60 protein-coding genes and 2 riboswitches (1 of these 62 only partly in view) are annotated in these 55,497 nt (G+C 62.8%); of the genes, 32 read left to right on the plus strand and 28 right to left on the minus strand.

Annotation, left to right across the window (positions count from 1 at the left end):
• From rloA3 to ACQKIK_RS07615, 3 genes are all read left to right on the plus strand, one after another.
• Positions 1-510 carry the 3' portion of a retropepsin-like aspartic peptidase RloA3 gene (gene rloA3, locus ACQKIK_RS07605; protein WP_499135463.1) on the plus strand. Its footprint begins 24 nt before the window's first position, so the window shows 510 of its 534 coding nt (coding positions 25-534); the start codon falls outside the window, past its left edge; its stop codon occupies positions 508-510.
• A gap of 227 nt (positions 511-737) precedes the next feature.
• Complete coding sequence (locus ACQKIK_RS07610; RefSeq protein ID WP_499135464.1) at positions 738-2,132, plus strand: vitamin K epoxide reductase family protein; 1,395 nt, start codon at positions 738-740, stop codon at positions 2,130-2,132.
• A 23-nt stretch (positions 2,133-2,155) separates the two neighbouring features.
• Positions 2,156-3,154, plus strand: coding sequence for an SDR family oxidoreductase (locus ACQKIK_RS07615; RefSeq protein WP_463308940.1), 999 nt, complete (start codon positions 2,156-2,158; stop codon positions 3,152-3,154).
• 97 nt (positions 3,155-3,251) lie between these two features.
• Here ACQKIK_RS07615 and ACQKIK_RS07620 read toward each other — a convergent pair whose 3' ends face one another.
• A complete protein-coding gene (locus ACQKIK_RS07620) occupies positions 3,252-3,869 on the minus strand; it encodes a cation efflux transmembrane domain-containing protein (protein WP_046163190.1) in 618 nt (205 codons plus the stop codon).
• Positions 3,870-3,965: 96 nt separating this feature from the next.
• Between ACQKIK_RS07620 and cadR the strand changes: the two genes are divergently transcribed.
• The 6 genes from cadR to ACQKIK_RS07650 all read left to right on the plus strand — a co-directional run bounded on the left by cadR (position 3,966) and on the right by ACQKIK_RS07650 (position 11,015).
• Positions 3,966-4,394: a Cd(II)/Pb(II)-responsive transcriptional regulator gene (gene cadR / locus ACQKIK_RS07625; protein ID WP_499135465.1), complete on the plus strand. Its 429-nt coding sequence runs from the start codon at positions 3,966-3,968 to the stop codon at positions 4,392-4,394.
• Positions 4,395-4,573: 179 nt separating this feature from the next.
• Positions 4,574-5,359: a sulfite exporter TauE/SafE family protein gene (locus tag ACQKIK_RS07630; protein ID WP_499135467.1), complete on the plus strand. Its 786-nt coding sequence runs from the start codon at positions 4,574-4,576 to the stop codon at positions 5,357-5,359.
• An 82-nt stretch (positions 5,360-5,441) separates the two neighbouring features.
• A complete protein-coding gene (locus ACQKIK_RS07635; protein WP_045424316.1) occupies positions 5,442-5,684 on the plus strand; it encodes an exodeoxyribonuclease VII small subunit in 243 nt (80 codons plus the stop codon).
• Positions 5,681-6,568 (plus strand): polyprenyl synthetase family protein, encoded by an 888-nt coding sequence (locus ACQKIK_RS07640; protein ID WP_499135468.1) that lies wholly within the window; start codon positions 5,681-5,683, stop codon positions 6,566-6,568. The genes ACQKIK_RS07635 and ACQKIK_RS07640 overlap by 4 nt, the downstream gene beginning before the upstream one ends.
• A gap of 129 nt (positions 6,569-6,697) precedes the next feature.
• Positions 6,698-8,599, plus strand: coding sequence for a 1-deoxy-D-xylulose-5-phosphate synthase (gene dxs / locus ACQKIK_RS07645; protein ID WP_499135470.1), 1,902 nt, complete (start codon positions 6,698-6,700; stop codon positions 8,597-8,599).
• A 259-nt stretch (positions 8,600-8,858) separates the two neighbouring features.
• Positions 8,859-9,071: riboswitch (cobalamin riboswitch) on the plus strand.
• Between the two features lie 99 nt (positions 9,072-9,170).
• A complete protein-coding gene (locus tag ACQKIK_RS07650) occupies positions 9,171-11,015 on the plus strand; it encodes a TonB-dependent receptor domain-containing protein (protein WP_499135472.1) in 1,845 nt (614 codons plus the stop codon).
• Here ACQKIK_RS07650 and ACQKIK_RS07655 read toward each other — a convergent pair.
• The 10 genes from ACQKIK_RS07655 to ACQKIK_RS07700 all read right to left on the minus strand — a co-directional run bounded on the left by ACQKIK_RS07655 (position 11,012) and on the right by ACQKIK_RS07700 (position 18,004).
• Positions 11,012-11,824 (minus strand): cobalamin-binding protein, encoded by an 813-nt coding sequence (locus ACQKIK_RS07655; RefSeq protein WP_463287602.1) that lies wholly within the window; start codon positions 11,822-11,824, stop codon positions 11,012-11,014. The genes ACQKIK_RS07650 and ACQKIK_RS07655 overlap by 4 nt on opposite strands.
• On the minus strand, positions 11,821-12,240 hold the full coding sequence (locus ACQKIK_RS07660) for a hypothetical protein (protein ID WP_499135475.1): 420 nt from the start codon (positions 12,238-12,240) through the stop codon (positions 11,821-11,823). Before ACQKIK_RS07660 ends, ACQKIK_RS07655 begins: the two co-directional genes overlap by 4 nt.
• Complete coding sequence (gene ribA, locus ACQKIK_RS07665) at positions 12,237-12,854, minus strand: GTP cyclohydrolase II (protein WP_046163198.1); 618 nt, start codon at positions 12,852-12,854, stop codon at positions 12,237-12,239. The genes ACQKIK_RS07660 and ribA overlap by 4 nt, the downstream gene beginning before the upstream one ends.
• Before the next feature lie 119 nt (positions 12,855-12,973).
• Complete coding sequence (locus ACQKIK_RS07670) at positions 12,974-13,621, minus strand: retropepsin-like aspartic protease family protein (protein ID WP_046163227.1); 648 nt, start codon at positions 13,619-13,621, stop codon at positions 12,974-12,976.
• A gap of 95 nt (positions 13,622-13,716) precedes the next feature.
• Positions 13,717-14,217, minus strand: a complete 501-nt coding sequence (locus tag ACQKIK_RS07675) for a phosphatidylglycerophosphatase A family protein (RefSeq protein ID WP_499135477.1) — start codon at positions 14,215-14,217, stop codon at positions 13,717-13,719.
• Positions 14,218-14,253: 36 nt separating this feature from the next.
• On the minus strand, positions 14,254-15,213 hold the full coding sequence (gene thiL / locus ACQKIK_RS07680) for a thiamine-phosphate kinase (protein WP_499135479.1): 960 nt from the start codon (positions 15,211-15,213) through the stop codon (positions 14,254-14,256).
• Positions 15,214-15,227: 14 nt separating this feature from the next.
• The gene (gene nusB / locus ACQKIK_RS07685; protein WP_499135480.1) at positions 15,228-15,713 is read right to left on the minus strand and encodes a transcription antitermination factor NusB; all 486 of its coding nucleotides are present in this window, start codon (positions 15,711-15,713) and stop codon (positions 15,228-15,230) included.
• A complete protein-coding gene (ribH, locus tag ACQKIK_RS07690; protein WP_019340068.1) occupies positions 15,710-16,186 on the minus strand; it encodes a 6,7-dimethyl-8-ribityllumazine synthase in 477 nt (158 codons plus the stop codon). The genes nusB and ribH overlap by 4 nt, the downstream gene beginning before the upstream one ends.
• Positions 16,187-16,250: 64 nt before the next feature.
• Positions 16,251-17,330, minus strand: coding sequence for a bifunctional 3,4-dihydroxy-2-butanone-4-phosphate synthase/GTP cyclohydrolase II (gene ribBA / locus ACQKIK_RS07695; protein ID WP_499135482.1), 1,080 nt, complete (start codon positions 17,328-17,330; stop codon positions 16,251-16,253).
• 11 nt (positions 17,331-17,341) lie between these two features.
• Entirely contained in the window at positions 17,342-18,004 is a 663-nt protein-coding gene (locus ACQKIK_RS07700) for a riboflavin synthase (RefSeq protein ID WP_128121932.1), read from the minus strand.
• A 119-nt stretch (positions 18,005-18,123) separates the two neighbouring features.
• Positions 18,124-18,284: riboswitch (FMN riboswitch) on the minus strand.
• Between the two features lie 353 nt (positions 18,285-18,637).
• Here ACQKIK_RS07700 and ACQKIK_RS07705 point away from each other — a divergent pair.
• Positions 18,638-19,387, plus strand: coding sequence for a hypothetical protein (locus ACQKIK_RS07705; RefSeq protein ID WP_499135484.1), 750 nt, complete (start codon positions 18,638-18,640; stop codon positions 19,385-19,387).
• 106 nt (positions 19,388-19,493) lie between these two features.
• Positions 19,494-19,991: a GNAT family N-acetyltransferase gene (locus ACQKIK_RS07710; protein ID WP_499135486.1), complete on the plus strand. Its 498-nt coding sequence runs from the start codon at positions 19,494-19,496 to the stop codon at positions 19,989-19,991.
• A 15-nt stretch (positions 19,992-20,006) separates the two neighbouring features.
• Here the strand turns inward: ACQKIK_RS07710 and ribD are convergent, their stop codons facing one another.
• Positions 20,007-21,116, minus strand: a complete 1,110-nt coding sequence (gene ribD, locus ACQKIK_RS07715; protein WP_499135488.1) for a bifunctional diaminohydroxyphosphoribosylaminopyrimidine deaminase/5-amino-6-(5-phosphoribosylamino)uracil reductase RibD — start codon at positions 21,114-21,116, stop codon at positions 20,007-20,009.
• Positions 21,113-21,580 (minus strand): transcriptional regulator NrdR, encoded by a 468-nt coding sequence (gene nrdR / locus ACQKIK_RS07720; protein ID WP_045424280.1) that lies wholly within the window; start codon positions 21,578-21,580, stop codon positions 21,113-21,115. The genes ribD and nrdR overlap by 4 nt, the downstream gene beginning before the upstream one ends.
• 114 nt (positions 21,581-21,694) lie before the next feature.
• On the opposite strand from nrdR, the gene ACQKIK_RS07725 reads away from it, so the two are divergent.
• From ACQKIK_RS07725 to trxA, 4 genes are all read left to right on the plus strand, one after another.
• Entirely contained in the window at positions 21,695-22,123 is a 429-nt protein-coding gene (locus ACQKIK_RS07725; protein ID WP_371263612.1) for a YbaY family lipoprotein, read from the plus strand.
• Positions 22,120-22,797: a class I SAM-dependent methyltransferase gene (locus ACQKIK_RS07730; protein ID WP_499135490.1), complete on the plus strand. Its 678-nt coding sequence runs from the start codon at positions 22,120-22,122 to the stop codon at positions 22,795-22,797. Before ACQKIK_RS07725 ends, ACQKIK_RS07730 begins: the two co-directional genes overlap by 4 nt.
• Positions 22,798-22,825: 28 nt before the next feature.
• Positions 22,826-23,356: an RNA 2',3'-cyclic phosphodiesterase gene (thpR, locus tag ACQKIK_RS07735; RefSeq protein ID WP_499135492.1), complete on the plus strand. Its 531-nt coding sequence runs from the start codon at positions 22,826-22,828 to the stop codon at positions 23,354-23,356.
• 91 nt (positions 23,357-23,447) lie between these two features.
• Entirely contained in the window at positions 23,448-24,317 is an 870-nt protein-coding gene (gene trxA, locus ACQKIK_RS07740) for a thioredoxin (RefSeq protein ID WP_127840150.1), read from the plus strand.
• Between the two features lie 134 nt (positions 24,318-24,451).
• On the opposite strand, the gene ACQKIK_RS07745 is transcribed toward trxA, so the two are convergent.
• Genes ACQKIK_RS07745 through ACQKIK_RS07755 form a run of 3 tightly spaced genes read right to left on the minus strand, consistent with a single transcriptional unit; the run spans position 24,452 to position 26,569 of the window.
• Complete coding sequence (locus ACQKIK_RS07745) at positions 24,452-25,045, minus strand: HAD family hydrolase (RefSeq protein WP_499135493.1); 594 nt, start codon at positions 25,043-25,045, stop codon at positions 24,452-24,454.
• Positions 25,042-25,911, minus strand: a complete 870-nt coding sequence (gene tesB / locus ACQKIK_RS07750) for an acyl-CoA thioesterase II (RefSeq protein ID WP_045424263.1) — start codon at positions 25,909-25,911, stop codon at positions 25,042-25,044. The genes ACQKIK_RS07745 and tesB overlap by 4 nt, the downstream gene beginning before the upstream one ends.
• A gap of 46 nt (positions 25,912-25,957) precedes the next feature.
• Entirely contained in the window at positions 25,958-26,569 is a 612-nt protein-coding gene (locus ACQKIK_RS07755) for a GNAT family N-acetyltransferase (RefSeq protein WP_420480411.1), read from the minus strand.
• A gap of 67 nt (positions 26,570-26,636) precedes the next feature.
• Between ACQKIK_RS07755 and ACQKIK_RS07760 the strand changes: the two genes are divergently transcribed.
• The 3 genes from ACQKIK_RS07760 to ACQKIK_RS07770 all read left to right on the plus strand — a co-directional run bounded on the left by ACQKIK_RS07760 (position 26,637) and on the right by ACQKIK_RS07770 (position 30,071).
• Positions 26,637-27,557, plus strand: coding sequence for a histone deacetylase family protein (locus tag ACQKIK_RS07760; protein ID WP_499135494.1), 921 nt, complete (start codon positions 26,637-26,639; stop codon positions 27,555-27,557).
• A gap of 140 nt (positions 27,558-27,697) precedes the next feature.
• The gene (locus ACQKIK_RS07765; RefSeq protein ID WP_499135495.1) at positions 27,698-28,696 is read left to right on the plus strand and encodes a YrzE family protein; all 999 of its coding nucleotides are present in this window, start codon (positions 27,698-27,700) and stop codon (positions 28,694-28,696) included.
• Between the two features lie 133 nt (positions 28,697-28,829).
• The gene (locus tag ACQKIK_RS07770; RefSeq protein ID WP_499135497.1) at positions 28,830-30,071 is read left to right on the plus strand and encodes a TIGR03862 family flavoprotein; all 1,242 of its coding nucleotides are present in this window, start codon (positions 28,830-28,832) and stop codon (positions 30,069-30,071) included.
• A 15-nt stretch (positions 30,072-30,086) separates the two neighbouring features.
• Here the strand turns inward: ACQKIK_RS07770 and ACQKIK_RS07775 are convergent, their stop codons facing one another.
• The 4 genes from ACQKIK_RS07775 to ACQKIK_RS07790 form a co-directional block, all read right to left on the minus strand.
• Entirely contained in the window at positions 30,087-30,398 is a 312-nt protein-coding gene (locus ACQKIK_RS07775; protein ID WP_499135498.1) for an AzlD family protein, read from the minus strand.
• Positions 30,395-31,105, minus strand: a complete 711-nt coding sequence (locus tag ACQKIK_RS07780) for an AzlC family ABC transporter permease (protein WP_499135499.1) — start codon at positions 31,103-31,105, stop codon at positions 30,395-30,397. Before ACQKIK_RS07780 ends, ACQKIK_RS07775 begins: the two co-directional genes overlap by 4 nt.
• Positions 31,106-31,282: 177 nt before the next feature.
• Positions 31,283-32,608 (minus strand): RNA helicase RhlE1, encoded by a 1,326-nt coding sequence (rhlE1, locus tag ACQKIK_RS07785; protein WP_499135500.1) that lies wholly within the window; start codon positions 32,606-32,608, stop codon positions 31,283-31,285.
• 153 nt (positions 32,609-32,761) lie between these two features.
• Positions 32,762-33,235 (minus strand): LabA-like NYN domain-containing protein, encoded by a 474-nt coding sequence (locus tag ACQKIK_RS07790; RefSeq protein WP_045424243.1) that lies wholly within the window; start codon positions 33,233-33,235, stop codon positions 32,762-32,764.
• A gap of 330 nt (positions 33,236-33,565) precedes the next feature.
• On the opposite strand from ACQKIK_RS07790, the gene ACQKIK_RS07795 reads away from it, so the two are divergent.
• A complete protein-coding gene (locus ACQKIK_RS07795; RefSeq protein ID WP_499135501.1) occupies positions 33,566-34,240 on the plus strand; it encodes a hypothetical protein in 675 nt (224 codons plus the stop codon).
• A gap of 74 nt (positions 34,241-34,314) precedes the next feature.
• The gene (locus ACQKIK_RS07800; RefSeq protein ID WP_499135502.1) at positions 34,315-34,749 is read left to right on the plus strand and encodes a VOC family protein; all 435 of its coding nucleotides are present in this window, start codon (positions 34,315-34,317) and stop codon (positions 34,747-34,749) included.
• On the opposite strand, the gene ACQKIK_RS07805 is transcribed toward ACQKIK_RS07800, so the two are convergent.
• A complete protein-coding gene (locus ACQKIK_RS07805; RefSeq protein ID WP_046163216.1) occupies positions 34,746-35,588 on the minus strand; it encodes an SDR family oxidoreductase in 843 nt (280 codons plus the stop codon). The two genes, ACQKIK_RS07800 and ACQKIK_RS07805, sit on opposite strands and share 4 nt — an antisense overlap.
• A 200-nt stretch (positions 35,589-35,788) precedes the next feature.
• Between ACQKIK_RS07805 and ACQKIK_RS07810 the strand changes: the two genes are divergently transcribed.
• The gene (locus ACQKIK_RS07810; protein WP_256044631.1) at positions 35,789-36,526 is read left to right on the plus strand and encodes a substrate-binding periplasmic protein; all 738 of its coding nucleotides are present in this window, start codon (positions 35,789-35,791) and stop codon (positions 36,524-36,526) included.
• A gap of 89 nt (positions 36,527-36,615) precedes the next feature.
• Here the strand turns inward: ACQKIK_RS07810 and hrpB are convergent, their stop codons facing one another.
• Positions 36,616-39,147, minus strand: coding sequence for an ATP-dependent helicase HrpB (hrpB, locus tag ACQKIK_RS07815; protein ID WP_499135504.1), 2,532 nt, complete (start codon positions 39,145-39,147; stop codon positions 36,616-36,618).
• Positions 39,148-39,323: 176 nt separating this feature from the next.
• Here hrpB and pmcY point away from each other — a divergent pair, with 176 nt between their 5' ends.
• The 5 genes from pmcY to ACQKIK_RS07840 all read left to right on the plus strand — a co-directional run bounded on the left by pmcY (position 39,324) and on the right by ACQKIK_RS07840 (position 42,356).
• Positions 39,324-39,740 carry a periplasmic Zn2+ metallochaperone PmcY gene (gene pmcY / locus ACQKIK_RS07820; protein ID WP_045424203.1) on the plus strand — a complete coding sequence of 139 codons (417 nt, stop codon included), beginning with the start codon at positions 39,324-39,326 and terminating at the stop codon, positions 39,738-39,740.
• Positions 39,740-40,672, plus strand: a complete 933-nt coding sequence (locus tag ACQKIK_RS07825) for a cation diffusion facilitator family transporter (RefSeq protein ID WP_499135884.1) — start codon at positions 39,740-39,742, stop codon at positions 40,670-40,672. The genes pmcY and ACQKIK_RS07825 overlap by 1 nt, the downstream gene beginning before the upstream one ends.
• A gap of 305 nt (positions 40,673-40,977) precedes the next feature.
• A complete protein-coding gene (locus tag ACQKIK_RS07830; RefSeq protein WP_045424198.1) occupies positions 40,978-41,457 on the plus strand; it encodes an Lrp/AsnC family transcriptional regulator in 480 nt (159 codons plus the stop codon).
• 126 nt (positions 41,458-41,583) lie between these two features.
• Positions 41,584-41,976: a globin gene (locus tag ACQKIK_RS07835; protein WP_064480639.1), complete on the plus strand. Its 393-nt coding sequence runs from the start codon at positions 41,584-41,586 to the stop codon at positions 41,974-41,976.
• A 161-nt stretch (positions 41,977-42,137) separates the two neighbouring features.
• A complete protein-coding gene (locus ACQKIK_RS07840; protein WP_045424192.1) occupies positions 42,138-42,356 on the plus strand; it encodes a DUF2788 domain-containing protein in 219 nt (72 codons plus the stop codon).
• A 40-nt stretch (positions 42,357-42,396) separates the two neighbouring features.
• On the opposite strand, the gene ACQKIK_RS07845 is transcribed toward ACQKIK_RS07840, so the two are convergent.
• Complete coding sequence (locus ACQKIK_RS07845) at positions 42,397-42,963, minus strand: pseudouridine synthase (protein WP_499135885.1); 567 nt, start codon at positions 42,961-42,963, stop codon at positions 42,397-42,399.
• Positions 42,964-43,363: 400 nt separating this feature from the next.
• Between ACQKIK_RS07845 and urtA the strand changes: the two genes are divergently transcribed.
• From urtA to ACQKIK_RS07875, 6 genes are all read left to right on the plus strand, one after another.
• Complete coding sequence (gene urtA, locus ACQKIK_RS07850) at positions 43,364-44,632, plus strand: urea ABC transporter substrate-binding protein (RefSeq protein ID WP_499135505.1); 1,269 nt, start codon at positions 43,364-43,366, stop codon at positions 44,630-44,632.
• 248 nt (positions 44,633-44,880) lie between these two features.
• The gene (gene urtB / locus ACQKIK_RS07855) at positions 44,881-46,452 is read left to right on the plus strand and encodes an urea ABC transporter permease subunit UrtB (protein WP_499135506.1); all 1,572 of its coding nucleotides are present in this window, start codon (positions 44,881-44,883) and stop codon (positions 46,450-46,452) included.
• Positions 46,453-46,615: 163 nt separating this feature from the next.
• Positions 46,616-47,695 (plus strand): urea ABC transporter permease subunit UrtC, encoded by a 1,080-nt coding sequence (gene urtC / locus ACQKIK_RS07860; RefSeq protein ID WP_499135508.1) that lies wholly within the window; start codon positions 46,616-46,618, stop codon positions 47,693-47,695.
• Positions 47,692-48,537, plus strand: a complete 846-nt coding sequence (gene urtD / locus ACQKIK_RS07865; RefSeq protein ID WP_486034290.1) for an urea ABC transporter ATP-binding protein UrtD — start codon at positions 47,692-47,694, stop codon at positions 48,535-48,537. Before urtC ends, urtD begins: the two co-directional genes overlap by 4 nt.
• A 222-nt stretch (positions 48,538-48,759) precedes the next feature.
• A complete protein-coding gene (gene urtE, locus ACQKIK_RS07870; protein ID WP_499135509.1) occupies positions 48,760-49,458 on the plus strand; it encodes an urea ABC transporter ATP-binding subunit UrtE in 699 nt (232 codons plus the stop codon).
• A 265-nt stretch (positions 49,459-49,723) separates the two neighbouring features.
• On the plus strand, positions 49,724-50,485 hold the full coding sequence (locus ACQKIK_RS07875) for an SDR family oxidoreductase (protein ID WP_064480647.1): 762 nt from the start codon (positions 49,724-49,726) through the stop codon (positions 50,483-50,485).
• 299 nt (positions 50,486-50,784) lie between these two features.
• On the opposite strand, the gene ACQKIK_RS07880 is transcribed toward ACQKIK_RS07875, so the two are convergent.
• The 5 genes from ACQKIK_RS07880 to ACQKIK_RS07900 are packed head-to-tail and all read right to left on the minus strand — an operon-like array spanning position 50,785 to position 55,294.
• Entirely contained in the window at positions 50,785-51,924 is a 1,140-nt protein-coding gene (locus ACQKIK_RS07880) for an ABC transporter substrate-binding protein (protein ID WP_499135510.1), read from the minus strand.
• 24 nt (positions 51,925-51,948) lie between these two features.
• On the minus strand, positions 51,949-52,656 hold the full coding sequence (locus ACQKIK_RS07885; protein WP_499135511.1) for an ABC transporter ATP-binding protein: 708 nt from the start codon (positions 52,654-52,656) through the stop codon (positions 51,949-51,951).
• Complete coding sequence (locus ACQKIK_RS07890) at positions 52,643-53,410, minus strand: ABC transporter ATP-binding protein (RefSeq protein ID WP_499135512.1); 768 nt, start codon at positions 53,408-53,410, stop codon at positions 52,643-52,645. Before ACQKIK_RS07890 ends, ACQKIK_RS07885 begins: the two co-directional genes overlap by 14 nt.
• Complete coding sequence (locus ACQKIK_RS07895; protein WP_499135513.1) at positions 53,403-54,431, minus strand: branched-chain amino acid ABC transporter permease; 1,029 nt, start codon at positions 54,429-54,431, stop codon at positions 53,403-53,405. Before ACQKIK_RS07895 ends, ACQKIK_RS07890 begins: the two co-directional genes overlap by 8 nt.
• The gene (locus ACQKIK_RS07900; protein ID WP_045424159.1) at positions 54,431-55,294 is read right to left on the minus strand and encodes a branched-chain amino acid ABC transporter permease; all 864 of its coding nucleotides are present in this window, start codon (positions 55,292-55,294) and stop codon (positions 54,431-54,433) included. The genes ACQKIK_RS07895 and ACQKIK_RS07900 overlap by 1 nt, the downstream gene beginning before the upstream one ends.
• Between the last annotated feature and the right edge of the window lie 203 nt (positions 55,295-55,497).

A 55,497-nucleotide genomic window follows, 5' to 3' on the forward strand; every position in this document is an offset into this window, starting at 1 on the left:
TTATCCCGCCATACCCCGTCAATCCTGGCCGCCCTGCTGGCTGCCGTAGTCAGCGGAACAGCCCTTGCAAGCTCGCCGCAAGTACTCGGGTGGGTCGAGAAAGGCTTGATCCTTCCTGAGCAGGTCGCGGTGAAATTCAAGCTCGACACCGGCGCGTTGACCTCGTCCATGCACGCCGAAAATATCGACCGTTTTGAAAAAGATGGCGACGAATGGGTGCGCTTCACAGTCGAACTGGAGGATGTGGATACAGACAAAGACGTCAGAACCCGCCTGGAGCGCAAGATGGTGCGCGACATCAAGGTGCGAGGCGCCGGCGGCTCTGAAGAACGTCCGGTGGTGCTGATGAAGGTCTGCCTGGGCAACCAGATGTACGAAGAGCAGTTCTCGCTGAACGATCGAGACAAGATGAATTACCCGGTTCTGATCGGTCGCCGTACTCTGGAAAAGGTAGGCCTGGTGGATTCATCCAAGACCTTCACGACCGAGCCGAGCTGTTCCGACACCTAAGCGGCAGAATCACGAACACTGCGGATCGCCATCGGTCCGCACTCCGTTTCATTTTGTTGCAACTCCCTCATCCCCCTCCGGTCCACTGAACAGCAACGCCGCTGCAACCGCGGCACCAGCGGCTGTTAGCGTCATCGATCAATCCGGCCTCGGGGGGATTCGTGGAGCATCAAGGTGAATACCTGAGACAGGGCGCCATGCCAGCTGACATGGGCATGGACGCACACATGCAAATGATGGAACGCCGCCACCTGGCCACCCTGTGGTGTCACTTCGTCAATGTGCTGCTGGGCTTTTGGGTACTCAGCGCTCCCTTTATCTTTGGCTACCTGAACATAGCGCCAACCGATCTCGACTTGCCGCGATTGGCGATCGAGCGCGAGCTGCCGGATGTGCCCGCCCGCGCGCTGCTGATGACCTGGAGCGACGTGGTCAGTGGCGCCTTGATCGTACTGTTCTCGATCCTCTCACTGAAACGTATTGCCTGGGCGCAGTGGGCGAATACCGTCATGGGTCTCTGGCTGATGTTCGCGCCGCTGCTGTTCTGGACGCCCTCGCCCGCCAGCTACGGCAACGCCCTTCTGGTCGGCGGACTGGTGATCGCCTTCTCGACACTGGTGCCGATGATGCCCGGCATGAGCATGAGCGGCATGATGCAGAAGGCCGCCGTGCCGCCAGGCTGGGACTACAACCCCTCCACCTGGATGCAGCGGTTGCCCATCGCCTTGCTTGCGGTTATCGGCATTTTGCTGGCTCGCTATCTGGCCGGTTACCAGCTGGGGCATACCGCCAATGCCTGGGATCCCTTCTTCGGTACGCAGCCCAACGGCACCGAAACCATCATCACCTCTGACATGTCCCGCGCCTGGCCGGTATCGGACGCTGGTGTCGGCGTCATGGCCTACATGATCGAGCTGCTGATGGCGGTGATGGGCGATGCACGACGCTGGCGAACCATGCCCTGGATGGTCGCCGCATTCGGCGTGGTGGTAGTGCCGCTAGGCGCGGTGAGTATCTTCTTCATCATTGCGCAGCCGATCTTCATCGACACCTGGTGCACCCTCTGCCTGATCCAGGCACTGGCCATGCTGGTGATGATGCCCTATGCCCTGGACGAGCTGGTGGCCATGGGGCAGTTCCTCAAGGATGCGCGTCAGCGCGGCAAACCTTTCTGGAAAACCTTCTGGCAGGGCGATGCGATGGAGGGTGCGCGGGAGGACAACACACCCGAGTTCGACGGTAGCCTGTCGTCCATGGCCTTGAAGGGGCTGCGCGGCGTTAACCTGCCGTGGGGCCTCGCGTTGCTTTGTATCCTCGGCGTCTGGCTGATGTGCACACGCCTGAGCTTCGGTACCGAGGGTGCCATGGCCAACAGCGACCACCTGATGGGCTCACTGTTGATTACCGTCTCGGTGCTGGCCTTCGCCGAAGTGGCACGCCCGATGCGCTTTCTCAACCTGCCGATCGGCGCCTGGCTGATCGCCGCCCCTTCGTTCCTCGAGGGGACCGGGTTCGCGGCAACCATCGGCAGCTTGATCGCCGGCGTGCTGGTGATCGGCCTGAGCCTGCCACGCGGACCGATCCGCCACCGCTATGCGGGCTGGAACGCGCTTCTGCGCTAACCCATCAAGACAGGAGCTTTTAGATGAGCGACCGCGAACAGACTGCCGTGATCTGTGGAGGCACTGCTGGCGTAGGCCGCGCAACCGCCCATGCGTTCGCGCGGGCGGGCTTTCGCGTGGCGGTGATCGCACGCGGTGAACAGGGCCTGTCCGACACGCGCGAAGAACTGGAAGCGACCGGGGCGAAGGTGCTGGCGATCTCCGCCGATGTCGCCGATGCCGAAGCCGTCGATCGCGCCGCCGAGCGGATCGAGGCGGAGCTGGGGCCAATCGAAATTTGGGTCAACGCCGCCATGGCGACAGTGTTCGGGCCGGTCAACAAAATCACTGCTGCGGAGTTCAAACGCGTCACCGACGTCACTTACCTGGGGTTCGTGCATGGCACGCTGGCTGCGCTGCGCCACATGGAGACGCGCAACCGCGGCACCATCGTGCAGGTCGGATCGGCGCTGTCGTACCGCGCGATTCCGCTTCAATCGGCATACTGCGCAGCCAAGTTCGCGATCAGGGGCTTCACCGATTCGCTACGCTGCGAACTGATTCATACCAACAGCCGAATCCGCCTGACCATGGTCCAGCTTCCGGCGCACAACACGCCGCAGTTCGACTGGTCGCGCAACAAGATGAACAAGCGCCCCCAGCCAGTTCCCCCCATTCACACGCCTGAGGTGGCCGCGCGCGCCATCCTGCGCGCAGCCACCGATGCCCCGCGCGAGCTCTGGCTGGGGCGTGCTTCACTCCAGGCGATCATCGGCAACATGTTCATGCCCGGCCTGCTCGACCGGATGATGGCCAAACAGGCCTGGAGCGGCCAGATGACCGACGAGCCGGCCAGTGATGAACAACCCGACAACCTGTTCCAGCCGGTCGAGGGCCTGCATCGCATCGAAGGTCGGTTCGGCAAACAGATGAAAGACAAAGCCCTGGGGCTGAGTTCAGAGACCGTGGGAAAGCTGGCTGCAGGAGGCCTGGCGGTCACCGCAGTGATCGTCGTCGCGGTGGTGGCCGCCATTGCCAGTTAGCGGCCGTCTTGCCTGTATGGCGAGCCCGAACGAGACGTGCACCTTTCGCCGCCTCGACCGTCGCCCATCGGATCACAGCGCACTGCTCAAACGGCCGTTAACGATGCGAGGCCAGCTCCTGACGGGCCTGACGGACGACCGAGAAGCCAGCTGACAAGGCAAGCCCCGCCATGACCAATGCAACGACAAGGTCCGGCCAGGCAGCGCCGGTACCAAAGACCCCTGCCGCGGCGATCATCACAGCGACGTTGCCAATCGCGTCGTTGCGGCTGCACAGCCAGACCGAGCGCATGTTCGAATCTCCTTCGCGGAAGGCGTAAAGCATCAGCGCGACGACGACGTTGGCAATCAGCGCCAGCGTGCCGATCACGCCCATGGTCAGCGGTTCGGGAACGACATCGGCGTATACCGACCACCCCGCACGGCCCAGCACGAACACGCCGAACGCCAGCATCGTCAGGCCTTTGACCATGGCAGCACGAGAGCGCCAGACCAGCCCCATCGACAGCACCACCAGGGTGATGCCGTAGTTGGCAGCGTCGCCGGCGAAATCAATGGCATCGGCCAGCAGCGAAACCGAGCCGGAACGCAGCCCGCTGATGATCTCCACGACAAACATGATCAGGTTGATCGCCAGCGCGACCCAAAGGGCCTTGCGAAAACTCGGGTTGACCGCTGGGGTTGAACAACCGGAATCACAGCATCTCGACGACATGGAATGCCTCCTGAACTATATTTGGAGCCATTGCACACCCTGGAGCAACTCCAGGGTCAAGATCCTTTTTGTCAAATCAGTCCATCACCAGGGGCCATGATGCGCATAGGCGAGCTGAGCACAGCGGCAAACGTCGATGTCGAAACCATTCGCTATTACGAAAAGATCGGCTTGATGCCCGCCCCGGAGCGCGGTTCCAACGGCTACCGATCCTATTCCTCCAGGCAGCTGGCGCAACTGACGTTCATCCGCCACTGCCGCGCACTGGATATCGGGCTGGCTGATATTCGCCGGCTGCTTGAATTCTCCAATCACCCGGACGCCAGCTGCGGCGACATCAACCACCTGATCGACGAGCAGCTCGAACGCGTCCGTACGCGACTGGAAAACCTCCATGCCCTGGAGCGTCAGTTACAGGAACTACGCAGCTGCTGCACCGGCAATCGCGCCATGCATGGCTGCGGCATCCTCAACGAGCTGACCAGCTCGCCAGCGGCTATCAAGGCCGGCACCACGCAGCCGTAGCAGTCGGTTCTAGGCGACCTGACAATCGCCGGTCAGCACTTGGCGTCGCGCCCGGCTCCGCTAACGCGTGGCTTGTCGGCATGTGGCTGACGCTAACCGCTGGCGACTGATATTGCAGGTGCTTGGCGCAACGCAGCGGCAGCGATAATCTTCGTCTCTTTTTGCCTCGAGCCTTTCCGATGCCCTTGTTCGATATGCTGCTATTGATCGCTGCCGGCTTTGCCGCGGGAGGCATGAATGCGCTCGCAGGCGGCGGTACCTTCTTTTCGTTTCCAGCATTGCTTGCCACAGGCTTGCCGCCAGTGACCGCCAACGCGACCAACGCGGTTGCGCTCTGGCCCGCCAGCCTCGCCGGCGCCTGGGCCGCACGCTCGGCGTTACGCCCTCTTGGCCGCTACCTGATCCCCCTGCTACTGGCAGGCTTGATTGGTGGTTTGCTCGGCGGCCTTTTGCTGCTGGCCAGCGGCGATGACGTCTTCAGCCTGCTGATTCCCTGGCTGCTGTTGCTCGCCACCGCGCTGTTCGCCGCCAGTCCCTGGTTGAGCCGCTGGCTCGCGGCGCGCCGCAAGGACAATAATGCGGTGCCGCCTCATGCCCCGACATCGCTGGCCGCTCACGCGCTGGTCTCGATCTACGGCGGCTATTTCGGGGCCGGCATGGGCATCCTGCAGCTGGCGGCGTTTTCCATCGAAGGCCATCAGCTGGTCCGCGCCAATGCGCTGAAAAACCTGATCTCGGCCGTGATCTACAGCGTCGCCACAGCGACCTTCGTCATCGCCGGACGGGTGAGCGGCCACGAGCTGGCGATCCTGCTGGTGGGCACCACGTTTGGCGGCTACGCTGGCGGCGCGCTGAGTAAGAAACTGCCCGCGACCTGGTTGCGTCTGTTCGTGATTCTGGTGGGCAGCAGCATGACCCTTTACTATTTCCAGGCCATGTACTGGCCGTCACCGGCAGGCCTCTAGCCCGCTCGGCTTATGGCGTATGCCGGCCAGCTCTGCTAGTGTCGCGCCCGTTTCAGAGCAGCCGCAGAGAATAGGTTCCGCCATGGCCCGCAAGAAAGTCGCCCTCGATTTCGAACAATCCCTCGCCGAGTTGCAGCAGCTGGTCGAGCGTCTGGAAAGCGGCGAGCTGTCGCTGGAAGACTCGCTGACCTGCTTTGAGCAGGGCATCGGTCTGACCCGTGACTGCCAGGCAGCGCTCAGTCAAGCCGAACAGAAAGTGCAGATCCTTCTGGAGCGTGACGGCAAGTTGCAGGAAGCGCCATTCGAGGCGGATTCCGAAGCATGATCGGCGACTACCAGAAACGCTGCCAGCAACGCGTCGACAACTGCCTCGACACGCTCTTCTCCCCACCGCGCCCGCAACTCGACCGTCTTTACCAGGCCATGCGCTACAGCGTGATGAACGGAGGCAAGCGCGTCCGTCCCCTGCTGGTCTACGCCGCCTGCGAAGCGCTCGAAGGTGACGTTGCCCTGGCCGATGGCGCAGCCTGTGCCGTCGAACTGATTCATGCCTATTCGCTGGTGCACGATGATCTGCCAGCCATGGACGACGATGACCTGCGCCGTGGCCAACCCACCACCCACAAGGCCTTCGACGAAGCCTGCGCGATTCTCGCCGGTGACGGCCTGCAGAGCCTCGCGTTTGAAGCCCTGGCGTGCGGCCCGCTCAACCCATCCGACCCATCCCTGCGCCTGGACATGCTGGCCAGCCTGGCACGTGCCGCGGGCCCGGCCGGCATGGTCGGCGGCCAGGCGATCGATCTGGGATCGGTGGGACTGAAGCTCGGCCGCAACGCTCTGGAGTTGATGCACCGGCACAAGACCGGCGCGCTGATCGAAGTCAGCGTACGTCTCGGCGCCCTCGCCAGTGGCCGTGCCGATGAGCAGAAACTGGCGGCATTGCAGCAGTACGCTCAAGCGGTGGGCCTGGCGTTCCAGGTACAAGACGACATCCTCGATGTGGAAAGCGACACCGCTACGCTGGGCAAACACCAGGGTGCCGATATCGCGCGTGACAAGCCCACCTACCCGTCACTGCTCGGCATGGACAGCGCCAAGGCCTATGCGCTGGAGCTGCGTGACCTGGCGCTCGACGCCGTCGCCCCGTTCGGGCCCAGCGCCGAGCCGCTGCGCCAGCTGGCCTGCTTCATCGTGGAACGCCGCAGTTGATCGGCGAACCGCCACTGCTCGGCGCTGCGTCTGTTCGGCATAACGGCGACCGTTGATGCTTGAGACGTTCTTATCGTTGTAACCATCGGGTAAACTGCGGCTCTTTTTTCAGCCAAAATGATTCGCCCGATGCCCAAGACGTTTCATGAGATTCCTCGGGTCCGCCCTGCGACGCCCGTTCTAGATCGCGCGGCCACGCCCGAGCAGCTGCGCCGGCTAGGCGAAGCGGAACTCGAAGAACTCGCCAACGAACTGCGTCAGGACCTCCTCTACAGCGTAGGCCGGACCGGCGGGCACTTCGGTGCTGGCCTTGGCGTGATCGAGCTGACCATTGCCCTGCATTACGTCTATGACACCCCGAAAGACCGCCTGGTCTGGGATGTCGGTCATCAGGCCTATCCGCACAAAATTCTCACCGGACGCCGCGAGCGCATGGAAAGCCTGCGCCAGAAGGACGGCCTCGCCGCTTTCCCACGCCGTAGCGAGAGCGAGTACGACACCTTTGGCGTCGGCCACTCCAGCACCTCGATCAGCGCCGCACTGGGCATGGCCATCGCCGCCCGCATGCAGGGCAAGAAGCGCAAGTCCATCGCGGTCATCGGCGACGGCGCGCTCACGGCCGGGATGGCCTTCGAGGCGCTGAACCATGCGCCGGAAGTCGGTGCGGACATGCTCGTGGTGCTCAACGACAACGACATGTCGATCTCGCGCAACGTCGGCGGACTGTCCAACTACCTGGCCAAGATCCTCTCCAGCCGCACCTATTCGAGCATGCGCGAAGGCAGCAAAAAGGTCCTCTCGCGTCTTCCCGGCGCCTGGGAAATCGCCCGCCGCACCGAGGAGTACGCCAAGGGCATGCTGGTCCCGGGCACGCTGTTCGAAGAACTCGGCTGGAACTACATCGGCCCGATCGACGGCCATGATCTGCCGACGCTGATCGGCACCCTGCGCAACATGCGCGACCTCTCCGGCCCGCAGTTTCTGCATGTGGTCACCAAAAAGGGCAAAGGCTTCGCTCCGGCGGAAGTCGACCCGATCACCTGGCACGCGATCAGCAAGCTCGACCCCATCGGCGGCCCGGTCAAGCCGAAGAAACCCAGCGGCCCGAAGTATTCCAACGTGTTCGGCCAATGGCTCTGCGATATGGCTGCGACAGACCCGCGCCTGATGGGCATTACCCCTGCCATGAAGGAAGGCTCGGATCTGGTCGATTTCAGCGAGCGTTATCCGGACCGCTATTTCGACGTCGCGATTGCCGAGCAGCATGCGGTTACGCTGGCTGCGGGCATGGCCTGCGAGGGTGCCAAGCCGGTCGTGGCAATCTATTCGACCTTCCTCCAACGCGCCTACGATCAGCTGATCCATGACGTCGCGGTGCAGAACCTCGACGTGCTCTTCGCGATCGACCGCGCCGGATTGGTCGGCGAAGACGGCCCGACCCATGCGGGCAGCTTCGACCTGGCCTATTTGCGCTGCATCCCCGGCATGCTGGTAATGACACCGAGCGACGAGAACGAGATGCGCCGGATGCTCACCACTGGCTACCACTTCGAAGGTCCCGCCGCGGTGCGTTATCCACGCGGCACCGGCCCGAACGCAATGATCGAACCGGGCCTCGAACCGCTGGAAATCGGCAGGGGCGTGGTACGTCGCGAGGGTAAGCAGGTCGCGCTGCTTGTGTTTGGCGTGCAACTGCCGGACGCCATGCAGGTTGCCGAAACCCTGAACGCAACAGTCGTCGACATGCGTTTCGTCAAACCCCTGGATGAGGCATTGGTGCGCCAGATAGCCGACAGCCACGAGCTGTTGGTGACCATCGAGGAGAACAGCATCATGGGCGGTGCCGGCAGTGCGGTCGGAGAATTCCTCGCCGCGCAAAACCTGAGCACACCGCTCCTCCAGCTGGGCCTGCCCGACTACTACGTCGAACATGCCAAACCCAGCGAGATGATCAGGGAGTGCGGACTGGACGCCGCCGGTATTGAGGCGGCAGTCAAAGCGCGACTGGGAAGGCTGCACACTCAGCCGTAGGATCCAGCGCCGCCACGGGCAACAGCGAGGCGGCCTGGGTATATGGGAGTCGAATTTCCATACCTCGATCTTCGCTGGGTCCGGGGATGGATGAAACATCATCCACGCAACGCTGCCGTAGCTGGGCCGGGCGGATCTATCCCTCCCGGACCAAGAGCTTCCTAAGCCCCCAACCGATCAGCTCTGTTTATCGCAGCCTTGCACTGAGGCGCGTCGCTCATTCGCTTGTCTTTCCCCAGCCCAGGCCGTAAGGTTCGCGCGATTTCCTATCCGCCCAGGTGTGCACGACCGCCAGGTCCGCATTAAACGGGAAGCCGGTGCGCTCGAAGAGCAAGGCCGGCGCTGCCCCCGCAACGGTAATCGACCGTGATCCAATGATCACCGCCCGCTCAACCGCCACTGTGCCCAGCACGGGAAGGCGAGCGCGGTGCGCGTCGAAAGCCCGGAGACCGGCCTGGCGGATTCGACTGGTGTTGCGGAGGGCAGCACCGTCAAGCGTGCGTCCCGCCTACTGCATGCTTGTTCCTGCCCTTCTCAAAAGTCTGCGATCGATCTTTTGAGGAATTCCAAGATGAAACTGTCCCAACTTGCGCTCGCCGTGGCGCTGCTGCCTGGCGTGCCGGTGTTTGCTGCCGTGCAGGAGCTGCCAAGCATGCTCATTACCTCTGCCCGCCAGGCCGAACCCCGCGCCCAGGCCACAGCCGCCAATACTGTCTTCACCCGCGCCGATATCGAGCGACTACAGGCACGCAGCGTGCCCGAGCTGCTGCGCCGCGTACCCGGCGTGCAGGTAAGCAGCGCGGGTGGCTTGCCGTCGCTGTCACTGCGCGGCACCGGTACCGCACAAACGCTTGTACTGGTCGACGGCCAGCGCATCGCTTCTGCCACCAGCGGCTTCGCCCGCCTCGACTACCTGGCCATCGAGAACATCGACCGTGTCGAAGTGATCCGGGGGCCACGCTCGTCGCTTTACGGTGCAGATGCCATTGGGGGGGTCATCCAGATCTTCACCCGTAGCGGTGAGCCGGGTCTGAACCCCGAAGTTCGCTTGGCCGCGGGCAGCAATAACACCTATCAGCGCAGCCTGAATCTGTCTGGCGGTACTCTGCAGACCCGCGTCAACCTCGGTGCCAGTCTGGACGAGCGGGAAGGCTTCGATATCACCCGGGACAATCGCGGAGCCGATCGGGACAACGATGGTCAGCGCAACAAGGCGCTGCACCTGAAGCTGGATCACCAGTTCGATGCAGACTGGAACGCCGGCCTGAGCTTCAACGATCAGCGCGGCAAGAACGAGTACGACGATGCGTACGAGTTCGCGCCGGGCACACCACAGGACGAGTTTCGCGTCAGCAGCTACAGCGGCTATCTGGACGGTCAGCTGACGGACATCTGGAACAGTCGCTTGGATCTGGGTCGCAGCTTCGATCGCAATCACGCAGTCGGTGCCGGCAGCGCTTGGAACAACACCCTGTTGGAAACCACGCGTTATTCGGCGGCCTGGATCAATCGACTGCAACTGAGCGAACGCCAGCAACTGAGCGTCGGCGCCGACTGGTATGAAGACCAACTTGATTCTGCGACTACCTTTCAAGAGGACAGCCGCGACAACCTGGCTTTCTTCGCCCAGCACAGTTTCCAGGGCGAACGCTTCGGTACGGAGCTTGGCCTGCGTCACGACGACAATCAGCAGTTCGGTAGCCACAATAGCTGGAACGTGGCGTTCAGCCTGCCAACGGGCGAGTCGCGGCGCTGGACTCTGAGCTACGGCGAAGGATTCCGCGCTCCGACATTCTCCGATCTTTACGGACCGCCGTTATGGGGGCCAAATCCGGACCTCAAACCGGAGACCTCGAAGACCTATGAATTGCAATGGCGCGCGGATATGGACGAGACCCAGCTGGAAGCCGCCCTTTATCGCACCGATGTCGAAGACATGATTGCCTGGGGTGGAACCCGGACGGAAAACGTCAGCCAGGCGCGGATCAACGGTTTCGAAGCCAGTGCGGCCCGTGAACTGTTGGGTTGGCAGGCGAGTGTCGGTATCAGCGTCATCGACCCGCGCGACCGGGACAGCGGTCATATCCTGGCGCGCCGGGCAAAGCGTACGCTGAGCATCGACCTTGATCGCACCTTCGATACGCTTTCGGCTGGCGCCGGCTGGCACGTTTCCAGCGCCCGCTACGACAATCTCGCGAATACCCGCGAGCTGTCCGGCTATGGCGTTCTTGATCTGCGCGCTGGCTGGCAAAGCCATCCGGAGCTGCGTTGGGAGGCTAAGGTCAACAACCTGTTTGATCGAGAATACGCACTGGCCACTTATGATCGTCCCACCGAAACAAGCTGGGAGAATCTTGACTATCGTGAAACCGGCCGCACGCTGCTGTTCGCCGTGACCTGGACGCCGACGCTCTAAGGCTGCGCGGGTACCGCCTGCACCATCACCTCGCAGAGCTTCCTGATCGCACCGAGCATCTGGAAGCTCGGTCGCTCGAGCCCCTTGTCGGGCACTTCCCACAGCTGTCCCTTACGCACCGCTTCCAACTGCGGCCAGGCATTCCATTCGGACAGCTGAGCACCGCTGCCAGCCAGGATAACGTCCGGGTTACGCGATAGCACGGACTCGACGCTGACCTGGGGCGCCGGCAGTTGCAGATCGGCGAATACGTTACGACCACCGCATACCTCGATGGCCTCACTGACGATCTGGCGTCCACCGAGCGTGTACAGGGGACGATTCCAAACCTGATAAAACACCGATAACGGCTGCTCTCGGTGGTATCGACGCCGAAGCTGCTCTAGGCCTAAGGAAAACTGACGTTGAAGTTCGCGCCCCTGCTCGCCTCGGCCGATGCGCTGACCAACCCGTGCAAACTGCTCGGCCAGTTGTTCCAAGGATACAGGCTGTACGACGAGGACCGGGATGCCGAACTGCGTGAGCTGGTCGCGCTGCGCACGGCTGATGCTGTCCGGCCAGAGCAATACCAGCGTTGGCTGAAGGGCCAGCAGGCTTTCCATTTCCAGCTGACCCATTCGGCCCACTGAAGGTATCGCCTCCAGCGATGCAGGACGCTCACCGCCGTCAAGCACGCCGACGAGCAGCGTCTTGGCATCCAGTTCCAGCATGATTTCGCTGAGCGAAGGGGCTAGGCTGACGACTCGCTCGGTTGCGCCCAGCCAGGGCGATGCTGACAATGCCAGCAACAGAGCCAGCACTCTGGTCATTGCAGTTGACGCGGCAGGCGGTAGAGCACCAGCAGCGCCAGGCTGCCACAGACCAGCAGCAACTGGGCAACCGGTTCAAGTCCGAGTGGCACGCCTATCGCCCCCAGCCACGCCGGCAACGCGGCGGTTCGCAAAGCCCGCAGCCGGACGCTGCGCAGTCTCGACCAGGCCGATGCCTCAGCATCCGTGCCGAGATCCTTTTCAGTGGCGATCAAGGCGTGCTTATAGGCGCTGAAACGGGGCAAATTGAGAAACAACAGGACAAGACCGCCAATGAACAGCGGCAACGCCAAATGCTCGCCGAAGCGGCCTGCGACCTGTGGAAACTGGCGGACAACGAGCACAGGCACAACGATGAGTAGCAGATAGAACCAGCCGTCGAGCGACAGCTGGCGGCGGGCGGCAGCGCGGTTCACGACTGCTCGGCTTCGCCCTGATGGATCTCGCCGAGCATGTGGCCAAGTTTTCCGGCCTTGGTGGCGAGGTATTTTTCGTTGTGCGGGTTGTGTGCGATTTCCAAAGGCATGCGCTGGGCCACGCGTATACCGAAGCCTTGCAGGGCCTTTACCTTGCGCGGGTTGTTGGTCATCAGCTTGATTTCGGCGATGCCCAGGTGTTCGAGCATGGGGAGGCAGATCGCGTAGTCACGCATGTCCGGCGCAAAGCCGAGGCGCTCATTGGCTTCCACCGTGTCAGCGCCAGCATCCTGAAGCTCGTAGGCGCGGATCTTGTTCAACAGACCAATGCCACGACCTTCCTGGCGTAGATACAGCAGCGCCCCACGGCCCTCTTCGGAGATCGCGCGCAGCGCAGCTTCGAGCTGAAAGCCACAATCGCAGCGCAGGCTGAACAGGGCATCACCGGTGAGGCACTCGGAATGCAGGCGGCCCAGAACAGGCTTGCCGTCCGCGACATCGCCCAGAGTCAGTACGACATGTTCCTTGCCAGTGTCCTGATCGAGAAAACCATGCATGGTGAACACACCGAACGGCGTCGGCAGTTTGGAAGCGGCGACGAACACGACTGACACCGGAGAGACTCCAGAAAGCGGAAAAGCGGATATTGTAACAGCAGTGCTGCAGCAAGCTGTATCGGAAGATCGGCAGCCAACGAAGCGATACCGCCAAGATTGCGTAGCGATGGCCAGGTCTAGATTTTGGATTCGAGCTTTAGTACGCCCTGATCCTCACGCCAGCTGACTCGACTGAGAAAGCTCATGCCAAGCAGGGCGTCCGTCGGTGAGCCGCCTTCCACCACGACGGCCTCGACCCCGAGCACGTCGATCGCGCCGACCTTTACACTGTTGAGGTTGACCCGCCAGGCCTTGGCCGTACCGCTTGCTGTGCCGACGACGATCTGCCGGCCATCAACCCGGTAGTCGATCCCCAGGCGCCGCGCCTGAATCTCATTGATCGCTACCGACGTGGCGCCGGTGTCGACGAGAAACTGCACGGGTTGACCATTGATCGAACCGGCGATCCAGTAGTGACCGCCTTGCCCCTGAGCGATGCTCAGCTGCCGGCGATCAGGCTCGGCAAACCCTGAGCTCAATTCGCGAGAGAGACCATAGCTGCGCTCGACGCCCTCCACCCGCAGAACCGCGCTTTTCGAATCAGCGCTTATTACCTCTACACCGCCCGGCCCTACCTGACCGACCCGTACGAGCTTGCGCTGGCCGTCGACGTTCAACACAGCAGCGCCAGGAAACAGGCCGACCACCTGCACACGAGGTGCAGCTGTGACAGCCAGCGAGAGGAGCGACAGCGTGGAGACAAGCAGCAAAGAAACGAGGCGCATCAGTGGCGGCCTTTTGAAACAGGACAGGTCGCATTGTTTCACGAGCCCTTCCGGCATTGCAGCGATCCGACGCACAGCCCAAGCCTCCGAGACAGTCAGCCTAACAAGCGCACCGCTATGTGCATCACACCGCAAGCGGCGAATCCGGCGAGGATGTCATCAAGCATGATCCCCAGCCCACCATGGACCTGCCGATCTACCCAGCTGATCGGCCACGGTTTGAGGATATCCAGCAGACGGAACACGACGAACCCGAGCAGCAGCCAGTACCAGCCCGCAGGCACCAGCCAGAAGGTAATCCAGATGCCGGCAAACTCGTCCCAGACGATGCCTTCATGGTCGTGCACGCCCAGATCCTGGGCGACCTTGCCGCACAGCCAGATACCGAACAGCATGCTCGCGACGATGAGCGCGCCGTATCCCCAGCCCGGCAGCATCTGCCACAGCGGTACGAAGGCCAGCGCTACCAGAGAGCCCCAGGTGCCTGGCGCTTTCGGCAAGGTGCCGGAGCCGAAACCAAAGGCCAGGTTGTGCCATGGATTGCTCCACACCGAATGCGGGATCGGTTCGGCGGCAGGCTGCAGAGAATCGGTCAAACGGTTGTCCTCATTGTTAGTTCGAGCGTCGGCGGCTCAGCTGGTGAAGTGGTTGTAGCCTCGATGGCCGATGCCCACAGACCTCCCATCAGCGTCAACCAACCGAACGCCCTCTCCCACCTCCACATGGCCAATGACGTGAACTGGCCATCCTTCGGACTGCATGGTCGGTAACGCATCTACCGGCAAGGTAAACGCCAGGAGATAGTCGTCTCCTCCCCCCAAGGCGCATTGCAGGGCCTGCTCAGTCCCGGCGAAACGCACCAGCGAGTCCGACAGCGGCACCCGGGCTTGCTTGATTACCAGCGAAACAGAAGACGCAGTGGCTATATGGTTGCAGTCGGCCAACAAGCCATCGGAGATATCCAACGCCGCGGTTGCTTTGCCACGCAGCGCCTGGCCGAGCGCGAGCTGGGGTTGCGGCGACCAGTAACGCCTTAGCAGTGCTGCCGCATCGACGGTTTCCGCCTCCCGCTCGCCAAGCACGATCGGTAAAGCCCCGGCTGCATCGCCGAGGGCTCCGCCGACACAGAGCAGATCACCGGGTTGCGCACCGCTGCGCAACAACGCCTCGCCTGCCGGCACGCGCCCAAATACCGTCAGCGTCATGCTCAGCGGGCCGCGCGTGGTGTCGCCGCCGATCAAACGCATGTCGCAGCCAGCCGCCATCGCGTCAAGGCCACGGGCAAATTCGGCCAGCCAGTTGGAATCGACGGAAGGAAGCGTCAGCGCCAGCGTAAACCCGATGGGCGTGGCGCCCATGCCAGCGAGATCGCTGGTGGAAACGGCCAACGCGCGCTGACCGAGTGAGTATGGATCGCACGGATCGGGGAAGTGCACCCCTGCCGTCAGCGAGTCGGTAGAGATTGCCAACTGTTCGCCGGGCGGAACAGCGAGCAACGCACAGTCATCGCCAATCCCTAAAACGACATCGCCGCCAGCCCTGGCACAAGCGGCGGCGGCGAAGTAGTGGCGGATCAGCTCGAACTCACCCATCAGGCAGATCAGGTTCAGCGCTTGTAAGCGCCGACCTCGGCACTGCGAAGGACCGGCGCCAGCTTGTCCAGCACACCATTGACGAACTTGTGCCCGTCAGTGGCGCCGAACACCTTGGCCAGCTCGATGCCTTCGTTGATCACCACCCGGTAGGGTACGTCGATACGATGCATCAGTTCGTAGGTAGACAAGCGAAGAACAGCCAGTTCAACGGGGTCCAGCTCTTCAAGCGGACGATCGAGATGCGGCACGATGGCGCCGTCGACTTTAGTCTTGGCACGCGCCACGCCGGTCAGCAGCTCATGGAAGTAGTTGCCATCCACGCCTGAGAAATCATTGTCGACGCGAAACTGCGCCTCGATTTCATTCAGGCTCTGACCTGCCATGTGCCACTGATACAGGGCCTGCATCGCCAGGCTGCGCGCGACACGGCGCGTGGCGATCTTGCCCTTGGCCTTGGGCTGCGGGGTGTCCTGACTGTCGTCGTGATTAAGGCTCACTTGGCCTCCAGCTGCGCCAGCAGACTCACCATTTCAAGCGCGGACAGTGCAGCTTCGGCGCCCTTGTTGCCGGCCTTGGTGCCGGAGCGCTCGATGGCCTGCTCGATGGAATCAACAGTCAGAACGCCGAACGCAACCGGCACACCGAACTCCATGGAAACCTGCGACAGGCCCTTGGTGCATTCGCCAGCCACGTATTCGAAATGCGGGGTACCACCACGGATGACCGCGCCGAGGGCGATGATCGCGTCGTACTCGCCCTGCTGGGCAACTTTCTGTGCGACCAGCGGAATCTCGAAGGCACCCGGCGCACGGATGATGGTAATGGCGTCTTCGGCGATGCCGTGGCGCACCAGCGCGTCGACGGCGCCGCTCACCAGGCTCTCGACAACGAAGCTGTTGAAGCGGCCAACAACCAGGGCGAACTTGCCCTGCGGGGCGATGAAGGTACCTTCGATGGTCTTCAGTGTCATAGGTGGTTTCTCATCTCTTTAAAGAACGAAGGCGCCGCGTTGCATCGCGGCGCCCTGACATCATTTATTCGGCAGGCAGGTATTCTACAACTTCCAGGTCGAAGCCGGATATCGCGTTGAACTTCATTGGCGAACTCATCAGGCGCATCTTGCGCACGCCAAGGTCGCGAAGAATCTGCGAACCAGCACCGACGGTGCTGTAGGTGGCCGGGCTTGGCGACTGCTGGCGATTGAGCTGCGCCAGCAACTGCGTGCCGGTCAGCGGATTGCCCAGCAGCAGCACTACGCCACTACCGGCCTTTGCCACTTCGTTCATTGCCGCGCGCAGGCTCCAACGCCCCGGCACGGTGACCAGCAGCAGATCGCGCAGTGGCTCCATGTTGTGCACGCGAACCAGCGTGGCCTCTTCCGGGGAAATCTCACCGCGGGTCAGCGCCATGTGCACCGTGTCTTCCACGTCGTCACGGTAGGTGACCAGGGTGAACTGCCCCAGCTCGGTATCCAGCGGCTGCTCGGAGACGCGCTCGACGGTGCGCTCATGGATCATCCGGTAGTGGATCAGATCGGCGATGGTGCCGATCTTCAAACCGTGCTGCTCGGCGAAGACTTCGAGCTCCGGACGACGTGCCATGGTGCCGTCGTCGTTCATGATTTCGCAGATGACGCCGCTGGCCTCAAATCCAGCCATGCGCGCCAGATCGCAGGCCGCCTCGGTGTGACCAGCGCGCGCCAGAACGCCGCCTGGCTGCGCCATCAGCGGGAAGATGTGCCCAGGGCTGACAATGTCTTCGGCTTTCGCACCGCGGGCTACGGCAGCCTGCACCGTCCGCGCACGGTCGGCGGCGGAAATGCCGGTGGTCACACCTTCGGCAGCTTCGATGGAGACGGTGAACTTGGTGCCAAAGCCGGAGCCATTACGCGGCGCCATCAGCGGCAGCTGCAGGGTTTCGCAGCGCTCGCGGGTCATTGGCATGCAAATCAGGCCACGGGCGAAACGGGCCATGAAGTTGATGTGCTCGGCGGTCACGCATTCGGAGGCGACGATGATGTCGCCCTCATTCTCACGGTCCTCGTCATCCATGAGGATGACCATCTTGCCGGCGCGGATGTCTTCGATCAGTTCTTCAGCAGTGTTCAGAGCCATGTGGCCAATCCTTACTTGTTCAGATAGCCGTGTTCGGCCAGGAAGCTTTCGGTCAGGCCCGAGGCATTCGGTTCAGCGGCCTTGTCGCCCATCAGCAGGCGCTCCAGATAGCGAGCCAAGAGGTCCACTTCCAGATTCACCTTCCGCCCGGGGCGGTAGTCGACCATGATGGTCTCGGCCAGGGTGTGCGGGACGATAGTCAGCTCGAACTCCGCACCGTTGACGGCATTGACCGTCAGGCTGGTGCCATCCACCGTGATCGAACCCTTGAGCGCGATGTATTTGGCCAACTCACGCGGCGCGCGGATGCGGAACTGAACGGCGCGAGCGTTTTCCTCACGCGCCACCACCTCGCCCACGCCATCGACGTGCCCGCTGACCAGATGCCCGCCGAGACGGCTGGTCGGCATCAGCGCCTTCTCCAGATTCACGCGGCTACCAGGCTTGAGATCGACGAACGCGGTGCGTGCCAGCGTCTCGCGGCTGACATCGGCCCAGAAGCCGTTGCCCGGCAGCTCGACCGCGGTCAGGCAAACGCCGTTAACCGCGATGCTGTCGCCCAGCTTGACGTCCGCCAGATCCAGCTTGCCGGTCTCGACCAGCACGCGAACGTCGCCACCCTTCGGCGTCATGGCACCAATGGTCCCGATGGATTCGATTATTCCTGTGAACATACGGCCTCCCGTGGAAGGCTGTTGAAACGATGCATATGACGAACTCCTGTTTTGGATAAAACAGGGCGCTGCAGATCGATAGGGAGTGGACGCGCGCACGAAAGGCGCCCGTCGAGGCATCCCGCTCTCTCTCATCCGGACTATACCGTCGGCCCCGGAATCACACCGGGTCTGCTGACCTTGTCGGAGACAAGCGCTCGCGGGCTAAACGATGGTCAGCATGGCCAACCGCATCGTTATTACCGCCGGTGGGGAATCTCACCCCGCCCTGAGAACGTGGGCCGCTAAGGCCCGGCGCAGTTTTTACCACAGTTGCGCCGGTTCTGCAGCCGACAAACGACCGTTTGACCTCAAGCCCAGCCCGTAAAAATTACTGACAAATAAGCGCAACTACCGCTGCGCTTGTTTGTCCATACGCATCGCAGCGGGCGATCGTAGATGCCGCCAGCCGCACCCGATGCAACGCAAGACGATCAGGAAGGAACGTCACTCCCGCATTCTTCGTACCGACACGCCGAGCCAGGATCCGCTCGCACTATGCCGATCCTCCGCGCAGATCAGGACACGATCAGGACGAACGCTCCGAACCTTCACATGTGCCACGAGGGATTGGGTATGTCAGAGGTTACGGCTATGGAACCGTCGGCAGCGGCATACGCTGCCGAGATCGACCGCAAGGGCTACACGGTCATTGAGCACTACATTTCGCCCGAGCAACTTGAACTGGGCCGCGCCTTCATCAACCAGCAAGCGGCCAGCCATGGCCACGAATATTTCGCCATTCATGGCATCGAGGCGTTGGGCGGCAGCCTGATCGCAGGGCTGGCGCTATCGCAGCCGTTCAAGGAGACACTGACAGAACTCTATCGACTCCAGACGGGCCGGGAGCCGGCCGCAACGGAGCAGATCTTTCCCGTCATTCGCTGTCTCCAGGGGCGCAGCGGGCTCAAGCAATCGCACTTCTATCACTTCGACGCCACGGCGGTCACCGCACTACTGCCGTTGTATATCCCGACGGAAGGCGAGCACTGCGGCGATCTGATCATCTTTCCCAGTGTGCGGCGCATCCGCTTCAACGCCCTGCGCAACGTCATCGAAAAGGCCGTGCTGCATAATACCGCCAGCCAGAAGCTGGTCGCTTTTGCGGTGCGACGCGGCTGGCTCAAACCGATTCGCCTGAAGCTGGAGCCGGGCAATCTCTACCTGTTCTCGGGTTACCGAAGCCTGCACGCGAATGATGAATGCGATCCCGCGTTGCTGCGCGCCACGGCGCTGTTTCACTTCGGCAATCCGCATCATGAAAGCCTGGTCGCACGGCACCTGCTGGGCACCAACAAGCGAAAAGCCAAGCTCGATCACAACGGGCTGAAGCCGGTGAACTAACCGCCCGACAAGCTTGATCTCAGCGACCAGGTTCACCTGCCGCACAGCAATCGCGAGCCCATCGCGTATGCTGTACCGCCCAGGGTTTGCCAACGAGATTTCAACATTGACTGATCAAACGGTGACGTATTTCCTCGAAATGACCGCGCCATCGCAGCTACGGGCCAAACCCGTACCGACGGACTTGCTGGTCAGCGAATGCGAGATCAAGCAGTTCCGGTTCAATCAGTTTCTCTACCGTCTGATCGGCGGCCCCTGGCAATGGACCGAGCGACTCGATCAGTCCGACGAAGCCTGGCAGCGGGAAATTGAAAGTCCCGGTCTTCGCACTTGGGTGGCCTACCACCGCGGCGCCATCGCTGGCTATTACGAGCTGCGCCGTAGCGCTGAGGACGTCGAGATACTCTATTTCGGGCTGGAAAGCGGCTTCTTCGGCCGAGGATTTGGAGGCGGCTTACTGAGCCATGCGATCACAAGTGCATGGGAATGGCCCGGGACGCGACGCGTCTGGGTGCACACTTGTACCCTCGATCATCCAAGCGCGCTGCAGAACTACCAGGCTCGCGGATTCACGTTATATGACCAGCAAGTTGGCATCGAATAACGGCCGGATCGTGCGTTAGTTCGCCGGTACGGCGATGACTTTCCAGTCCTCGCCAACGGCCCGGATATCCTTTATCTGCAGCTCGCGTGCTTCGCTCATGCGCTCTAGAGGCAGGTCAATCAGCGGTCGGGCCGACGACCCCAGGAACTTGGCCGCGACGAACAGCTGGTACTCGTCGATCAAACCCAGCGCTGCAAAGGCGCCAGCCAGCCGCGGACCCGCTTCGAGCAGCACCTCGTTGGCGCCACGGTCTGCGAGCTCGCGCAGCAAACCCTGCAGGTCCACACGCCCCGCATCGCCTATCAACGTCAGAAAGTCGTGCCCCGCGGCCTGATAAACCGCGGCCTGATCAGCACGGGTATTTGCCACTAGCGCAGGGCCTGCCTGGAAGAACGGTGCGCCCAGCGGTACGCGCAGTTGCCCATCCACCAGCACCCGTAACGGTGGATGCTGCATGGCCAGCGAGGTCATTTCAGCATCGAGCCCTAGCTCTGACTCACGCACGGTCAGCCTGGCGTTATCCATGAGTACCGTATCGGCGCCAGTCAACACCACGCTCGATTGCGCACGCAGCCGCTGGACCTCGGCTCGGGCAGCGGGGCCGGTGATCCACTGGCTTTCGCCGCTGGCCATGGCGGTACGGCCATCCAGACTCATGGCGAGTTTCGCTCGTAGATAAGGCAGGCCGGTTTCCATGCGCTTGATGAAACCGACATTCAGCGCGCGGGCATCCGCCTCCAGCACCCCGCTCGCCACTTCGATGCCGGCGCTGCGCAAGCGCTCGAGACCACGCCCAGCGACCTGCGGATTCGGATCCTGCATGGCCGCGACGACACGACCAACGCCGGCGTTGACCAAGGCTTCGGCACAAGGCGGCGTCCGGCCATGGTGGCTGCAGGGCTCAAGGGTGACGTAGGCAGTGGCACCGCGGGCGCGGGCGCCGGCCTGTCGAAGGGCATGAACTTCAGCATGCGGTTCGCCAGCACGCACATGCCAGCCCTCGCCGATGAGCTCGCCATCCTTGACGATGACGCAGCCGACCCGTGGATTGGGATGCGTGGAGTACAGCCCTTTACGTGCCAGCTGCAGCGCCAGGGCCATCCAGGCGTGATCGTGGGTGCTCATTCGGTTTTTGCAGGCTCGCGTGACAGGCGCTCAATTTCCTCGCGGAACTCGTTGAGATCCTGAAAACGGCGATAAACCGAAGCGAAGCGGATATAGGCGACTTCGTCGAGCTTCTGCAGCTCGACCATCACTAGCTCGCCCAACACGCGTGATTTGATCTCGCGCTCGCCGGTGGCGCGCAGGCGATGCTTGATGTGGGCGATGGCTTCTTCGAGGCGCTCGACGCTGACCGGCCGCTTCTCCAGCGCGCGTTGCATGCCGGCGCGCAATTTCTCTTCATCGAATGGCTGGCGGCTGCCGTCCTGCTTGATCAGCCGCGGCATGACCAGTTCGGCGGTTTCAAACGTGGTGAAACGCTCACCGCAGGCGAGGCACTCACGGCGACGGCGCACCTGATCACCCTCGGCCACGAGGCGCGAGTCGATGACTTTGGTGTCATGTGCACCACAGAAGGGACAATGCATGGGCTAGAGCTGTCAGACGTCGGGAGAGCCATGGTAGCGCATCCCGCCGGCAAGACAAATCGAGCGGATTGTTGCTATACAGGCGCGCATCAACATCATGTTATGGAGCCGTCCGTGCAGTTACGCCCCTTTGTTCTGCCTGCTTTGCTGCTGGTTCTGGTTGGGTGTTCGAGTGAGCAATCCCAGCGTCCTACTGCGGCGGTTACCTTCGAGGAACCGCCCCAGGCCACCACCCTGATGCACGAACTGCACGGCAGCCTGATCGGCGTCCCCGCCGACAGCGAAGTCGAGCTGGCACTGCTGGAGGTCAACCGCCGTGACCAGCCAGACCGCCTGCTGAGCAATGTGAAGCTGCAGGGTCGCGGAACCGAGCTGCCCTTCATCCTCAAGTTCAATGCCGAGAAATTCCCCCAGGGTCGAGACGTGGAACTGCGTGGACGAGTGACCCGTTCGGGGCAGTTGATCATGCGTCTGCCAGCCGTGCAGGTGAGCAGCCCGGCCAATCAGTCCTTGGGCCCGCTGCATCTGGTACCAGCACCTTGACCCCGCCCGCTGCGCTGCAACAAGCCCTGGCTGAGCTGCTCGGCGACGCTTCGCTGAGTATCGAGTCGCTGCCCGGCACCGATATCCGTCTATGGCTGATCGATGCGGCCAATATGGACCGGGCGTTCAGCCCGGAGGAAACCCGGCGGATCCTCGACGAGCCGCCCTATTGGTGCTTCTGCTGGGCCAGCGGCCTGGTCCTGGCGCGCTGGCTGGCCGAACGGCCGGAATGGGTGCGCGGCAAGCGTGTGCTGGATTTCGGCTCGGGCTCGGGTGTCGCCGCCATTGCCGCAGCGAAGGCCGGCGCGGCCGAGGTTGTCGCCTGCGACCTGGATCCGTTAGCCCTTGCCGCGTGCCGCGCCAACGCCGAACTCAACGGCGTGCAGCTCAACTATTCGGAAGACTTTTTCAGCGAGGCTGACCGCTACGACCTGATCATCGTTGCCGACGTGCTCTACGATCGGGCCAACCTGCCCTTGCTGGATCAGTTTCTCAGTCGCGGCCAAGTCGCGCTGGTGGCCGATTCCCGCGTGCGGGATTTCCAGCACCCGCTGTATCAGCGCCTGGACATCCTTGACGCCTGTACCTGGCCCGACCTGGCCGAACCTGCGGAATTTCGCCGGGTCAGCCTCTACCACGCCCGTCGCGAAGCCGTGCCCGTCGCAATGTGCTGACAAGCAGCGCCTGCCGTCAGGAGGAAACATGCCGACCGAAAAACCATTACGCCTGTTCTTCGCCCTGGCCTGCCCTTTCGACCTCGCTGAGGCCGTCTGCAACTGGCGTGACAGCCAAGAGGTAGGGGGTCGGCCCGTCGCCCAGGCCAACCTGCACCTGACCCTGGCTTTTCTCGGCAACCAGCCCGCGGCCTCCGTCGAGGGCTTGAAGCAGCTTGCGGCAAAGGTGCGCATCGATGCCTTTGCGCTGCGGCTCGATCAGTTGCGGACGATCGGCAAGGATTTCGCCTGCCTGATGCCCAGCCAGAGCCCATCGCCGTTGAACCAACTGGTCGAACAGCTGCACGCGGGGCTGTCCACACACGGCGTTATGCTCGATGCACGGCCGTTTCTGCCGCACGTCACGCTTTCACGCCAGGTTCACGCCTTGCCTGATATCCAGCCACCAGCATTCCATTGGCCGGTGCGCCACTTCGGTCTCTATTGCTCAGAACACACCTCATCGGGTGTTCATTACAGCGAACTGGCGAGCTGGCCGTTGGCTGCCCCCGGTCGCTGAGCGGGTATCAGCGCCGCCCTTGCTTCCGAATCGGCTCGCCCCCACTTAACATGCACGCCTCATTTCGCATGCGCCCATTCCGAGAATTCCAATGAGCCAGACTCCCTACATATTTGACGTCACCAGCGCCAATTTCGAGCAGCTGGTGCTGGAAAACTCCTTTCACAAGCCGGTGCTGGTGGATTTCTGGGCCGAGTGGTGCGCGCCCTGCAAAGCGCTGATGCCGCTGTTGGCGAAGATCACCGAGGAGTATCAGGGCGAGCTCGTGCTAGCCAAGGTCAACTGCGATATCGAGCAGGATGTGGTTGCGCGTTTCGGCGTGCGCAGCCTGCCAACCGTAGTGCTGTTCAAGGATGGCCAGCCGGTCGATGGCTTTGCCGGCGCCCAACCGGAATCGGCGATCCGCGCCATGCTCGAGCCCCACGTGCAGGCGCCCGCTGCGCCGGAAGCGGACTCGCTGGAAACCGCACAAGCGCTGTTCGTCGAGGGACGCATCGGTGAGGCAGAGGAGCTCCTCAAGCAAGTGCTGGCTGAAGACAACGAGAACGCTGTCGCGTTGATCCTCTACGCACGCTGCCTGGCTGAACGTGGCGAGCTCGGCGAAGCCGAGCTGGTGCTCGATGCCGTCAAGGGCGACGAACACAAGCAGGCACTGGCTGGCGCCCGCGCGCAGCTGACGTTCCTGCGCCAGGCCAACGACCTGCCCGAGGTAGCCGACCTCAAGAGCCGTTTGGCGCAGAACGCCGAAGATGACGAGGCGGCCTACCAATTGGCCATTCAGCAGCTGGCACGTCAGCAGCACGAAGCGGCACTGGACGGACTGCTGAAGCTGTTCGTGCGCAATCGCGGCTACGCCGACGGCCTGCCACACAAGACGTTGTTGCAAGTATTCGACCTGCTCGGCAGTGACCACCCGCTGGTCACCACCTACCGCCGCAAGCTGTACCAGGCGCTTTATTGATGTCTGCGAATGGGGCCAGCCCCGGCCTGCACTGACATCGACGCGCCGGGTCCCGCCTGACACCACCGTGGATCGGTACAACGTGAGCCACCCGCTAACTTTGCATGCCGATCCTAGGGTGATTGTTCTCCCGCCTAGCCCTCAAGTAACTGGCGCAGTGCCATGCAATCACGGGCGTGCAGCTCGGTCAGCTCAGGCCAGGGGTTTTCCGGCAGGTTGACCAGCACGCCACGCGCACCCGCCGCTTTGGCGCATTCCAGATCGAAGCGGTAATCGCCCACCATCACCAGTTCGCTGGGTTCGATGCGCCATTTGTCCGCCAAATGCACTAACCCGCCCGGATCGGGTTTCGGCGGCGCTTCGTCACGACCGAGGATGTCATCGCTGGCGAAGCAGTCACCCATGCCCACTGCCTGCAGGGTTACCAGCGCCAACTCATGTGCGTTGCGCGTCAACACGCCGAGCTGGCAACTGCGATCGCGCAACGTATGCAGGAGTTCACGGGCGCCTGGCGCCGGTGTCGCGGCATAGGCCAGTTCGCGTTCGTGCTCGAGCAACCAGGCGCGCTTGCCCGCGGCCTCTTCAGCCGGCAGCGCGGCGAGGTGATGGAGGATGTCGTCGCCTTCGGGAATATCCAGAGCGCGCTTGATCGCCGGGAAGTCGTGCACGGCAAGCGTTAGGGTGCCGTCCATGTCGAACACCCAGTGCCGCGCATCGGCCAGGCTCACTTCCAGTCCTCACGCACGCGAATCAGGCCTTCCTGCGCTACCGAGGCAACCAACTGCCCGGCGCGGTTGAAGATGCTGCCGCGCGCGAAACCACGCGCGTTGCCGGCCCAAGGGCTGTCCATGGAATACAGCAACCACTCGTCGGCGCGCACTTCGCGATGGAACCAGATGGCATGGTCCAGGCTTGCCAGCTGAATGAACTTGCTCCAGGAGCTGACGCCGTGTGGCTGCAGTGCGGTACCGATGAAGCTGAAGTCCGAGGCGTAGGCGACCAGATACTTATGCAGCGCCGGGTTGTCCGGCAGCGAGCCATCGGCGCGGAACCAGATATGCCGGACCGGCTCGATCGGCTGCGGGTTGATCGGATCCTGCAGCGTGACCGGGCGGATCTCGATGGGTTTCGGACGGCGCAGCTTTTCTGCCACACGCGCCGGAATCAGCGGCGTCAGTTTGTGCAACAGCTCCCATTCGCTGAGCAGGTCCTCGGGACCGACCACGTCGGGCATCGGCAACTGATGCTCGAACCCGGTCTCGTCGGCCTGGAACGACGCGCTGCAGGTAAAGATGGTCTGTCCTTTCTGGATCGCGCTGACCCGGCGCGTGGTGAAACTGCCACCGTCGCGCACCCGGTCGACGTCATAGACCACCGGCTGGTGGGAATCCCCAGGCCGCAGGAAGTAACCGTGCATTGAATGGACGTGACGCTCCGGCGCCACGGTCTGGCTGGCCGCGGACAGCGCCTGACCGACCACCTGGCCACCGAAAAGCTGGGGAAAGCCCAGGTCCTGGCTGGCACCCCGGAAGAGGTTTTCTTCAATTCGCTCCAGCGACAGCAGGTTGACCAGCGTGTCTAGGGTGTCGCTCATGGTGTAGTTCCTTTATGTATTCGAGGCACGAGGCAGGCGCGCAATGTTACGGATTCCGCAGAAGCGGCTCCACTGGTTGCGCTTGTCGGCGAAGCGCTACCCAATCATCCCGCGTGATTCGATACAGCGAATGAGGGCGCAGCGGATGCCCTTCGGAGATCATCGGATGGTCAAAGTCACCCGCTGGTTCATGCCGCATGCCCAACGCCTGCATCAACCCCAGCGAAGGCTCGTTGATCGCCGCCGTGTAGGCCACCACCTCCGGAAGCTGCAGCCGCTCGAAGCCGCACGCCAGCGATGCCTCTGCCGCCTCGCGCGCGAAGCCTTGCCCCCAATGCTCATGGGCGAGCCGCCAGCCAATTTCCACCGCAGGGCAGAACGGCAGCTGCAAACGGCTCCAGGCCAGCCCGGCCATTCCGATGAATTGTCCATCGCTTTTGAGCTCCAGCGCCCAGAACCCGAAGCCGAACCGCGCGAAATGGATCCGGCAGCGCGCCATCGCCGCCGCGCATTCGTCGCGCGACAGCAACTCGGGAAAATAGCGCATCACCAGCGGGTCGCTGCACAGCTCGGCCAATGCATCGAGATCGTCATCGCGCCAGGCACGCAGACGCAAGCGCGGTGTTTCCAGTTCAATACGTTCCATCGGTTCGTCCATGCTGTTTCCTTGAAGACTTCGGTAACGGCTCTGCATACTCGCGGTTGACCTCAATGGGCCCGATTCGATGTCTCTGCCGTTGGTATTTCACGACGATTACAGCCCCGCTCTGCCGCCGGGACACCGCTTCCCCATGGAGAAGTTCCGCCTGCTGCGCGACCATCTCGTTGATTGCGGTTTGACCACGAATGCGGCGCTGTTGCGCCCCGAACTCTGCCCGCCCGATATGCTGGCGCTCGCACATGACCGTAACTACGTCGAGCGCTACTGCAGCGGCGACATGAGCCGCGACGAACTGCGCCGCCTGGGCCTGCCCTGGAGCCCGCAACTGGCGAATCGCACCGTACGTGCAGTAGGCGGCTCGCTGCTGGCCGCAGACCTTGCATTGCAGCACGGGCTGGCCTGTCACCTGGCGGGTGGCACCCACCATGCCCATCACGATCATGCCTCAGGCTTCTGCATATTCAACGACCTGGCCATCATCGCCCTTTCGCTGCTGGAGAGCGGCCGTGTCGGTCGTGTGCTGATCTTCGATTGCGACGTCCATCAAGGTGACGGCACCGCGCGGATCCTCGAGCAGGTTCCGGACGCCGTTACTGTGTCACTGCATTGCGAAAAGAATTTCCCGACGCGCAAGGCCCGCAGCGATTGGGACATCGGTTTGGCGCCGGGCCTTGGCGATGCGGATTACCTGAAGGTCGTCGACGATACGCTCAGCTACCTGCTGCCGCTGTATCAGCCGGATCTGGTCATCTATGACGCCGGTGTCGATGTGCACCGTGATGACGCGCTGGGTCTGCTTGAGCTCAGCGACGAAGGCCTGGCCATGCGCGACAGCGCCGTGATCGAACACTGTCTGGGGCGAGACATTCCGGTGGTTGGCGTGATCGGCGGCGGCTACGACAAGGACCGCGCCCTGCTCGCACGGCGCCATGCGCAGCTGCACATCAGCGCCGCGAAGGCCTGGCAGCGACACGGCCTGGGCTGACACCATTGGTCACAACGACGGCCGCAGCGCGGAACTTCAACCGGCAACGAAACCCTCACGTCTATGTGTGGCTGACCCATGCAGCACGACTAAGCCGCTGTTTGCGAGCACTAAATGACCATAACAACGAGAAATCACCGATGCTCGAAACCGATCACACCACCACCGCCTACCCCAACGGCCGGAGCCATTTCTTGAAGCACACCTCCTGGAGCGCTGTGTTTGCAGGTATCGCTTTGGCACTTGTGGTTTCACTACTGCTGCACTTGCTTGGCACGGCCATCGGCGCTTCCACGATCGATCCCGCAACTGAACACAATCCCGTTGCGGGCCTCGGCATGGGCGCGATTATCTGGATGGTGCTTGCCGGTGTCATATCACTGGCCATCGGCGGCTACATCGCGGGCCGTATGGCGCCCCGTCACGGCATGTTGCACGGCTTGTTGGTGTGGGCAGTCACGACACTGGTCACGGTGTATCTGATTGCCAGCCTGGTCGGTTCGGCTGTCTCGGGCACAGCCAGCGTGGCGGGCTCGACTTTGCAAGCGGTTGGCTCCAGTGTTGCGTCCATGGCGCCCGCCATCGGCGGTGAGATCAAGCAGCAGGTCAAGCAGGCTGACATTAATCTCGATCTGAGCAATATCGAGGCTGAAATCAAGAAAGCACTGCGCCAGACCGGCAAGCCGCAACTGGCCCCGCAGTACCTTGAGCAAGACGTACAACAGGTTCAGCAGCAGGCTCAGAATCGCGCCGAGCAAGCCCAGCAGAATCCTCAGCAGGCCGACGAGCAGATATCGCAACTAATCGACCGCATCCAGCAGAAAGGTGAGGAAGCTCTAAATGCCGCCGACCGTGAAGCGATGGTCAACCTGATACAGGAGCGCGGCAACATGAGCCAGCAGGAAGCCGAGCAGATGGTCAGCCAGATCGAGCAGCAGTATCAGGAAGCCTATGTGAAGTTTAAAGAGCTGCAGGCCCAGGCCGAGCAGAAGGCCCGTGAAGTCGCCGGCCAGGCGGCCAAGCGTGTATCGCAGGCCAGCTGGGCTTTGCTGATCACGATGTTGATCACTGGCGCCGTTGCTGGGTTCGCCGGTATGTTCGGCTACCGCCGGCAGCCCAAACAGTCCGACGCGGTTTAACAGCCTGCACCCCGGCGCGCCCTGCGCCGGGGATTCTCTTACTCCACACCGCGCCCCGCTCTCTCCATCGTCGCTGCAAACTTCCCATCGCGAGCCGCTAGAATGGCCGCCCCTGAACCACGGCGACGTTCCAATGCGTACCCCAAAATCTCGCGTTGCGATCATTGGCGGCGGCCCCGCCGGGCTGATGGCTGCCGAAGTGCTGAGCCAAGCGGGCGTTGCCGTCGATCTCTATGACGCCATGCCCTCGGTCGGTCGCAAATTCCTGCTGGCCGGCGTCGGCGGGATGAACATCACCCATTCCGAACCCTTCGAGCCATTTGTGACGCGCTATCGCGAGCGTGCCGCCGAACTGCGCCCGCTGCTGGACGCCTTCAACCCCGAGGCCCTGCGCGAATGGATTCACGGGCTGGGCATCGACACCTTCGTTGGCAGTTCCGGACGAGTGTTTCCCTCGGACATGAAGGCTGCACCGCTGCTGCGCGCCTGGCTGCGCCGCCTGCGTGACGCGGGCGTGCAAATCCATACGCGCCATCGCTGGCTGGGTTGGAACACCGACGGCAGCTTGCGTCTGCTCGCGCCGTCGGGTGAGATCAGTGTCGACGCCGACGCGGTGCTATTCGCATTGGGTGGTGGCAGCTGGGCACGCCTGGGCTCCGACGGTGCCTGGGTCCCTGTGCTGGAACGCCGCGGCATTGCAGTCAACGCGCTGCGGCCCGCCAACTGCGGCTTCGAAGTGGCAGGCTGGAGTTCGCACCTGCAGGAAAAATTCGCTGGCGCGCCGCTGAAAACCGTCAGCCTCGGTCTCGCCGAGTGCGCGCCACGCAAGGGTGAGTTCGTGGTCACCGCCACCGGCATCGAGGGCAGCCTGGTGTATGCGTTGTCCGCCGAGATCCGCCAGGCGATCGAGCAGAACGGTCGCGCTACAGTCACGCTGGACCTGCTGCCTGACCATTCGCTGGAGAGGATCATTCGCGCCTTGGCCAAACCGCGCGGTTCGCAGTCAATGGCCAAGCACCTCAAGCGTCAACTCGGTCTTGATGGCGTCAAGGCGGGGTTGTTGCGGGAACTCGCGCCCACTGACGCCTTCGATGACCCGCAGCGTTTAGCGAACGCGATCAAGGCCCTGCCCATCGAGCTGCTGCGCCCCCGCCCGCTGGACGAAGCCATCAGCAGTGCCGGCGGCGTGCCGTTCGAGGCGCTGGACGACGGACTGATGCTGCGACAGGTGCCGGGTGTGTTCTGCGCAGGAGAAATGCTGGATTGGGAAGCCCCCACCGGGGGCTACCTGCTGACCGCCTGTTTCGCCAGTGGTCGAGCGGCGGCGGTGGGCATTCTGCGCTGGTTGGGGATTGCTAGCCCGCCCAGTGCCTGACGGAACGGCGCTCGCTTAGGCCAGATGCCTGAACAGCGCGACCGTGATGATTCCAGCTGCGATTGCCGGCAATGGCTTTTTCAGCAGCAGCATGGTCACCGCAGTCGCGAGGAAAGCCAGCCGGGCACCGTTGTCGCCGTTAACCGCCATGGGCGTCAGCAGGGCAACCAACACCGAACCGGACATCGCGCTGATGAACTGCTCGGTTCGGCGGCTGATCGGCACGAACGACATGGCGAATACGCCGCCCCAACGGGTCACCAGAGTGACCACCGCCATGATCAGGATGACGGTCAGCGTGCCGGAGCCTGCCGTTTCCAGTGTCATGCCGGTTTCTCCATCCACAGCGCGCCCAACAGACCACCGGCAAGCGCCCCGACCACCACATGGCTATTGGCGGGCAGATACCAGTACGCCAACATCGAGGCGCCACCCGCGACGATCCAGATCACACTCATCCGCAGATCCTTCTTGCCGCCGACGACCATCGCCAGGAGGAAACAGCCCATGACCATGTCCAGCCCCCAACTGACCGGATCGTGGATGGCGCTGCCGAAATAAAGCCCCAGCCAGGTGCCCAACACCCAGAACGTCCAGAGCGCGAGACCACCGCCGAACAAGATGCCTAACCCCGGCCTGCCGAGACTGAACGCCTGCATGGACATGGCCCAGTTGGCATCCGAAACAACGAGCATCACCGCGTAGCGCTTCGCCGGCGGCAGGTGCTGCAGATAGGGGTATAGCGTCGCGCCCATCAGCAGGTGCCGCGCATTGACAGCAAACACCGTGACCACCAGCGGAACGACCGGAACATGCGTGCCCCAGAGTTCCAACGAGGCGAATTGCGAGGCGCCGGCGAAGACCAGCGCGCTCATCAGCAGGATCGAATAGTCGTTTAGCCCCGCCTGCGTCGCGGCCAGGCCAAAGGCCAGACCAAACACCACAACGAATAGCGAGATCGGCGTCAATTGCCTGAACCCGGCCCATACGTCAGCTCGGCTAAGCGAGTGAAGCTCCGCTTGCGCGTGTGCCAAAAGCGATCTCTCCTGTGCTGTCTTGCATGTATGAAAAACGCAAAGCCTCAGGCCTTCTCAATCTGACGCCCGGCGTCACGAGCAATCAGGCAAACCGGCGTTCATCCATTGTTGCCATCTCAATGCGACAAACACGCAACGAGCTGACACGCCCGCACGGCGCGCCACCGGCCTCGGTCAGCGCTTTTTGGTCGGCTTCGTTCCGCCCAGGCTCGGCACCTTGCGGATCGGCTTGGCGTTGGGTTTCTCGCTCTCATCGAACCAGTTGCCCAGATGAACACGGCCTTTGCCAGCCGACTCTTTAGGCTTCTTCGGCTTTTTCGGTTTCTTGATGATCTGCCCGCCCGGCTGGGTGGTCGGCACCCGATGATCCGGGACGAAACCCGGCTCGTCGTGGCGCGGCAGAACTTGCTGAATCAGCGTCTCGATGGCAGCAAGTTGATCGACCTCATCGGCGGCGACCAGCGACACGGCCTCGCCCGTTGCGCCCGCCCGGCCTGTCCGGCCGATACGGTGCACATAGTCCTCGGCAACAGTAGGCAGATCGAAATTGACCACCTGTGGCAGGTCATGGATATCCAGGCCTCGCGCGGCCACATCCGTGGCCACCAGCACCCGCACTTCGCCCGCTTTGAAACGTTCCAGCGCGCGCAATCGCGACGCCTGCGGCTTGTCGCCGTGGATCGCGTCGCTGCTGATGCCCTGCGCCTGCAACTCATCCACCAGCTGGTCGACGCCCTTGCGCGTCTTCACGAACACCAGCACCTGCCCCCAGCGCTTTTCCGCCAGCAGATGCAGAAACAGCTCGGACTTGCGCTTCTTGTCCACCGGCACCAGCCACTGCTTCACAGTTTTCGCCGCAGCATTGCGCGGGCTAACCTCGATGGACAGAGGATCGCGCAGCAGCTCCTGCGCCATCTGCCGAATTGGGTCGGAGAAGGTCGCGGAAAACAGCAAGGTCTGCCGCTTTTTCGGGAGTGCACTGAACAGCGCGTCCAGCTCTTCGGAAAAGCCGAGGTCGAGCATCCGATCGGCCTCATCCAGCACCAGCGCCTGCACCTGGCTGAACTTCACCGCGTTCTGTCGATACAGATCCAGCAACCGCCCGGGTGTGGCGACCAGCACGTCGATGCCCTTGCGCAAGGCCATCATCTGCGGATTGATGCTGACGCCGCCGTAGACCGCATAGGTGCGCAGCGGCAGGTCCTGGCCGTAGGTTCTGAAGCTCTCGTGCACCTGCTCGGCCAGCTCACGGGTCGGCACCAGCACCAGCGCGCGGACCGAGTTGCTCGCCACTTGCGGCCCTTCGTGCAGCAGGCGCTGCAACAGCGGCAAGGCGAAACCCGCAGTCTTGCCGGTGCCGGTCTGCGCGGCGGCCATCAGGTCGCGGCCCTTGAGCACAGCCGGAATCGCCTTGGCCTGGACCGGCGTCGGCTGGGTGTATTCAAGCGATTCGAGGGTGCGTAGCAGCTGATCGATCAGGCCCAAAGAGGCGAAGGTCATGACGGTAACCGGAAGGACGAAAACAGGCTGCGCAGTTTACTCGAAAGGAAGCTGGAAGCTGAGCGTAGGGTGGATGTCGCTTTCTCCATCCACCGTTGGCCGCCGAATGGAACATGCGGCACCGGCAGCCCCAGGAGTGACGGGCCGACAGCGCTATCGCAATAGCAGCTTGCCTTCGATGGGCACGTAACGCGACGCCGCGCGAATCAGCGAGTTGGCTGTCAGGCCCGGCGCACCATAGGCCGTCGCCTCGGCGCCGCCAGCGCGCACCCGGTCGAGCAGCAGATCGAAGTCGCCATCTCCCGACGCCAGTACCACTTCGTCGACCTGCCCCACCACGTCCAGCACGTCGATGGTGATCCCAACATCCCAGTCGCCCTTGGCCGAGCCGTCGCTGCGTTGGATATACGGTTTTAGCTTCACCGTGAAGCCGAGGTTGCGCAGGATCTGCTGGAACTGCTGCTGCTTGGCGTCCCCCCGATCGATGGCATAGGCATAGGCCTCCACGATCTCGCCGCGCTCACTGACGTCGGCCCACAACGCCGCGTAGTTGAAATGGCAGCCGTGGGCCTGGCGCACCGTGTAGTAAAGGTTCTGCACATCAGCAAACAGGGCAATCTTCTTCACGCGGCAACCCGAGCGGAGGAATGGCCAGCCAGTATGGACTGCGATAGCGCGGCTGTCGCCGGCCGGCCGTTTGGGCTCATCAGGTCATTAAAAACTACGTTGGCAATGCTTCGTAAAAAACAGCCTTGATAGCCAGCCCGGTCAAATCGCTCATTGAGGACACTACCCTCCGCGCCTTCGGCTGCTTTGACTCGCCATGCTAGCCCTTCGGGCCAGCCTTCGGCTGTTGCTCGCGATGGTCGTTGCACCTCGTCTTGCCCGCCTCGCCTACTTTTTCCAACGGCCTGCTAAAGTGCGCGCCTGGTTTTTCCCACGAGTTGCCGCCCTGCGATGAATGTCCTGTCCATCCTCCGTGACGCCTGGTTCTTCTACTCGCGCAATTTGCTGTCCATTGCACGCCTTTGCCTGCCGCTGATTCTGCTGGAGAGCGTCGCCCGCCTGGCCATCGACCATCTGTTCGGCAAAGGTGCCATGCCGGCACAGGAGCTGCTGATCGGACTCGTCTTCTACCCGCTGTATATCGCCGCTTTGATCCTGTTCCTCGATGCGCGCAGCCGCGGTCATGCACCGCCGCTGCGCGAGGTGATGATGCGTGCATTGCCGCTGTGGCCGTCGATGGCGGTACTGGCCGGGCTAGGCACCTTGCTGGTTATGCTCGGCGCCTCGCTGTTCGTGCTGCCGGGGCTGTGGATCATGGTCAAGATCGCCTTTGCCGAATACCTGTTGGTGATGCGCGGCTTGAGTCCGCTGGCGGCACTGAAGGAAAGCTTCCTGCAGACCCGCGGCCATTTTCTGCTGATTCTCGGCTGCATCCTCGTCGTGCTGGTGCCGCTGTGGCTTCTGGAAGCCTGGGTGGCCGCACAGTTCTGGGCGGGGGAGACAGCGCCTGGAGCGCTCGCCGTGGTGGTCGACAGTGTGGTCGGGCTGGTGCAGCTATTGGCGACGGTGGTGCTGTTCCGCTGCTTCATGCTTTGCAGCGAACCGGGCGGCGATCAGAAGCAATAACGTTGATCGGCAAGGCGGCAGACCGCGATTTGACGAGCTAGGCTTGGTCTCCACCCGTCAAGGAGGCCGCACTGATGACCGACCAGAACCCCAGCATCCTGTCCCACGTATCCCTCGGCAGCAATCGCTTCGATGAAGCCGCTGCCTTCTACGATCAGACCCTCAGCACGCTCGGGTGTAAGCGCATCATGGCCCATCCGGGTGCGATCGCCTGGGGGCGTGAATACCCTGAGTTCTGGCTGCAAACGCCGATCGACGGCCAACCAGCCAGCATCGGGAACGGCACCCATATCGGTTTCTTCGCAGCGGACAAGGCCTCGGTCGATGCGTTTCATCGCGCCGCGCTGGCTGCCGGCGCCACGGATGAAGGCGCTCCCGGCCCGCGTGAAGAATATGGCGAGCCGTACTACGGCTGCTTCGTGCGCGACCTGGACGGCCACAAGATCGAAGCCGCCTATTGGGACATGAAGCGGGCTCAAGAACTCTACGGCGACGCGCCGACCGCCTAGCCCGCGCCGGATGAAGTCCGAGCACCGGCCAGCCGCGGCAACAGCAGGTGCTCGAAGGTGCGCGGGAAGCAGCGCGCCACCAGCCGAGCCCGCCAGTCGAGGTTCGACAGCACCAGCAACCGTCGCCGCTTCAACGCGCCTTGATAGATGGATTCCGCCACGTCCTGCGGCGACGCCACGCGGCCCACCGTCAAAACAGGCTGTGGCGCGGTAGAGCCATCGCCAATCAACACGTTCTTGCGCAGATCCGTCGCGGTGTACCCCGGACACACCAGCATCACGTTGACACCGGTATCGGTCAGTTCGCTGCGTAGGGTTTCGAACAATCCATGCAGCGCATGTTTGCTGGCGTTGTAGGCGCCGCGGTCTGGCACCGGCGCGTATTGCGAGAGTGAACTGAGCACGATGATCTGTCCTTCACGGGCTATCAGGCTCGGCAAGGCCGCCTGGGTGCAATGCAGCGCGCCGTAAAAGTTGACCGCCATGATCCGTTCGAACACCGCCAGGCTGGTGTCGGCGACCCGGCTGCGATGAGTAATACCCGCATTGTTGATCAGCACGTCGATACCACCGAAGCGCTCCACCACCAGCGCAATGGCCTGCTGCACCGCCGCCGCATCCGACACATCGCAGCGCAGCCCTAGCGCATCGGCGTTGTGATGGTCTGTAAGGTGCTGGACCAGCCCGTCAATGGCGTTCTGATCGAGGTCGAAGATCACGACCCTGGCGCCGGCCTGGGCCATTCGCTCGGCCAGCGCACGGCCGATCCCGGCACAGCCGCCGGTGATCAACACCACTTTGCGATCGAACACCTTGCTGGTGAATACCTTGCGATACATAGACCTCTCCATCGAGTCATCCGGGTAACCGCTCCCGATAGGCACGGTACGCTCTAGCCTCAGCATAGCCAGCCTTTTCTATCTGCTAGCGGCATGGTCGCGGCGCCGGCGTGTCGGCGATCAAGTGTCCATTCTGGACAGCCGGGCGCGTGGCGCCCATGCTTTGCCTACGCGCGAACCACAAGGGGCAGTGAATTACCTTGAAGCGATTATTCTGGATACCGATTGCAGCGGCTCTGGCGGGGCCCTGCGTTGCCTCGTCCGAGGCGCCGAGAACCCTGACCGTCGGTTACTACGATTTTCCCCCAGCCATCTACAGCGATGCCCAAGGGCGCCCCAACGGCCCCCTGGTCGATCTCACTCGGCGCGTACTCGCCCACGCAGGTTTTCAGGCGCAATTCCGCGGTCTGCCGAGTGCCCGGTTGTACGCGGCCCTGCAGAACGGCACTGTCGATATCTGGCCCGGCGCGCCGGGCAAACCTGAGCTGCAAGCCGACACGCTGGAGGGCCGGGAAACCCTCGCCCAAATCAGCCTTAACCTCTATCACCGGCCCGACACCCCACGCCCGACCATGCCCAGCAGCCTGCGCAAACGCGGCGTCATCATCATTGGCGGCTACAACTACTGGCCACAGGTGAACCAGATGCTGCACGACCCGCAGCTGCAGATTCGCCTACACCGGACGGCCACCCACACCTCAGCATTGGAGATGTTGAAACACCGCCGTGCGGACTATCTGCTCGACTACGAGGTTCCGGTGAGCCAGGCCCTGAATCGCCTCGGCATGGAGGCGCTTCCCCATGTGGAGCTGCATAAGGTCGCCATTCGCTTCATCGTGTCCCGCCACACTGAAGACAGCCAGGCGGTCGTCGATTCGTTGGATCGCGCCTATGCCGAGATGGCCGCGGCCGGAGAAGACCTGAGTTTGCCTGAGTAGCCGCACGCGCATATGGGTGCTGACAGGCCTCAGAGATGACCAGCCTAGCTGCGCCCTCCTTGCGAAAGGGGCGGCTTGCAGCCGTGCCCTCAGGTGCCGCGCGGCTTGGCGCGCGCGGTGGGCTCTGCTACCAGCGGGTCATCGGGCCAATAATGTTTCGGATATCGGCCTTTCAGGTCTTTCTTCACTTCCAGGTAGGTGTTCGCCCAGAAGCTCGCCAGGTCTTGCGTCACCTGCACCGGGCGGCGCGCGGGTGACAGCAGATGCAGTTTCACCACCTGACGCCCACCGGCGATACGCGGCGTATCGGCCAGCCCGAACAGCTCCTGCAAGCGCACCGCCAGCACCGGCGGTGATTCGTTGTAGTCGAGCCGCACCCGCGACCCCGAAGGCACGGCGATGGTGACCGGTGCCAGTTCGTCGAGGCGCTGGGGTAATGGCCAGGGCAACAGGGTCGCTAGCATGCTTTGCAGATCAAGCTGGGCGAAGTGAGCCAACCGCGACACCTTGCCGAGATAGGGCAACAGCCAGTTCTCCAACCGAGCCAGCAGGGCCTCATCGGCCACATCCGGCCAGTCGCTGGTAGCGCCAGTGGCCAGGTCCAGCGCTCTCAGCAGGCTGATACGCGCCTGCCATTGGCGCAGATCCGGCGTCCAGGGCAACAGTTCCAGCCCTTTGCGTCGGACCAGCCCGAGCAGCGCACGACCTCGCGCTTCGTCATCCAACCCCGGCAAGGGCTCACGGCTGAGTATCAGCTCACCGACCCGCCGCTGCCGTTCGGCTCGCAGCACGCCTTCACGTTCATCCCATTCCAGCTCGTCGCGTTGGCTGACCTGCTCAGCCAGTTCCTCATCGAACAAGCTTGGGTCCAACGCAGCGGCGCGGTAGATGCGTTCCTCGCGCTGGCCCTGGCGGCTGCCCAGTTCGGCGATCACCAGCCAGGGTTCTTTCATCAAGGCATCCGGTTCGCCGAATACTGCGGCGCGACCGTTGGCCAAGCGGTATTCGCCACCGCCGTCACGTCGCTGACGAGCGATCCGGTCCGGATAGGCGAACGCCAGCAGCGCGCCATGCCAGCGATGATCGGACGCATCGGCCGTAGCCACACCCGAAGAGCCGCGCAGTAGGCCGCGAAACTGTCGGGCCAGTTGGCGCACTCGCTGCGCACCGGCATGTCGCCCGGCGCTGCCGTCGAGCAACCCGAGACGCGTGGAGATATCCGCTCCGCCGCCGCGCTGGCCGCCGGATTGAATGTCCCGCTCGACCAGCAGCGCGGCAAGATCTGCGGCCAGGGGCGCGAGCCCCAGCGCCTGGCCGCGCAACAAGAGATGGGCGATACGCGGGTGCGCGGGCAACTCGGCCATGGCCTGGCCGTGAGCGGTCAATTGCCAACCGCCACGGGCGTTGCGGCTGAGCGCGCCGAGGCGCTGCAGCAGGTTCTGTGCCTGGGCGTAAGCCGCGGCAGGCGGCCGGTCCAGCCAAGCCAGTTCATCCGGTTCGACACCCCAGCGCGCCAGCTGCAAAGCCACGCCGGCCAGATCGGCCTGGAGGATTTCCGCGTCGCCATAGGCGGCCAGCTGCGCGTGCTGATCTTCCGACCACAGCCGGTAGCAAGCGCCGGGCTCCAATCGCCCCGCACGCCCGGCCCGCTGGGTTGCCGAGGCGCGAGAGATGCGCCGGGTTTCCAGCCGGGTCATGCCGCTGCCGGGATCGAACCGCGGCACCCGTGCCAGCCCGGCATCGACCACCACGCGCACGCCTTCGATGGTGAGGCTGGTCTCGGCGATGTTGGTCGCCAGCACCACCTTGCGCTTGCCGGCCGGCGCCGGTTCGATGGCTGCGCGCTGGGCAGCCAGCTCCAGTTCGCCGTGCAGCGGGCAGAGCATCACTTCGCCCCGATCCGCCAGCTGCTCGGCCAGCATCTCGTTCACTCGGCGAATCTCGGCCTGCCCAGGCAGAAACACCAGCACGCTGCCCGGCTCTTCATCGAGCGCCTGGAGCACGGTCTGAACCACACGCGGCTCAATTCGCTCACCAGTCTGATACGGGCGCCCCCAGCGCTGGGCCACCGGGTACATCCGCCCTTCACTGCGCACCACCGGCGCCTCGTCGAGCAGTGTGGAGAGCCGCGCGCCTTCCAGCGTGGCGGACATAAGCAGGAGCTTGAGCGGCTCATCGCGCAGCAGCACGCGAGCGTTCAGGGTCAGCGCCAGGGCCAGATCGGCATCCAGGCTGCGCTCGTGGAACTCGTCGAAGATCACCAGCCCGACACCTTCAAGCGTCGGATCATCCTGCAAGCGGCGCGCAAGGATGCCTTCGGTCACCACTTCGATACGAGTGTGCGGCCCGACCTTGCTTTCGAGCCGGATGCGATAGCCCACGGTATCGCCGACCTTCTCGCCCAGCTCGCTGGCCAGTCGCTCGGCCGCCGCGCGGGCGGCAAGACGCCGTGGTTCGAGCATCAGGATCGATTGCCCGGCGAGCCACGGCTCATCCAGCAGCGCCAGCGGCACACGGGTGGTCTTGCCGGCACCGGGCGGTGCTTCGAGCACCGCTTCATCGCGGGCTAGCAGGGCCTGGCGCAGCGCCGGGAGGGCTTCATCGATGGGCAGGGCAATCATGGAGACTCCGTTTCTGGGCCGCGATTATAGCGGGCACAGGCCTCGGCGCAGCGGCGAACAGCGTTATGCCCCTGGTGAAGTAACGATGCCGAACAGAGCGGGCAGCAGGAGTGTCTGATATCGAGAAAACATCACGCAGCCCTTGTATAGTTGCGCCACTTTTCCCGGAGGTCCTTATGCGTACTCGTTCCCGTGTCATCGGCGGCGTGCTGGCCGTCTCCCTGTTCACCCAGCTGACCGCCTGCGGCACGCTGTTCTACCCCGACCGCCGTGGCCAGATCGACGGTAAGATCGACCCGGCAATCGCAGTAGCCAACGCCGTCGGCCTGCTCTTCTATCTCATTCCCGGCCTGATCGCCTTTGGTATCGACTTCGCCACCGGCGCGATCTATCTGCCTGACAGCAACTACTCCATGGCCCCGGAAAAACTGCAGGAAGCCATTGGCGCGGATGGCGTCATCGACCAGGCCAAGCTCAAGGCCATCATCGAAACTGAAACCGGCCGCAGCCTGCCGCTGGATGACCCGCGTCTCATCCAACACAACGGCAGCGTCGAGCAGTTGGCCGCCTTTGGACTGCGTCCGGCCGCATGATGCAGCACACCCGCGAGCGCAAAGGAGTCAGCGCCGAGCACGCAAGGCTGATGCGCCGGGCCACACACCTGGCGTTGGCCGTGGCACTGACGCTTGCTGCCAGCAAGGCGCTGGCCTGGTGGCTGAGCGGCTCGGTCAGCCTGCTGGCCGGGCTTACCGACTCGCTATTGGACGGAGCCGCCTCGCTGCTCAACTTGTTGGCCGTGCACTACTCGCTGCGCCCCGCCGACGACGACCATCGCTACGGTCATGGCAAGGCCGAAGCCCTGGCCGGGCTCGGCCAGGGTGCCTTCATTTCTGTGAGTGCGATTCTGGTCTGCGTTCAGGGTGTGGACCGCATGCTGCACCCGCAGCCGCTGGGTGCGCCGACATTGGGCATCGCAGTCATGCTGCTGTCGTTGGCGCTGACCGTGGCGCTGTTGATGTATCAGCGCCATGTGGTGCGAGAAACCGGCTCCACGGCGATTCGCGCCGATTCGCTGCACTACCGCTCGGATCTGCTGCTCAACAGCAGCATTCTTGTCGCGCTGGTGCTGGCCGGTTACGGCCTTGAACGTCTGGACGCCGTCTTCGGTATCGCCATTGCGGTGTACATCTTCTGGAGCGCCCTGAGCATCGTGCGAGAGGCAGGCGCCGTGCTCATGGATACGGAGCTTGCGCCGGAGATCAGCGAACACATGCATCAGCTGGCATGCGACGTGCCCGGCGTGGTGGGCTGCCACGACCTGCGTACCCGTGTTTCGGGCACCCGCTGGTTCGTACAAATGCACCTTGAGTTACCGGGCGAGCTGCCACTGATCGAGGCGCATGCGCTGTGCGACGCGGTCGAAACGGCGATCCACAGCCAGTATCCTCGAGCTGAAGTTCTGGTCCATGCCGACCCGCTCGAGGTGGTGAAGCCTCGCCCGCCGGAGCCAACCGAACGCCCATAAAAAAAGACCACGTGGCGAGACGTGGTCTTTTTTCAATACTGCTCTGAATTCGCTAGTCGCTTGTGACGACGTCTTCGGCAGCGCCTTGTGAGCGGTGCGGGCCCGGACCGATAGCCTCGGTAAGGTATGCGGTTGGCGCGGCGGGGTAAGTACCGCGTCAGTTTTGCCGGGGGCTGAAGTTGGATAAAGCTTACGCCCCGCCCACCGACAGATGATTGCTAAAATTGCTCATATTCACGCCAGTTGCGCAATCATTGCGCGCAGATGCATAGTTATGCGAAACCAAACCCCGCAGGTAACCAAACATGAGCAAACTGGACCGTTACGACCTGCGCATTCTGCAGGAACTGCAGCACGATGCGCGCATTTCCAATCAGGATCTGGCCGAGCGTATCGGACTGTCGCCCTCGCCCTGCTCACGACGCGTCAAGCAGCTCGAGGACGACGGTTACATCGCCCGCCAGGTCGCACTGCTGGACCGCAAGAAGCTCGGCCTGACTCTGACCGCCTATGTACTGATCGGCATGGACCGACACACACCGGAGCGCTTCGAGCACTTCGAAGGGGTGATCGGCAAATGCCCGGAAGTGCTCGAGTGCAGCCTGGTGACTGGGATGGATGCCGACTACCAGCTCAAGGTTGTGGTGCCGGATATGGAGCACTATCAGGCCTTCCTGCTGGGCACCCTGACCCGTATCGAAGGGGTGTCGAGCGTGCGCTCCAGCTTCGTCTTGCGGCAGGTCTCATCGAGTACCGAGCTGCCGCTGGAGCATTTGCGAGGCTGAGACGCCGCTCACACTTGCAAACCACACAGCCCGAAGGGGTATTGCCTATAATCCGCGCCCTTCTGCTCCGCCGGCCAGGTAAATCAGGGCAGCGCAGCGATCAGCCTTCGTGCAAGGGAAATGCCCATGAAAGACACCAACCGCGTCATGCAGAGCTACGGTCGCTGCTGCGCGAGTGCCGCCTTCTTCGACGAGTTCTATGCCACCTTCCTTGCCAGCTCCCCAGCGGTGCGGGACAAGTTCGTCAAAACCGACATGGTGGCGCAGAAACAACTGCTGCGCGCCGGCATTCTCAACCTGGTCATGTTCGCCCGTGGCATGCCGGATACCAAGCTCCAGGCGTTGGGCAAGAGCCATTCACGTGCCCATCTCGACATCCGCCCCGAGCTCTATGACCTCTGGATAGCCGCCCTGCTCAAGACCATCAGGCAGCATGATCGGCAGCTGGAACAGCTGGATCTTGAAGCCTGGCAAGTGGTGCTCAACAAGGGCATCGACGTGATCAAATCCCACTACTAACAGCCGTAGCAAAGCTCGAAACAGAGCCTCTCGCTCGAACCCCTGAAGCTCATAATCGTCCAACGCCTGAGGGAGCTGAGCACGCTCCACGGGCGTATACTGCGCCGTTTTCTCGCCCGGCCAGCCCGGGCGCATTCTTCGATGTCAGTCAGGAGTAACGTGTGGAGCCTGAAGTATTTGAGAAGTGGATGATGATCGTCCTGGTCGGCGGCCTGATGGCGTTCATGGCCTTCATCATCTGGGACTTGGCCAAGAAGTCGAAAGCCGGTCGCCTCGGCACGGCCGTTCTGTTTCTGGGCCTGGGGCTGTGCCTGTTCGCATTTCTCGCCAAGCCGATCATTGGCTACGTGATCGAAGTGACACAGGGTATTCCGCACTGATCCGCTGAAGTCGTTTGAACAGGGCACAGCGGCCGGTGCTTCACAAATGCGCCGGCACCAGCCGCCATTCGCCCGGCTGCAAATCGTCCAGCGACCAGGGCCCGATCCTGACCCGCACCAGCCGCAGTGTTGGCAAGCCGACCGCAGCCGTCATCCGCCGTACCTGACGATTGCGGCCCTCCCGAATCACCAGCTCCAGCCAGCAGGTCGGCACACTCTTGCGAAAACGCACCGGTGGATTGCGCGGCCAGAGTTCGGGCTCGTCGAGCTGTCGGGCTTCGGCCGGCAGGGTCATGCCATCGTTTAGCTCAACGCCGTCGCGCAGCCGCTGCAGCTGCTCGGCAGTCACCTCGCCTTCCACCTGCACCCAATACGTCTTCGGCAGCTTGTGCTTGGGATCAGCAATACGCGCCTGCAATTGCCCGTCGTTGGTCAGCAGCAAAAGGCCTTCGCTGTCGCGATCCAGGCGGCCAGCGGGATACACACCCGGGACCGGCACAAAGTCCTTGAGTGTGGCGCGGCCATCGGCATCGTTAAACTGAGTGAGCACGTCGAAGGGTTTGTTCAGCAGCAGCAGACGTGGCTCGGCCGGCGGCGCCTTGGCCACACGACGAGGTTGTGATCGCGCCGCTGCAGGGCGCGGTGGACGGGGACGAGAGGTGCGAGGCATGGCGGAGCCTTTGATGGCAGGCCGGCCATGCTAGGGCGGGCGTTGCTGACCAGCAAGGGGCAGTGAAAGCCAGCGTTATTACAGGCACCGAACCGGCTGAAACACCGCTGCGGTCGATCAGCACCACAAAGGCGCATGGCGTGCGCCATAACCTCACCAAGCGCACCGTTATCGGACAATGCCGCCTCCATGCCCCGCCATGGCGCATTTCATGATTGACCGCAAAACGCCGGAACAGAAGGCTTACAGGCGAATTGGCACGGATGCTGCGATAGGGCTCTACGTCCCCAAGGACCAACCCCACAGTTGCGCATGGACAGCCAAGGAGCCGCCCACAATGAAACGCCGTCCCCTACTGAAGTCCACCCTCGCCGCCAGTGCCCTGATGCTCAGCGGTCTGTTCCCGTTCACCCTGCAAGCGGCCGAGACCATCAAGGTCGGCATCCTGCATTCGCTGTCCGGCACCATGGCCATTTCGGAAACGTCCCTGAAAGACATGGCGCTGATGACCATTGACGAGATCAACGCCAAGGGCGGCGTGCTCGGCAAGCAGCTCGAGGCGGTGGTAGTCGACCCGGCCTCCAACTGGCCGCTGTTTGCGGAAAAGGGCCGTCAGCTGCTTTCCCAGGACAAGGTGGCGGTGACCTTCGGCTGCTGGACATCCGTTTCGCGCAAATCCGTATTGCCGGTGTATGAAGAGCTCGACGGCCTGCTGTTCTACCCCGTGCAGTACGAAGGCGAAGAAATGTCGCCCAACGTCTTCTACACCGGCGCAGCGCCAAACCAGCAGGCCATCCCGGCCGTTGAATACCTGATGAGCGAAGACGGCGGCAGCGCCGAGCGCTTCTTCCTGCTCGGCACCGACTACGTCTACCCACGCACCACCAACAAGATCCTGCGCGCCTTCCTGATCAGCAAGGGCGTGCCGGAATCGAGCATCGAAGAGGTCTACACCCCCTTCGGTCACAGCGATTACCAAACCATCGTCGCCAACATCAAAAAGTTCTCTGCTGGCGGCAAGACCGCGGTGGTCTCGACCATCAACGGCGACTCCAACGTGCCGTTCTACAAGGAACTGGCCAACCAGGGCCTGGAAGCCACCGACGTACCGGTCGTGGCCTTCTCGGTCGGCGAGGAAGAGCTGCGCGGCATTGACACCAAGCCGCTGGTCGGTCACCTGGCCGCCTGGAACTACTTCCAGTCGGTCGAAAACCCGGTCAACGACGAGTTCGTCAGCAAGTGGAAGGCCTACGCCAAGGAAAAAGGCCTGCCGGGCGCTGACAAGGCGGTGACCAACGACCCGATGGAAGCCACCTACGTGGGCATCCACATGTGGGCACAGGCGGTCGAGAAAGCCGGCACCACCGACGTCGGCAAGGTTCGCGATGCCCTGGCCGGGCAGACGTTCGAAGCGCCGAGCGGCTACACCCTGACCATGGACGAGAAGAACCACCACCTGCACAAGCCGGTGATGATCGGCGAAGTCCAGGACGATGGTCAGTTCTCCGTAGTTTGGGAAACCGAAAGCCCGGTCCGCGCGCAACCATGGAGCCCGTACATCCCGGGTAACGACAAGAAGCCGGATTACGCGGTGAAGTCGAACTAAGCGAAGCGTCAATCGCATCGCCTGCGTAGGGTGGGCTTCAGCCCACCAGTGAATGCACAGGTGGGCTGAAGCGGAACGCCGCCCGACCGACCCTACGAGACGGTAACGGTGGATGGATGAAGCGCCATCCACCCTACATCGGCTCAACTCGTAGGGTGGATCGGGACGCGGAGTCGACGCTTTTCATCCACCTGTCGACCATCACAAGCTCCACGAAGAGAGCTCCGGGGTCCCTGGGGAACACACGAATGAACACTGCCCTGCACCGATTATTGCTGCTGCTCCTGCTCGCCCTGCCCTACGCAGCCCAGGCCGGAGACGCAGCCGATTACGCCAAAGCTAGCCCGGCCAAACAGGCCAAGCTGCTGGAGAGCTGGGCCATTGCCCCCGCTCCGGAGCGGCTGCCACTGATCGAAGCGCTACGCGCCAGCCGCGTGGTGATCGACAAGAACAAGACCCCTTTCACTGAAGAAAACGGTGCCTACCGCGCCCTCGAAGGCGACGCCGAACCCGTCGGCACGCCTAAGAAACTGCGCCTGAACAACCGCCTGCGTGGCCTGCTCAATAGAGCATTAGCCAGCCACCAGCTGTTCTCCGACGACCCGGCCGAACGCCTCGCCGCGGCCAAACGCCTGCAACGCAGCGGACAACCGGAGCAGCTGCCACTCCTGCAGCAGCGCCTCGAAGCCGAAGATGACCCGGTCGTGCGCGAAGCCCTGACCCTGACCCTGGCGAACCTGCAATTGAGTGCCGAAGACTCGGCTGTGCGCCTGGCTGCAGTGCGCCTGCTCGGCGAAACCGGCGCACCGCTGGCGCGGGTGCGGCTGGAAAATTTGCTGGCCGATGAGGCGGAAACCGACGCCACCGTGCGCAAGGCGGCGGAAACCAGTCTCGCTCAGGTCAAACGCAAGCTGCTGATTGGTGAACTGCTCGGCCAGGCTTTCAGCGGCTTGTCGCTGGGCTCGATCCTGCTGCTTGCTGCGCTGGGCCTGGCCATCACCTTTGGCCTGCTGGGCGTGATCAACATGGCCCATGGCGAGATGCTGATGCTCGGCGCCTACGCCACCTACATGGTGCAGGTGCTGATGGCTCGACTCATGCCGGACGCCCTCGCCTTCTACCCACTGGTGGCGCTGCCGGTAGCCTTCTTCGTCACCGCGGCCATCGGCATGGCGCTGGAGCGCACCGTCATCCGCCATCTTTACGGCCGTCCACTGGAAACTCTGCTGGCCACCTGGGGCATCAGCCTGATCCTGATCCAGCTGGTGCGGGTGCTGTTCGGCGCGCAGAACGTCGAGGTCGCCAACCCCGGCTGGCTGTCCGGCGGGTTGCAGGTGCTGCCGAACCTAGTGCTGCCCTACAACCGCATGGTGATCATCGGCTTCGCGCTGTTCGTGGTGCTGCTGACCTGGCTGCTACTGAACAAGACCCGCCTGGGCCTGAACGTGCGCGCCGTGACCCAAAACCGCAACATGGCCGCCTGCTGCGGCGTTCCTACCGGCCGTATCGACATGATGGCCTTCGGTCTTGGTTCCGGCATCGCCGGGCTCGGTGGTGTTGCGCTGAGCCAGATCGGTAACGTCGGCCCGGACCTCGGCCAGGGCTACATCATTGATTCGTTCCTCGTCGTGGTGCTCGGTGGCGTCGGACAGCTGGCTGGCAGCATCTTTGCCGCCTTCGGCCTCGGTATCGCCAACAAGATCCTCGAACCACAGATCGGCGCCGTGCTGGGCAAGATCCTCATCCTCGCGCTGATCATCCTGTTCATCCAGAAACGTCCGCAGGGGTTGTTTGCGCTGAAAGGGAGGGTGATCGATTGAAGACTTATTTCCCCTCCCTCGCCGGAACGATGAGGGAAGCCCAGTCCTTGCTCGCGATCAATGTGCTAGCCAGCAACCCCGCAGGATCGCCAGCAAGCTGGCTCCTACAGGTCAGCCTACGAATCGGCATTCCCGTCATCAACTTACGGCAGGAGTGCTACTTATGAACCAGCCACTCACCCTCACCGTCGCGCAGAAAGCCGGACCGAAGCTCACTGCCGTCGCACTCGGCCTCGTGCTCGTCATTCTCCTGGCCATGCCGCTGCTGCACCTGCTGCCCGCAGACAACGCCTTTCACGTCTCGGCCTACACCCTGACGTTGGTTGGCAAGATCCTCTGCTACGCCATCGTCGCACTGGCGCTGGACCTGGTCTGGGGCTACGCGGGGCTGCTGTCCCTCGGCCACGGCCTGTTCTTTGCCCTTGGCGGTTACGCCATGGGCATGTACCTGATGCGCGAAAGCGCCGGCGACGGGCTGCCCGCGTTCATGAGCTTTCTCGCCTGGACCGAGCTGCCCTGGTACTGGTACGGCACCTCCAGCTTTCTCTGGGCGATGTGCCTGGTGGTATTGGCGCCCGGCCTGCTGGCCTTCGTGTTCGGCTTCTTTGCCTTCCGTTCGCGGATCAAGGGTGTGTATTTCTCGATCATGACCCAGGCGCTGACGTTCGCCGGCATGCTGCTGTTCTTCCGCAACGAAACCGGCTTCGGCGGCAACAACGGGTTCACCGGATTCACCCGCATCCTCGGCTTCGACATCACCGCACCAGCCACCCGTGCGGCGTTGTTCTTCGCGACGGTACTGCTGCTGACTGGCAGCCTGCTGCTGGGCTGGCAGCTGGCCCGCAGCAAGTTCGGCCGGGTGCTGACGGCCCTGCGTGATGCGGAGAACCGGCTGATGTTCTGCGGCTACGATCCGCGCGGCTACAAGTTGTTCATCTGGACCCTTTCGGCAGTGCTTTGCGGGTTGGCCGGTGCGCTCTACGTGCCGCAGGTGGGCATCATCAACCCCAGCGAGATGGCGCCGACGCAATCCATCGAAGCCGCCGTCTGGGTTGCCCTCGGCGGGCGCGGCACGCTGATCGGCCCGCTGCTGGGTGCTGGCATCGTCAACGGCATGAAGAGCTGGTTCACCGTGGCCTTCCCCGAATATTGGCTGTTCTCCCTCGGTGCGCTGTTCATCGTTGTCACCCTGTACCTGCCGAAAGGCGTCATCGGATTGCTGCGCCGGAGGGGCGAACAATGAAAACCGCACCCGTACCCGAACTGATCGAACCAACAGATGCACTCGGCAGCGGCCGCGACGCCATCGGCCTTGGCCGGGTGAAGACCAAAGGTCTTGATGCCCGTCACGGCACCATCCTTAGCCTGGAAGACATCAACGTCAGCTTCGACGGTTTCAAGGCGCTGACCAACCTCAGCCTCTACATCGGCGTCGGCGAACTGCGCTGCATCATCGGTCCCAATGGCGCCGGCAAGACCACCATGATGGACGTCATCACCGGCAAGACCCGACCCGACAGCGGCACGGCCTTCTTCGGCGACACGCTCGATCTGACGCGCATGAGCGAGGTAGAAATCGCGCAGTCCGGCATCGGCCGCAAATTCCAGAAACCCACGGTATTCGAGGCACTCAGCGTGTTCGAGAATCTCGAACTGGCGCAGAAGACAGACAAATCGGTGTGGGCCAGCTTGAAAGCCAAGCTCAACGGCGAACAGCGCGACCGCATCGACGAAGTGCTCGCCACCATTCGCCTGAATACGTCGCGCAATCGCCCGGCCGGGCTGCTGTCCCACGGCCAGAAGCAGTTTCTGGAAATCGGCATGCTGCTGATGCAAGACCCGCAACTGCTCTTGCTCGACGAGCCCGTGGCAGGCATGACCGACGCCGAAACCGAGTTCACCGCTGAGCTGTTCAAAAGCCTGGCGCGCAAGCACTCGCTGATGGTGGTCGAGCATGACATGGGCTTCGTCGACACCATCGCCGATCACGTGACCGTGCTGCACCAAGGCCAAGTGCTGGCTGAGGGTTCGCTGCAGACCGTACAGAACGATGAGCGCGTGATCGAGGTGTATCTGGGGCGGTGACTGATTCGAAGGGTGGATGGCGCCCTTCTCATCACCCATGACATCCCATGGTGGATGGGTGAAGCGTCATCCACCCTACGCCCGCCGAACACAGGTGGATAACGGCGGAGCCTTTTCCACGCGCACCCGGTAGGCCTAGCCGGCCCCGGCGTCCGCATCATCGCAACCTAATCGTAGGGTGGATAACGCCAGAGGCTTATCCACCAAGTGAAGGAGTCGCACATGCTGCAAGTCCAGCAACTGCATCAGTACTACGGCGGCAGCCACATCCTGCGCGGCCTGTCATTCGACGCCAGGATCGGCGAAGTCACCTGCCTGCTCGGGCGCAACGGCGTCGGCAAGACCACGCTGCTGAAATGCCTGATGGGCCTGATCCCGGCCAAGGAAGGCGCGGTGACCTGGGAAGGCAAGCCGATCACCGGCTTCAAACCGCACCAGCGCGTGCACGCCGGGATTGCCTACGTGCCCCAAGGGCGCGAAATCTTTGGCCGGCTGACCGTCGAAGAGAACCTGCTGATGGGCCTGTCCCGTTTCTGTGCCAAGGAAGCCAAGGAAGTACCCGAGTTCATCTACGAGCTGTTTCCGGTACTCAAGGAAATGAAGCACCGCCGCGGCGGCGACCTGTCCGGCGGCCAACAACAACAATTGGCCATCGGCCGCGCGCTGGCGAGCAAGCCGCGCCTCTTGATCCTCGACGAACCCACCGAAGGCATCCAGCCTTCGGTGATCAAAGAAATCGGCGCGGTGATCAAGAAACTCGCCGCCCGTGGCGACATGGCGATTCTGCTGGTCGAACAGTTCTACGACTTCGCCGCCGAGCTGGCCGACCAGTACCTGGTGATGAGCCGCGGCGAGATCATCCAGCAAGGCCGCGGCGAAACGATGGAAACCGAGGGTGTACGCGGCCTGGTAGCGATCTGAGAGTTCGCCCTGGTGGCGAGGCCTTTTTGACCCGCCCATGGCTGATGGGCGCCGCGCTCGGTGCTGCGTCACGCCCTTCGTAAACAGATCGCCCTGCCGATGCCGCCAGGTCGGACTCGTTGCACCTTTAGCCCAGCCACACCGTTAACCCAACCTGACTCGCCTGTGGTGGGCAACTGGCTGCTGCTCTTGGCGGTCTGACGCAGTAAGCTCCCTGGGTCGGCCGCGTGCGGCCTGCCTACTCGAACAGACAAGAGGTCCCTGCATGAACAACGTGGTTTTCATCACGGGTGCGACATCCGGCTTCGGCCGAGCCACTGCCCGCCGCTTTGCCGAGGCCGGCTGGTCGCTGGTCCTGACCGGACGCCGCCATGAGCGGCTCGAAGCGCTGAAGGAAGAACTGTCGGCCAAAGTCCCGGTGCACATCGCCACGCTCGACGTACGCGACGCCGAGGCAGTGAAGCAGGTGATTACCGAGCTGCCCGAAGGCTTTCGCCAGGTCAAATCGCTGGTCAACAATGCGGGCCTGGCGCTCGCCCCGGAGCCCGCGCAGAAAGTTGATCTGAACGATTGGCACACCATGATCGACACCAACGTGACCGGCCTGGTCAACGTTACTCATGCGCTACTGCCGCGTCTGATCGAGACGGGCAAGGGCGCGAGCATCATCAGCATCGGCTCGGTCGCCGGCCACTGGCCCTACCCGGGCGGCCACGTTTACGGAGCTACCAAGGCGTTCGTTGAGCAGTTCAGCTACAACCTGCGCTGCGACCTGCTGGGCACCGGCGTACGGGTCACCGACATCGCCCCCGGCATGGCCGAGACCGAGTTCACGCTGGTTCGCACCAAGGGTAACCAGGAAGCGTCCGACAAGCTCTACCGCGGCACCACGCCGTTGACCGCCGAAGACATCGCCGAGCAGATCTTCTACGTGGCCACCTTGCCCGACCACATCAACATCAACCGCCTCGAAGTCATGCCCACCCGACAGGCCTGGTCGCCGTTCAATATTGATCGGGACAAGTAAAGACGGCGCAAAGGGATGCGTGAGTTTCGCCTCTAGGCTACGTGCCTCATAACGGCGAACGTATGCGTCCTACCCTTCGGTGATGCTTCCGTTACCGACGACTGTATGGGGCACCTCGACAATAGAAAAGCTGTGCCGAGCGGTGCTTGCAGCTGAGCCAGCTTCGCTTGAAAGCGAGAGAGATGTCAGGGGGGGACCGGAGCAAGACCGGTCTCCCTGCAGCGCATGAAGAGGATCGAGAGCGACTGCAGAAGCCGGTCACCGAAACGGCCCAGGAGGACCGTCCGGCCATGGAGGGATTACTCGATTTCCTTGCGCACGATCTTGCCGTCTTCCACCACCGCCATGGTGGTCGGGGTAATGAAGCCGCCCTTGTCGGTGATGCCCTGTATCGAATAGAGGTTGTACTTGGGGTCCAGCGCGCTGATCGCCTCAGCCATCTTCGCCCGTACCTGTTGCGGATCGGTACTGCCGGCTAGCTCCATAGCCTTGGCCAACGTATGAAAGGCCAGGTAGTTGTAGGCCGCTTCGGAGCCCGGCACCTTGCCGTGGGCCTGCTTGTAACGCTCGACAAACGCCTTGGCCGCCTCGCCCTCGTATTCGGACAGCGGTACTACGCCTATAGCGCCTTCCAGTAGGTCCAGGCCGCCGGTGACCGCGGCGATTTCATCCAGCTTGGCCTGATCCATGACGATGAAACCGCCCTGGAAGCCAAGCTGCCGCGCCTGCTGCATGACCAGCCCGGTGGGTTCCGAGGCGCCGCCGACAAACATCACGTCCGGATTGGAAGCGATCACGCGACTGACGCCGGTGTAGAAGTCGGTCGACTTGTTGTAGTCCATGGGATTGCTTTCGGCGATCTCGCCGCCCTTCTCTTCCCAGGCCTTGGTCATCATGTCAGTCCAGATCTTGGCGTACTCGTGGGTCGCGCCGGCGATGCCGAGCTTCTTGCCATGATGCTTGAGTGCATAGTCGGAAAAGGCATCGACGTAGCCGGTGAACTCCGGCGGAATGCGCACGGTGAGCGGATTGCCCTGCTCAGTCACCGAGGGCACGCTGGTGTACGCCATGATCAAGAAGTCGTCGCCGACGTTGAAGTCCTGAAGGGCAAACACGCCGCCGGTGTGCGGGACGAACACGGCGGCGGCCTTGGACTCTTTCACCAGGCGCTTGGCGTTGGTCGCTGCCTGGCTCGGTGAGTACTTGTCGTCCAGGCTGATGAGATTGACCTTGTAGGTCTCATCGCCGATTTTCAGGCCGCCGGCCTTGTTGGCGTCATCGACCGCCATGCGCAGGCCGGACAGGGTGTTCTCGCCGTAGAGCGCGGCGCCTCCGCTGAGCGGGCCGGTGAAACCAATATTGAGCGTTTGCTCGGCGGACACCTGTGAAGCAGTAAGAGCGGCGGCGATTGCCAGTCCAAGCGCTTTGAGCGTTTTCATTGTTATCTCCTGGGTCATGACTGTTCAGGCGCCGATATAGGCTTTGCGCACGGCTTCGTTACCCAGCATGGCCTGCTGGTCACCTTCCATCACCAGGCTGCCGCCTTCGATGACATAGGCGCGATGGGCGATCTTCAACGCGGCAAACGCATTCTGTTCGGCCAGCAGCACGCTGGTGCCGGATTTGTTGATGCGTGAGATCACCTCGAACATCTGGTTGACCACCAGCGGCGCCAACCCGAGCGAGGGTTCATCGAGCATCAGCAGCCGCGGGCGGCTCATCAACGCTCGGCCGATCGCCACCATCTGCTGCTGTCCACCACTCAGTGAGCCGGCCGGCTGGTTGCGTTTGTCATGCAGGATGGGAAACAGATCGAGCACTTCCTGCAGGTTGCGCTTGTTGCCGTCACTGTCGCGGCGATGCAGATAGGCGCCGAGGGCGAGGTTCTGCGAAACCGACATCTGCGGGAACAGCTTGCGTCCCTCCGGGCAGTGCACCACGCCAGCCGCAACCAGACCGGAAGGCTTGAGCCCGTCGATGCGCTTGCCTTCCAGCGTGATGCTGCCCGCCGTCGGCTTGAGCAACCCGCTGATGGTGTTGAACAAGGTGGTCTTGCCAGCACCGTTGGCGCCGAGCAGCACCACCAGTTCGCCGGCGCCGACCGTCATAGAAACCTGGGTGAGGGCCTTGAAGCTGCCGTAGCAGACATCGACCTGATCAAGCTGCAGCATCGTAGTCACTCCCCAGGTAGGCCTCGATGACAGCCGGGTTTGCCTTGATCTCGGCGGGTGTGCCCTCGGCGATCTTTTCGCCGTAATTGAGCACCATGATCTTGTCCGCCAGGCCCATGATCATGTCCATCTTGTGTTCGATCAGGCACACGGTCAGGCCGTGTTCGGGCATCTTGCGGATCAGCTGCGCCAGCCCTTCGGTTTCTTCCGGATTGACTCCCGCGGCCGGCTCGTCGAGCAGCACCAACTTCGGTTCCGTGGCTAGCGCAAGGGCAAAGGCCACGCGCTTGCGCTCCTCCTGAGAGATATCCAGCACCACACGATTTTCCAGATGCGCCAGGCCGACGAAATCCAGCGCGGCGCGGGCCTTCTCGCGGCACTCGCGCTCCTCCTGCTGCAGGCGCCTGGAGTTGATCAGCACATCCCACAGGCCGGAACGGGTACGCAGCCGATGGCCAACGATCAGGTTGTCCAACACCGTGGCCTGCTCGAACAGGTGCGTAGTCTGGAACGTCCGCCCAACACCGAGCCGAGCCACGCGGTCGCAGCGCATCCGCGACACGTCGTGACCGTCGATCAAGATGCGCCCGGAGCTGGGCTTGTGAACGCCGGAAATCAGGTTGAAGAAGGTGCTTTTGCCGGCGCCGTTGGGGCCGATGATGGCGTTGATCTTGCGCGCTTCGAACTCGACGCTGACGTCGTGTACCGCCGCCAGCCCGCCGAACATCTTGGTCAGGTTTTCGACCTTAAGCATTGCTGTTCACCTCGTTGCCTGGGGTGACCTTGGTAGCCTCGCGTGGGCCCTTGGCCCGCGCTGCTGCGGTGTCCTTGCGCAGCTTCCAACCGAGAAAGGTGCCGATTACACCGCGCGGCATGAAGATCACCAGCACCACGATCAGCGGGCCGAAGATGATCATCCGGTAGTCCTCGAGGAACTGCAGCGACTGGGTGATCCAGACCACGCCGAGGGTACCGGCCAGCGGCCCGAATAGGGTGCCGAAGCCGCCCACCAGCAGGTAGGTGATCATGTCGAAGGTGTGGTTGGGGTTGGCTTCCTCCGGCCCGATGAAGCGGATCATCGAGGCGTAAAGCCCACCGGCGATACCGGCGTAGGTAGTCGAAAGGACAAAGGCCAGCAGCTTGTTGCGCATCAGGTCGATGCCCAGCGATTGGGCCAGCGCATCGCCGTTGCGAATGGCCATGAAGGTACGCCCCAGCAGCGAGGACGCCAGGCGACCGGCGAACCAAATCGCCAGGATCAGAAACAGCAGCGCGAGGTAGTAGAACGGCACCGTCTGGCTGAAATCCACCAGCCCGAAGCCATCCGGCGCCGCGATACCGCGAATGCCGATGGCGCCGTGGGTCAACTCCTCCCACTTGTCGATCAGCAGATAAATGATGAAGCCGACGCAAAGCGTGAAGATGGCAAAGAAGTGCTCTTTCAAACGCAGCGAGACGATCCCCACCAGCGCACCGACGGCGGCCGAAACCAGCGCGGCCGCCACGAAGGCGGGCCAGAAATTCCAGCCATGGTCGGCGGTTAGAATCGCCAGGGTGTAGGCGCCGATGGCGAAGAAGCCGCCGTGTGCCAGGTTCAGCTGACCGCAGTAGCCGGTAATGATATTCAGGCCGTAGACCGCAATCGCCCAAATAAAGGCGCTGGCCATCACGTAGACCTGATACTCGCTCTTGGCGAACAGCGGGAAGGCCAGGGCCAATGCCAGCAGCACCAGCTTGGCGCCGCGGCCGGTCAGTAAGGACGCGAAACGATGCATCAGTGAGCCCCCTTGGCGAACAGCCCGGTCGGGCGGAAGGACAGGATCACCACCAGCAGCGAGAAGGCGATGATGTCCTTGTAATCCGAGGACAGGTAGAAGCCGCCGAAGCTCTCGGCGAAGCCAAGGATCATGGCACCGATGATCGCCCCCGGAATGCTGCCCATGCCGCCGAGCACGATGATCACGAAGGCCTTCATGATCACCAGATGCCCCATCGCTGGGTACACCAAATTGATTGGCGCATAGAGGGTGGCAGCGAAGGCGGCGAGCATGCCGGAGATGGCGAAGGTCAGCATCGCCACACGGTTGGAGTCGATGCCGACGAGGAACGCGCCTTCACGGCTCTGGGCCATGGCGATGATGGTCGAGCCGAGCATCGTCTTGCGCAGGAACAGGTGCAGCGCCAGCATCAGCGTGAACGCGCCGACGATGATCAACAGACGCTGTTCGGGAATGATCAGCCCATCGAAGTTGAGGATGCCGCCATAGGGCGAGGCCATGCGGCGGAAGTCCGAGCCCCACAACATCTGCACCACTGCCTCGAGAAACAGCAGGATGCCAATCGCCGCAATCTTGTCGTGGATCGGTGGCGCGTTGCGCAGCGGGTGAAACACCAACCGCTCGGACAGCACCGCCAGCACGGCCACCACTACACCGGACGCCAGCATGGCGATCCAGTAGTGCAGGCCAATGTCGGTCATGAAGTAGTAGGACGCGAAGGCGCCGACCATGTACAGCGCGCCGTGGGCGAAGTTGGGAATGTGCAGAATGCCGTAAACGAGCGTCAGGCCAAGGGCGACCAGACCGTAGATGCTGCCCAGGGTCAAGCCGTTGAGCACTTGCTGGAACAATAGATTCAATGCGGCGTCTCCGTGGATCTTGTTGTTATGTGTGCCACCGAGCGACTGCCGATTCCTCCCGGTCAAGCCGGTCGAACATGCCACCGCCGCCGGGCAAATCGGACTCTTCGCCTGACTGACATTGGCACTCGCTCGCACCCTCGTCAAACGAGCAGCTCGGAAGAGATAAAGGCCCATAAAGCAGCGTGATGCTGGCAACAAGC

This window comes from Pseudomonas sp. NPDC047961, from assembly GCF_050272435.1.
Lineage (GTDB): Bacteria > Pseudomonadota > Gammaproteobacteria > Pseudomonadales > Pseudomonadaceae > Stutzerimonas.

Bases quoted from the DNA above. Each gene is read 5' to 3' on its own strand.
- ACQKIK_RS07610 (WP_499135464.1), top strand. From the start codon at position 738: ATGCAAATGATGGAACGCCGCCACCTGGCCACCCTGTGGTGTCACTTC.
- ACQKIK_RS07615 (WP_463308940.1), top strand. From the start codon at position 2,156: ATGAGCGACCGCGAACAGACTGCCGTGATCTGTGGAGGCACTGCTGGC.
- ACQKIK_RS07620 (WP_046163190.1), bottom strand. From the start codon at position 3,869: ATGTCGTCGAGATGCTGTGATTCCGGTTGTTCAACCCCAGCGGTCAAC.
- cadR (WP_499135465.1), top strand. From the start codon at position 3,966: ATGATGCGCATAGGCGAGCTGAGCACAGCGGCAAACGTCGATGTCGAA.
- ACQKIK_RS07630 (WP_499135467.1), top strand. From the start codon at position 4,574: ATGCCCTTGTTCGATATGCTGCTATTGATCGCTGCCGGCTTTGCCGCG.
- ACQKIK_RS07635 (WP_045424316.1), top strand. From the start codon at position 5,442: ATGGCCCGCAAGAAAGTCGCCCTCGATTTCGAACAATCCCTCGCCGAG.
- ACQKIK_RS07640 (WP_499135468.1), top strand. From the start codon at position 5,681: ATGATCGGCGACTACCAGAAACGCTGCCAGCAACGCGTCGACAACTGC.
- dxs (WP_499135470.1), top strand. From the start codon at position 6,698: ATGCCCAAGACGTTTCATGAGATTCCTCGGGTCCGCCCTGCGACGCCC.
- ACQKIK_RS07650 (WP_499135472.1), top strand. From the start codon at position 9,171: ATGAAACTGTCCCAACTTGCGCTCGCCGTGGCGCTGCTGCCTGGCGTG.
- ACQKIK_RS07655 (WP_463287602.1), bottom strand. From the start codon at position 11,824: ATGACCAGAGTGCTGGCTCTGTTGCTGGCATTGTCAGCATCGCCCTGG.
- ACQKIK_RS07670 (WP_046163227.1), bottom strand. From the start codon at position 13,621: ATGCGCCTCGTTTCTTTGCTGCTTGTCTCCACGCTGTCGCTCCTCTCG.
- thiL (WP_499135479.1), bottom strand. From the start codon at position 15,213: ATGGGTGAGTTCGAGCTGATCCGCCACTACTTCGCCGCCGCCGCTTGT.
- ribH (WP_019340068.1), bottom strand. From the start codon at position 16,186: ATGACACTGAAGACCATCGAAGGTACCTTCATCGCCCCGCAGGGCAAG.
- ribBA (WP_499135482.1), bottom strand. From the start codon at position 17,330: ATGGCTCTGAACACTGCTGAAGAACTGATCGAAGACATCCGCGCCGGC.
- ACQKIK_RS07700 (WP_128121932.1), bottom strand. From the start codon at position 18,004: ATGTTCACAGGAATAATCGAATCCATCGGGACCATTGGTGCCATGACG.
- ACQKIK_RS07705 (WP_499135484.1), top strand. From the start codon at position 18,638: ATGGAACCGTCGGCAGCGGCATACGCTGCCGAGATCGACCGCAAGGGC.
- ribD (WP_499135488.1), bottom strand. From the start codon at position 21,116: ATGAGCACCCACGATCACGCCTGGATGGCCCTGGCGCTGCAGCTGGCA.
- nrdR (WP_045424280.1), bottom strand. From the start codon at position 21,580: ATGCATTGTCCCTTCTGTGGTGCACATGACACCAAAGTCATCGACTCG.
- thpR (WP_499135492.1), top strand. From the start codon at position 22,826: ATGCCGACCGAAAAACCATTACGCCTGTTCTTCGCCCTGGCCTGCCCT.
- trxA (WP_127840150.1), top strand. From the start codon at position 23,448: ATGAGCCAGACTCCCTACATATTTGACGTCACCAGCGCCAATTTCGAG.
- tesB (WP_045424263.1), bottom strand. From the start codon at position 25,911: ATGAGCGACACCCTAGACACGCTGGTCAACCTGCTGTCGCTGGAGCGA.
- ACQKIK_RS07755 (WP_420480411.1), bottom strand. From the start codon at position 26,569: ATGGACGAACCGATGGAACGTATTGAACTGGAAACACCGCGCTTGCGT.
- ACQKIK_RS07760 (WP_499135494.1), top strand. From the start codon at position 26,637: ATGTCTCTGCCGTTGGTATTTCACGACGATTACAGCCCCGCTCTGCCG.
- ACQKIK_RS07765 (WP_499135495.1), top strand. From the start codon at position 27,698: ATGCTCGAAACCGATCACACCACCACCGCCTACCCCAACGGCCGGAGC.
- ACQKIK_RS07770 (WP_499135497.1), top strand. From the start codon at position 28,830: ATGCGTACCCCAAAATCTCGCGTTGCGATCATTGGCGGCGGCCCCGCC.
- ACQKIK_RS07775 (WP_499135498.1), bottom strand. From the start codon at position 30,398: ATGACACTGGAAACGGCAGGCTCCGGCACGCTGACCGTCATCCTGATC.
- rhlE1 (WP_499135500.1), bottom strand. From the start codon at position 32,608: ATGACCTTCGCCTCTTTGGGCCTGATCGATCAGCTGCTACGCACCCTC.
- ACQKIK_RS07795 (WP_499135501.1), top strand. From the start codon at position 33,566: ATGAATGTCCTGTCCATCCTCCGTGACGCCTGGTTCTTCTACTCGCGC.
- ACQKIK_RS07800 (WP_499135502.1), top strand. From the start codon at position 34,315: ATGACCGACCAGAACCCCAGCATCCTGTCCCACGTATCCCTCGGCAGC.
- ACQKIK_RS07805 (WP_046163216.1), bottom strand. From the start codon at position 35,588: ATGTATCGCAAGGTATTCACCAGCAAGGTGTTCGATCGCAAAGTGGTG.
- hrpB (WP_499135504.1), bottom strand. From the start codon at position 39,147: ATGATTGCCCTGCCCATCGATGAAGCCCTCCCGGCGCTGCGCCAGGCC.
- pmcY (WP_045424203.1), top strand. From the start codon at position 39,324: ATGCGTACTCGTTCCCGTGTCATCGGCGGCGTGCTGGCCGTCTCCCTG.
- ACQKIK_RS07825 (WP_499135884.1), top strand. From the start codon at position 39,740: ATGCAGCACACCCGCGAGCGCAAAGGAGTCAGCGCCGAGCACGCAAGG.
- ACQKIK_RS07830 (WP_045424198.1), top strand. From the start codon at position 40,978: ATGAGCAAACTGGACCGTTACGACCTGCGCATTCTGCAGGAACTGCAG.
- ACQKIK_RS07835 (WP_064480639.1), top strand. From the start codon at position 41,584: ATGAAAGACACCAACCGCGTCATGCAGAGCTACGGTCGCTGCTGCGCG.
- urtA (WP_499135505.1), top strand. From the start codon at position 43,364: ATGAAACGCCGTCCCCTACTGAAGTCCACCCTCGCCGCCAGTGCCCTG.
- urtB (WP_499135506.1), top strand. From the start codon at position 44,881: ATGAACACTGCCCTGCACCGATTATTGCTGCTGCTCCTGCTCGCCCTG.
- urtC (WP_499135508.1), top strand. From the start codon at position 46,616: ATGAACCAGCCACTCACCCTCACCGTCGCGCAGAAAGCCGGACCGAAG.
- urtD (WP_486034290.1), top strand. From the start codon at position 47,692: ATGAAAACCGCACCCGTACCCGAACTGATCGAACCAACAGATGCACTC.
- urtE (WP_499135509.1), top strand. From the start codon at position 48,760: ATGCTGCAAGTCCAGCAACTGCATCAGTACTACGGCGGCAGCCACATC.
- ACQKIK_RS07875 (WP_064480647.1), top strand. From the start codon at position 49,724: ATGAACAACGTGGTTTTCATCACGGGTGCGACATCCGGCTTCGGCCGA.
- ACQKIK_RS07880 (WP_499135510.1), bottom strand. From the start codon at position 51,924: ATGAAAACGCTCAAAGCGCTTGGACTGGCAATCGCCGCCGCTCTTACT.
- ACQKIK_RS07885 (WP_499135511.1), bottom strand. From the start codon at position 52,656: ATGCTGCAGCTTGATCAGGTCGATGTCTGCTACGGCAGCTTCAAGGCC.
- ACQKIK_RS07890 (WP_499135512.1), bottom strand. From the start codon at position 53,410: ATGCTTAAGGTCGAAAACCTGACCAAGATGTTCGGCGGGCTGGCGGCG.
- ACQKIK_RS07895 (WP_499135513.1), bottom strand. From the start codon at position 54,431: ATGCATCGTTTCGCGTCCTTACTGACCGGCCGCGGCGCCAAGCTGGTG.